Source organism: Enterobacter sp. WCHEn090032, assembly GCF_003986875.1.
GTDB lineage: Bacteria > Pseudomonadota > Gammaproteobacteria > Enterobacterales > Enterobacteriaceae > Enterobacter > Enterobacter sichuanensis.
This window is the reverse complement of sequence record NZ_RXRN01000001.1, coordinates 114272-171942: the sequence shown is the minus strand read 5'-3', so window position 1 is coordinate 171942 and position 57671 is coordinate 114272. Positions and strand designations below refer to the sequence as shown.

48 protein-coding genes and 4 pseudogenes (2 of these 52 running past the window's edge) are annotated in these 57671 nt (G+C 53.3%); 41 read left to right on the top strand and 11 right to left on the bottom strand.

Annotated elements, in window-relative coordinates; genetic code table 11:
• Window positions 1-273: the 3' end of a YcjF family protein gene (locus EKN83_RS00780; protein ID WP_126800152.1), read on the top strand. 780 nt of this gene lie to the left of the window's left edge; 273 of the gene's 1053 nt are visible here — the last part of the coding sequence; the start codon falls outside the window, past its left edge; its stop codon occupies window positions 271-273.
• 112 nt (window positions 274-385) lie between these two features.
• A complete protein-coding gene (gene tyrR, locus EKN83_RS00775) occupies window positions 386-1927 on the top strand; it encodes a transcriptional regulator TyrR (RefSeq protein WP_045285079.1) in 1542 nt (513 codons plus the stop codon).
• Between the two features lie 37 nt (window positions 1928-1964).
• Here the strand turns inward: tyrR and EKN83_RS00770 are convergent, their stop codons facing one another.
• A complete protein-coding gene (locus tag EKN83_RS00770) occupies window positions 1965-3173 on the bottom strand; it encodes an aldose 1-epimerase family protein (protein WP_126800151.1) in 1209 nt (402 codons plus the stop codon).
• A 274-nt stretch (window positions 3174-3447) separates the two neighbouring features.
• On the bottom strand, window positions 3448-3954 hold the full coding sequence (gene tpx / locus EKN83_RS00765; RefSeq protein ID WP_025756630.1) for a thiol peroxidase: 507 nt from the start codon (window positions 3952-3954) through the stop codon (window positions 3448-3450).
• 107 nt (window positions 3955-4061) lie between these two features.
• On the opposite strand from tpx, the gene ycjG reads away from it, so the two are divergent.
• Window positions 4062-5027 (top strand): L-Ala-D/L-Glu epimerase, encoded by a 966-nt coding sequence (ycjG, locus tag EKN83_RS00760; RefSeq protein ID WP_126800150.1) that lies wholly within the window; start codon window positions 4062-4064, stop codon window positions 5025-5027.
• Here ycjG and mpaA read toward each other — a convergent pair.
• On the bottom strand, window positions 5018-5731 hold the full coding sequence (mpaA, locus tag EKN83_RS00755) for a murein tripeptide amidase MpaA (RefSeq protein WP_025756632.1): 714 nt from the start codon (window positions 5729-5731) through the stop codon (window positions 5018-5020). The genes ycjG and mpaA overlap by 10 nt on opposite strands.
• Window positions 5732-5916: 185 nt before the next feature.
• Here mpaA and EKN83_RS00750 point away from each other — a divergent pair, with 185 nt between their 5' ends.
• The 25 genes and pseudogenes from EKN83_RS00750 (at window position 5917) to EKN83_RS00630 (ending at window position 38380) form a co-directional block, all read left to right on the top strand.
• A complete protein-coding gene (locus tag EKN83_RS00750; protein WP_126800149.1) occupies window positions 5917-7533 on the top strand; it encodes an ABC transporter substrate-binding protein in 1617 nt (538 codons plus the stop codon).
• Window positions 7534-8077: 544 nt separating this feature from the next.
• Window positions 8078-8575 (top strand): type VI secretion system contractile sheath small subunit, encoded by a 498-nt coding sequence (tssB, locus tag EKN83_RS00745; protein ID WP_045285074.1) that lies wholly within the window; start codon window positions 8078-8080, stop codon window positions 8573-8575.
• Window positions 8576-8611: 36 nt separating this feature from the next.
• Complete coding sequence (gene tssC / locus EKN83_RS00740; RefSeq protein ID WP_126800148.1) at window positions 8612-10162, top strand: type VI secretion system contractile sheath large subunit; 1551 nt, start codon at window positions 8612-8614, stop codon at window positions 10160-10162.
• Window positions 10163-10179: 17 nt separating this feature from the next.
• A complete protein-coding gene (gene tssK, locus EKN83_RS00735) occupies window positions 10180-11520 on the top strand; it encodes a type VI secretion system baseplate subunit TssK (protein WP_032672424.1) in 1341 nt (446 codons plus the stop codon).
• On the top strand, window positions 11517-12206 hold the full coding sequence (tssL, locus tag EKN83_RS00730; RefSeq protein ID WP_126800147.1) for a type VI secretion system protein TssL, short form: 690 nt from the start codon (window positions 11517-11519) through the stop codon (window positions 12204-12206). Before tssK ends, tssL begins: the two co-directional genes overlap by 4 nt.
• Complete coding sequence (locus tag EKN83_RS00725; RefSeq protein WP_126800146.1) at window positions 12203-13909, top strand: OmpA family protein; 1707 nt, start codon at window positions 12203-12205, stop codon at window positions 13907-13909. Before tssL ends, EKN83_RS00725 begins: the two co-directional genes overlap by 4 nt.
• Before the next feature lie 5 nt (window positions 13910-13914).
• A complete protein-coding gene (gene hcp / locus EKN83_RS00720) occupies window positions 13915-14406 on the top strand; it encodes a type VI secretion system effector Hcp (protein WP_023325816.1) in 492 nt (163 codons plus the stop codon).
• Window positions 14407-14566: 160 nt separating this feature from the next.
• A complete protein-coding gene (gene tssH, locus EKN83_RS00715) occupies window positions 14567-17215 on the top strand; it encodes a type VI secretion system ATPase TssH (RefSeq protein ID WP_126800145.1) in 2649 nt (882 codons plus the stop codon).
• A complete protein-coding gene (locus tag EKN83_RS00710) occupies window positions 17212-19584 on the top strand; it encodes a type VI secretion system Vgr family protein (RefSeq protein ID WP_126800144.1) in 2373 nt (790 codons plus the stop codon). The genes tssH and EKN83_RS00710 overlap by 4 nt, the downstream gene beginning before the upstream one ends.
• 17 nt (window positions 19585-19601) lie before the next feature.
• Window positions 19602-19868, top strand: a complete 267-nt coding sequence (locus EKN83_RS00705; protein WP_126800143.1) for a PAAR domain-containing protein — start codon at window positions 19602-19604, stop codon at window positions 19866-19868.
• Between the two features lie 40 nt (window positions 19869-19908).
• Entirely contained in the window at window positions 19909-22716 is a 2808-nt protein-coding gene (locus tag EKN83_RS00700; RefSeq protein ID WP_126800142.1) for a T6SS effector BTH_I2691 family protein, read from the top strand.
• Window positions 22713-23669, top strand: a complete 957-nt coding sequence (locus EKN83_RS00695; RefSeq protein WP_126800141.1) for a putative type VI secretion system effector — start codon at window positions 22713-22715, stop codon at window positions 23667-23669. The genes EKN83_RS00700 and EKN83_RS00695 overlap by 4 nt, the downstream gene beginning before the upstream one ends.
• 294 nt (window positions 23670-23963) lie before the next feature.
• On the top strand, window positions 23964-24596 hold the full coding sequence (locus tag EKN83_RS00690) for a putative type VI secretion system effector (RefSeq protein WP_126800140.1): 633 nt from the start codon (window positions 23964-23966) through the stop codon (window positions 24594-24596).
• Window positions 24593-24925 (top strand): hypothetical protein, encoded by a 333-nt coding sequence (locus EKN83_RS00685; protein ID WP_126800139.1) that lies wholly within the window; start codon window positions 24593-24595, stop codon window positions 24923-24925. Before EKN83_RS00690 ends, EKN83_RS00685 begins: the two co-directional genes overlap by 4 nt.
• Before the next feature lie 249 nt (window positions 24926-25174).
• Window positions 25175-25444, top strand: a pseudogene (locus EKN83_RS00680) (ISAs1 family transposase); the annotation flags it as partial.
• 91 nt (window positions 25445-25535) lie between these two features.
• Window positions 25536-26438, top strand: a complete 903-nt coding sequence (locus EKN83_RS00675) for a hypothetical protein (protein ID WP_126800138.1) — start codon at window positions 25536-25538, stop codon at window positions 26436-26438.
• Between the two features lie 52 nt (window positions 26439-26490).
• On the top strand, window positions 26491-27666 hold the full coding sequence (locus EKN83_RS00670; RefSeq protein WP_126800137.1) for a hypothetical protein: 1176 nt from the start codon (window positions 26491-26493) through the stop codon (window positions 27664-27666).
• A gap of 148 nt (window positions 27667-27814) precedes the next feature.
• Window positions 27815-31096, top strand: coding sequence for an ImcF-related family protein (locus tag EKN83_RS00665; protein ID WP_126800136.1), 3282 nt, complete (start codon window positions 27815-27817; stop codon window positions 31094-31096).
• Window positions 31093-32691 (top strand): type VI secretion system protein TssA, encoded by a 1599-nt coding sequence (tssA, locus tag EKN83_RS00660; protein WP_126800135.1) that lies wholly within the window; start codon window positions 31093-31095, stop codon window positions 32689-32691. The genes EKN83_RS00665 and tssA overlap by 4 nt, the downstream gene beginning before the upstream one ends.
• A gap of 42 nt (window positions 32692-32733) precedes the next feature.
• The gene (gene tssF / locus EKN83_RS00655) at window positions 32734-34488 is read left to right on the top strand and encodes a type VI secretion system baseplate subunit TssF (protein WP_126800134.1); all 1755 of its coding nucleotides are present in this window, start codon (window positions 32734-32736) and stop codon (window positions 34486-34488) included.
• On the top strand, window positions 34452-35546 hold the full coding sequence (gene tssG, locus EKN83_RS00650) for a type VI secretion system baseplate subunit TssG (RefSeq protein ID WP_126800133.1): 1095 nt from the start codon (window positions 34452-34454) through the stop codon (window positions 35544-35546). The genes tssF and tssG overlap by 37 nt, the downstream gene beginning before the upstream one ends.
• A complete protein-coding gene (tssJ, locus tag EKN83_RS00645) occupies window positions 35524-36069 on the top strand; it encodes a type VI secretion system lipoprotein TssJ (protein ID WP_126800132.1) in 546 nt (181 codons plus the stop codon). Before tssG ends, tssJ begins: the two co-directional genes overlap by 23 nt.
• Entirely contained in the window at window positions 36069-36524 is a 456-nt protein-coding gene (gene tssE, locus EKN83_RS00640) for a type VI secretion system baseplate subunit TssE (protein ID WP_126800131.1), read from the top strand. Before tssJ ends, tssE begins: the two co-directional genes overlap by 1 nt.
• A 21-nt stretch (window positions 36525-36545) precedes the next feature.
• Window positions 36546-37019 carry a hypothetical protein gene (locus EKN83_RS00635; RefSeq protein WP_126800130.1) on the top strand — a complete coding sequence of 158 codons (474 nt, stop codon included), beginning with the start codon at window positions 36546-36548 and terminating at the stop codon, window positions 37017-37019.
• A 44-nt stretch (window positions 37020-37063) separates the two neighbouring features.
• A complete protein-coding gene (locus EKN83_RS00630) occupies window positions 37064-38380 on the top strand; it encodes a VasL domain-containing protein (protein ID WP_126800129.1) in 1317 nt (438 codons plus the stop codon).
• Here the strand turns inward: EKN83_RS00630 and EKN83_RS00625 are convergent.
• From EKN83_RS00625 to EKN83_RS00615, 4 genes are all read right to left on the bottom strand, one after another.
• Complete coding sequence (locus EKN83_RS00625) at window positions 38358-38924, bottom strand: DJ-1/PfpI family protein (protein WP_025759500.1); 567 nt, start codon at window positions 38922-38924, stop codon at window positions 38358-38360. The genes EKN83_RS00630 and EKN83_RS00625 overlap by 23 nt on opposite strands.
• Before the next feature lie 217 nt (window positions 38925-39141).
• Window positions 39142-39282 carry an Ecr family regulatory small membrane protein gene (locus tag EKN83_RS23295; protein ID WP_032672643.1) on the bottom strand — a complete coding sequence of 47 codons (141 nt, stop codon included), beginning with the start codon at window positions 39280-39282 and terminating at the stop codon, window positions 39142-39144.
• Between the two features lie 74 nt (window positions 39283-39356).
• Window positions 39357-40589 carry a sensor domain-containing diguanylate cyclase gene (locus EKN83_RS00620; protein ID WP_126800128.1) on the bottom strand — a complete coding sequence of 411 codons (1233 nt, stop codon included), beginning with the start codon at window positions 40587-40589 and terminating at the stop codon, window positions 39357-39359.
• A gap of 92 nt (window positions 40590-40681) precedes the next feature.
• Complete coding sequence (locus EKN83_RS00615) at window positions 40682-42811, bottom strand: putative bifunctional diguanylate cyclase/phosphodiesterase (protein WP_126800127.1); 2130 nt, start codon at window positions 42809-42811, stop codon at window positions 40682-40684.
• A gap of 457 nt (window positions 42812-43268) precedes the next feature.
• On the opposite strand from EKN83_RS00615, the gene EKN83_RS00610 reads away from it, so the two are divergent.
• The 4 genes from EKN83_RS00610 to dbpA all read left to right on the top strand — a co-directional run bounded on the left by EKN83_RS00610 (window position 43269) and on the right by dbpA (window position 47397).
• Window positions 43269-44411, top strand: coding sequence for a methyl-accepting chemotaxis protein (locus EKN83_RS00610; RefSeq protein WP_045285065.1), 1143 nt, complete (start codon window positions 43269-43271; stop codon window positions 44409-44411).
• Window positions 44412-44556: 145 nt separating this feature from the next.
• Window positions 44557-45540 carry a zinc transporter ZntB gene (gene zntB / locus EKN83_RS00605; protein WP_025759495.1) on the top strand — a complete coding sequence of 328 codons (984 nt, stop codon included), beginning with the start codon at window positions 44557-44559 and terminating at the stop codon, window positions 45538-45540.
• A gap of 291 nt (window positions 45541-45831) precedes the next feature.
• Complete coding sequence (locus EKN83_RS23630) at window positions 45832-45996, top strand: hypothetical protein (protein WP_305955528.1); 165 nt, start codon at window positions 45832-45834, stop codon at window positions 45994-45996.
• 27 nt (window positions 45997-46023) lie between these two features.
• Window positions 46024-47397, top strand: coding sequence for an ATP-dependent RNA helicase DbpA (gene dbpA, locus EKN83_RS00595; RefSeq protein WP_126800126.1), 1374 nt, complete (start codon window positions 46024-46026; stop codon window positions 47395-47397).
• Between the two features lie 42 nt (window positions 47398-47439).
• On the opposite strand, the gene ttcA is transcribed toward dbpA, so the two are convergent.
• Together ttcA and EKN83_RS00585 are read right to left on the bottom strand one after the other, a co-directional pair.
• Window positions 47440-48375, bottom strand: coding sequence for a tRNA 2-thiocytidine(32) synthetase TtcA (ttcA, locus tag EKN83_RS00590; protein ID WP_126800125.1), 936 nt, complete (start codon window positions 48373-48375; stop codon window positions 47440-47442).
• 49 nt (window positions 48376-48424) lie between these two features.
• Window positions 48425-49027: pseudogene (locus tag EKN83_RS00585) on the bottom strand (site-specific integrase); the annotation flags it as partial.
• Here EKN83_RS00585 and EKN83_RS00580 point away from each other — a divergent pair.
• The 3 genes from EKN83_RS00580 (at window position 49005) to EKN83_RS00570 (ending at window position 51192) form a co-directional block, all read left to right on the top strand.
• Window positions 49005-49325: a hypothetical protein gene (locus tag EKN83_RS00580; RefSeq protein WP_260591096.1), complete on the top strand. Its 321-nt coding sequence runs from the start codon at window positions 49005-49007 to the stop codon at window positions 49323-49325. The pseudogene EKN83_RS00585 and the gene EKN83_RS00580 sit on opposite strands and share 23 nt — an antisense overlap.
• Entirely contained in the window at window positions 49322-50008 is a 687-nt protein-coding gene (locus tag EKN83_RS00575) for a replication protein P (RefSeq protein ID WP_126800123.1), read from the top strand. The genes EKN83_RS00580 and EKN83_RS00575 overlap by 4 nt, the downstream gene beginning before the upstream one ends.
• A 353-nt stretch (window positions 50009-50361) precedes the next feature.
• Entirely contained in the window at window positions 50362-51192 is an 831-nt protein-coding gene (locus EKN83_RS00570) for an alpha/beta fold hydrolase (RefSeq protein ID WP_126800122.1), read from the top strand.
• 155 nt (window positions 51193-51347) lie between these two features.
• Here EKN83_RS00570 and EKN83_RS00565 read toward each other — a convergent pair whose 3' ends face one another.
• Window positions 51348-51776, bottom strand: coding sequence for a MerR family transcriptional regulator (locus tag EKN83_RS00565; RefSeq protein WP_126800121.1), 429 nt, complete (start codon window positions 51774-51776; stop codon window positions 51348-51350).
• A gap of 106 nt (window positions 51777-51882) precedes the next feature.
• On the opposite strand from EKN83_RS00565, the gene EKN83_RS00560 reads away from it, so the two are divergent.
• The 3 genes from EKN83_RS00560 (at window position 51883) to EKN83_RS00550 (ending at window position 54715) form a co-directional block, all read left to right on the top strand.
• Complete coding sequence (locus tag EKN83_RS00560; RefSeq protein WP_126800120.1) at window positions 51883-52836, top strand: NAD-dependent epimerase/dehydratase family protein; 954 nt, start codon at window positions 51883-51885, stop codon at window positions 52834-52836.
• Between the two features lie 54 nt (window positions 52837-52890).
• Entirely contained in the window at window positions 52891-53580 is a 690-nt protein-coding gene (locus EKN83_RS00555; RefSeq protein WP_126800119.1) for a type 1 glutamine amidotransferase domain-containing protein, read from the top strand.
• 157 nt (window positions 53581-53737) lie between these two features.
• The gene (locus tag EKN83_RS00550; RefSeq protein WP_126800118.1) at window positions 53738-54715 is read left to right on the top strand and encodes an NAD(P)H-quinone oxidoreductase; all 978 of its coding nucleotides are present in this window, start codon (window positions 53738-53740) and stop codon (window positions 54713-54715) included.
• 67 nt (window positions 54716-54782) lie between these two features.
• Here EKN83_RS00550 and EKN83_RS00545 read toward each other — a convergent pair whose 3' ends face one another.
• Window positions 54783-55862: a saccharopine dehydrogenase family protein gene (locus tag EKN83_RS00545; protein ID WP_260591091.1), complete on the bottom strand. Its 1080-nt coding sequence runs from the start codon at window positions 55860-55862 to the stop codon at window positions 54783-54785.
• A 349-nt stretch (window positions 55863-56211) separates the two neighbouring features.
• Here EKN83_RS00545 and EKN83_RS00540 point away from each other — a divergent pair, with 349 nt between their 5' ends.
• From EKN83_RS00540 to EKN83_RS00535, 3 genes and pseudogenes are all read left to right on the top strand, one after another.
• Complete coding sequence (locus EKN83_RS00540; RefSeq protein WP_260591090.1) at window positions 56212-57222, top strand: phage minor head protein; 1011 nt, start codon at window positions 56212-56214, stop codon at window positions 57220-57222.
• A gap of 80 nt (window positions 57223-57302) precedes the next feature.
• Window positions 57303-57554 (top strand): annotated as a pseudogene (locus tag EKN83_RS23440) (hypothetical protein); the annotation flags it as partial.
• Window positions 57554-57671 (top strand): annotated as a pseudogene (locus tag EKN83_RS00535) (major capsid protein) (its annotated part continues 470 nt past the right edge of the window); the annotation flags it as partial. The pseudogenes EKN83_RS23440 and EKN83_RS00535, both read left to right, overlap by 1 nt.

Here is a 57671-nt window from a genome sequence, read left to right as displayed (position 1 = left end):
CTGGTCCTGCTCAATATCGCCTTTGCCGGGGCGAGTGAACTGGTCCGCGAAGTGGGCATGGACTGGATGTCGCAGGATCTTGCAGCGCGTCTTTCAGCTCGCGCAGCCCAGGGCATCGGCGCAGGCCTCCTGACGGCACGCCTGGGTATTAAAGCGATGGAAGTCTGCCGTCCACTCCCGTGGATTGACGGCGATAAGCCCCGGCTGGGCGATTTCAGGCGTGAGTTGATCGGTCAGCTCAAAGAGACGCTCAATAAAAAACCGGCTCCGTGAGGTTTTGTTCACTAAGCGTGCGGGCTGTCAATATTTCTTGACAGCCATCTTCCGGTTCACCGTGTTCTGACATATCATTTTAATGTTATTGGCTTAAAACGGTGAATTTCCCATGCGTCTTGAAGTCTTCTGTGAAGACCGTCTCGGTCTGACCCGCGAATTACTCGATCTTCTTGTTTTACGTAGCATTGATTTACGTGGCATTGAGATCGATCCTGTCGGGCGAATTTACCTCAATTTTGCCGAAATTGAATTTAATACATTCAGCAGTCTGATGGCTGAAATCCGCCGTATCGCTGGCGTTACGGATGTACGCACCATTCCCTGGATGCCATCCGAGCGTGAGCACCTTGCACTGAGCGCGCTACTGGAAGCGATGCCGGAGCCGTTCCTCTCCCTGGATTTAAAAAGTAAAGTTGAGCGAGTAAACCACGCGAGCTGCCAGCTTTTCGCCCAGAGCCAGGAGAAGCTCAGCAATCATAACGCCGCACAGCTGATCCCCGGCTTCAACTTCCAGCGCTGGCTGGACAGTAATCCGCAGAACACGCACAGCGAGCATGTGGTGATTAACGGGCAGAACTTCCTGATGGAGATCACGCCGGTTTACCTGAAAGGGGAAGGGAATGCACGTGTGTTAACCGGAGCGGTGATCATGCTGCGATCGACGTTACGCATGGGCCGTCAGCTGCAAAACCTCTCCAGTCAGGATGTCGGCGCCTTCAGCCAGATTATTGCCGTCAGCCCGAAAATGCGCCATGTGGTTGACCAGGCGCGTAAGCTCGCAAGCCTGACCGCACCGCTGCTGATTACCGGCGATACCGGTACCGGGAAAGATCTGCTGGCGCACGCTGTGCACCTGGCGAGCCCGCGTGCGGCAAAACCGTATCTGGCGTTGAACTGTGCCTCTATCCCGGAAGATGCCGTTGAAAGCGAGCTGTTTGGTCACGCGCCGGAGGGCAAGAAAGGGTTCTTCGAGCAGGCTAACGGTGGCTCCGTGCTGCTGGACGAGATTGGTGAGATGTCGCCTCGTATGCAGGCTAAGCTGCTGCGTTTCCTGAACGACGGCACGTTCCGCCGCGTCGGTGAGGATCACGAAGTACATGTGGATGTGCGCGTCATCTGTGCCACCCAGAAAAACCTGGTCGAACTGGTGCAAAAAGGGATCTTCCGCGAAGATCTCTATTACCGTCTCAATGTCCTGACGCTGAATATTCCCCCGCTGCGCGATTGTCCGCAGGACATCATGCCGTTGACCGAGCTGTTTGTGGCCCGTTTCGCCGACGAGCAGGGGGTTCCGCGGCCTAAGCTCTCTTCCGACCTCGGTACGGTGTTGATGCGCTACGGCTGGCCGGGAAATATTCGTCAGCTCAAAAACGCTGTTTATCGGGCGCTGACGCAGCTGGAAGGCTATGAACTGCGACCGCAGGATATCCTGCTGCCGGATTACGACGCCGGAACGGTGTCAGTGGGTGAAGAGGCAATGGAAGGCTCACTGGATGAAATTACCAGCCGCTTTGAACGTTCGGTATTGACGCAGCTTTATCGCAGTTATCCCAGCACTCGCAAGCTGGCAAAACGTCTTGGTGTCTCGCACACCGCGATTGCGAATAAGCTCCGTGAGTACGGTTTAAATCACAAAAAGGGTGACGAATAACGAAAAGCCTCTGTAGAGAGGCTTTTTTACTATCCGCTTATTCCTTCGCCAGAGGCGCGGTCACGATTTCGGTTTTTGTCTCGCCCTGAATCGACGCAATCCTGCTTTCAACCTCTTTCACCTGCTGCGGGCTGTGAAGCAGGGTATAGGTCAGATCAAACTGCGCGCTGGCGCCAGGCTGCAGCTGCTTAACCCGCTTCTGCTCGCGTTCAATGGTGACGGGGTAGGCGTAGCTGGTCCCCGGCTCAATCCCCGTGACGTAACCCTGTTTCAGCGTATCGGTATTTTTCCATAAGGTCAGTACGGGGAGTTGGCGGGTATCAAACTGTATTGACGCGCCTTTATCTCCGGCTTTATTGACCACGGCCGCGAGCGTTTCATGGTTATTATCCGCAAGTGGTTTGATGTTAAAGACCATCTCATCAAAGTCTTTTGTCGGCCCTGCATAGGTTTGCCAGTTGTTAACACCCGCTTTGGCGTAGTCATTGAATGGGCTCACGCTGGCTGCCGGGGCAAGGAAACGTGCGCCTTCCTCGAGGACAGGCGTACCGAAGTTGCTGTGATAGATGATCTGATAGTCGTGAGGATAATCTGCATGGTTGGTCAACACATCGTGCAGGCTGAACTGGTTGGTGCCCGGCACGTAACGCAGTTCGGTCAGGGTTTGCAGATCCGCTTTTTTAAAAGTGCTCTCTTTGATCAATCCCCTGACGCGGATTTCATGCGGTGCAGCATCCGCGACTTCCACCTCAACCTGGGATGCTGGCGTATTTCCTGCCTTGCCGTGCAACGTATAAATCTGACCGTCGGCCGTCACCGGATGGCCTGTCCACTCATAGCCACAGCGGACCATCATCTCATTGAATCCTTCCAGCCAGCCGAGACCGTTACGACTTTCAAGATTGATATAAGCCGGGTTCACCACCTCTTTGACGGGTGAGTTCCACCCCAGTCGGGTGCCAAAGCCTTCAACATGCAGAAGATTCATGCCACGCGTCGGGCTTAAGGCAATGGTCAGGCCATCTTTGCTGCGAATAATGATGACTTTACTGCCTTCCTGCTTACCGCCATGCAAGACTTTTTGCTCAATGCTGAACGTTTGACTTTTAACGTTCAGCTCATTACTGGAAATCTTCCAGTTTCCTTTTTCTATGCTGCTTTCAGCGCTTGTCAGCACCCAGGTTTTCGCCGCGGCATGACCTGAAACCAGTACCGCAAGAAGCGTTAAAGCCAGTTTTATCTTCATGTTTATCCCTTTTTGCTGAAACGATTATTTGATTTCGTAAGCAAATCTAATGTTTTGCCGAAAAGGGAAATGTGATGTGTCTCACTGCGCAATAAAAGGTGATAACTGAACAAGTTTTGTGTAGGAGAAATCACAAAAAGATGAATGTACAAAATATAATTGCGCTAAAAATGTGAAGTATGACCAGATTAGCTTTAACGATTCAGCTGAAAATAAATAAAAAACCCCGCCGTGGCGAGGTTGAGAATACGTTGTATAGAATACTAAGGACTTATTATGCTTTCAGCACGTCCAGCGCGGCAGTGTAATCCGGCTCGGTGGTGATTTCGTTAACCAGTTCGCTAAAGACAACAGTGTCGTTTTCATCAAGAACCAGTACAGCACGTGCAGCCAGACCTTTCAGTGGGCCTTCCGCGATGCTGACGCCGTAGTTCTCCAGGAAATCCGCGCTGCGCAGCGTGGAGAGGGTAATGACGTTGCTCAGACCTTCAGCACCGCAGAAACGAGACTGGGCAAACGGCAGGTCTGCGGAAATGCACAGCACAACGGTGTTGTCCATTTCAGTCGCCAGCTGGTTGAATTTACGCACGGATGCGGCACAGACGCCGGTATCAATGCTTGGGAAAATGTTCAGCACTTTGCGTTTACCCGCAAACTGAGCCAGTGTGACGTCAGACAGATCTTTAGCCACCAGAGTAAAAGCCTTTGCTTTGCTGCCAGCCTGCGGAATGGAACCTGCTACAGCAACCGGGTTGCCCTGGAAATGAACGAGTTGTGACATAGATATCTTCCTGTTTACATATAGTTAACGTCGGGGCTAGTGTATGCCATCAGCGGATAACACGGCAAACCAATTTTTTCGCCTTTACGGGCCGCAAGGAGTCAGTGATGAGAAGCGTTAAGGTCTATGAAGAAGCCTGGCCATTGCATACCCCGTTTGTAATTTCACGCGGCAGTAGAAGTGAAGCCAGCGTGGTGGTGGTTGAAATTGAAGCAGAGGGGGTTAAAGGTGTCGGGGAATGTACGCCTTACCCGCGCTATGGGGAAAGTCTGGCATCCGTGATGGCACAGATCATGACCCTGGTCCCTGATCTGCAAAAAGGGCTAACGCGTGAGGCATTACAGGCGCGTTTACCCGCCGGTGCGGCGCGCAACGCCATTGATTGTGCGCTATGGAACCTCGAAGCCGCAACGCGGCAAAAATCGCTGCCGTCTTTGCTGGGTGTAGCATTGCCGACATCCGTCATTACCGCGCAAACGGTGGTGATTGGTGAGCCGGAACAGATGGCAGCCAGCGCAAAAGCCCTTTTTGACGCCGGGGCCACGCTGTTAAAAGTGAAGCTCGACGATCGTCTGATTAGCGAGCGAATGGTCGCCATTCGTTCGGCGGTTCCCGCAGCCACGCTGATTGTTGATGCCAACGAGTCATGGCATCCCGAAGGGCTTGCCGCACGATGCCAGCTGTTGGCTGACCTGGGCGTGGCCATGCTGGAGCAACCACTGCCGGCGAAGGATGATGCCGCACTGAAGAATTTTATTCATCCGCTGCCAGTTTGTGCGGATGAAAGCTGCCATACCCGTGAGAATTTGCGCGAACTTGAAGGCCGCTACGACATGGTCAACATTAAGCTCGACAAGACTGGTGGGCTGACAGAAGCGCTGGCACTGGCGGCAGAAGCCCGGGCGCAGGGCTTCGGATTGATGCTTGGCTGTATGCTCTGCACCTCCCGGGCGATTAGCGCGGCGCTGCCGCTGGCCACGCAGGTGCGTTTTGCCGATCTGGATGGCCCGACATGGCTCGCCGTTGACGTCTCACCAGCGCTCCATTTTACCAGCGGCGTGCTTCATCTCTGAGGCTGCCAGCACAGCAGTTGCATCATGGCTTTCAGGTATTTTTCGCTGGCTTCGTCGGAGGAGATCGCCGGGAATTCTGCGGTGATGCAGGGCAAGCTCAAATCAGCGCACCAGCTACCGAATGAACCGGGTGTTTCATAGCCCACGCTGGAGACGAGTGGCAGGGCGAACGCCTGTGCCAGCCACTCGCCCAGGCTGGAGTGGCGCGGATCTTCAATACAGGCCAGCGGATCGTGAAAGGAGACAACCCAGGCGGGTTGGATCTTATGGATAAGCTGGCACAACGCTTGCGTTTCTGGCTCCGAGCCCGGTTTGTCCCCCGTCAGTAACACCACATCACGCTCCTCGGCGGTACTGTTCCAGCGATAAACGGTTTCCCCGGCGCGCCAGTTTGCCGCCGGGAAATTACGGTTCAGGTCGACGCCCCTCGCATTCGCCCGCAATCCAAGCTGGCAGCCATCGGGGTTCACGGCAAGGATCACGTGATGACGTCGTAAAGAAGGGGTCAGCGTTCGCAGTGCACATGAGAGCGTGACGATGGATGAGTTCTCATCCCCGTGCGTGCCGGCAATGATCAATCCGCTGTCGCGATCGGCATTGGGGGCCGGGAACCAGATCAGCGATGCGCCTAAGAATGAGCGGCCATATTGCTCTGCGCCCGGCGGAAAGGCGCCGCGTTCCGCTCGTGGTCGGGTGGTTGCCATACGAAATCCTGATAAAGAAGTCTCTACTGGCAGTGTTGTGCAAAACCCGCGGTTAATCAAATAGTTTCCGCAACGGTTGAGAATTGCCTTAAATCACTATTCCTGACGAAGGTATTTGCATTTCTTATTGTCGAAACAAATAATTACGCATCTGCTTGTTACCTGCCTTTATTAAAGGGGATCTTATGAAGCATCCTGTTTCGCGTCTTTTCACCGCACTGTGCCTGTGCGGACTTTCTACACTCTCGTACGCTGCTGATGTGCCACAGGGCACGGTACTGGCGCAAAAACAGGAGCTGGTCAGACACATTAAAGACGAACCGGCTTCGCTCGATCCGGCAAAAGCGGTTGGGTTGCCAGAGATTCAGGTGATTCGCGATCTGTTCGAAGGGCTGGTGAATCAGAACGAGAAAGGGGAACTGACCCCGGGCGTGGCGACGCGCTGGCAGAGCAACGATAACCGTATCTGGACGTTTACCTTGCGCGATAATGCGAAATGGTCTGACGGTTCGCCTGTCACCGCACAGGATTTTGTCTACAGCTGGCAGCGTCTGGTCGATCCAAAAACAACTTCTCCGTTTGCCTGGTTTGCGGCCCTGGCGGGGATCAGCAACGCACAGGCGATAATTGACGGCAAAGCGGCGCCTGATACCCTGGGCGTGACGGCGGTGGATGCCCGAACGTTACGCGTTCAGCTGGATAAACCGCTGCCGTGGTTTAGCAACCTGACAGCAAACTTTGCCTTCTACCCGGTGCAAAAAGCGAATGTTGAAAGTGGTAAAGAGTGGACGCGCCCGGGCGCGCTGGTCGGGAATGGCGCATACGTCCTGAACGATCGCGTGGTGAATGAAAAATTGGTTGTCGTGCCGAATACCCACTACTGGGACAACGCCAAAACTGTCCTGCAAAAAGTCACGTTCATTCCGATTAATCAGGAATCCGCTGCCACGAAACGCTATCTGGCCGGGGATATCGATATTACCGAGTCGTTCCCGAAAAACATGTATCAGAAGCTCCTGAAGGACATTCCGGGACAAGTTTATACGCCACCGCAGCTCGGAACTTATTACTATGCGTTTAACACGCAAAAGGGCCCGACGGCCGATGCCCGGGTCCGTCTTGCGCTGAGTATGACTATCGATCGCCGCCTGATGGCGGAAAAGGTATTGGGGACCGGCGAGAAGCCGGCCTGGCATTTCACCCCTGACGTGACGGCGGGCTTCACGCCTGAGCCTTCACCGTTTGAGCAAATGTCGCAGCAGGAGCTGAATGCGCAGGCGAAAACCTTGCTGCAGGCCGCAGGTTACGGTCCTCAGCGCCCACTGAAGCTGAACTTGCTGTACAACACCTCGGAAAACCATCAGAAAATCGCCATCGCGGTGGCGTCCATGTGGAAGAAAAACCTTGGCGTGGATGTCAAACTGCAAAACCAGGAGTGGAAAACCTATATCGACAGCCGCAATACCGGCAATTTTGATGTGATCCGCGCGTCATGGGTGGGGGATTACAATGAGCCCTCTACCTTCTTATCTCTGTTGACCTCAACCCACAGCGGCAATATCTCGCGTTTCAACGATCCGGCTTACGATAAGACGATCCAGCAGGCGACGCTGGAAACCACGGCGAAAGCGCGTAATATCGACTACAACATGGCGGAGAAAATCCTCATGGAGAAGGCGCCTATCGCGCCCATCTACCAGTACACCAATGGTCGTCTTATCAAGCCGTGGGTGAAAGGATATCCGATTAATAACCCGGAAGACGTGGCGTACAGCCGGACGATGTATATTGAGAAGCACTGATGTGTACTGACCTCTGGCTAACGGCAGATTACCATCACTAAACCCTGAACTGGCGCGGTTTGTCGCGCCAGTTTCTCCTTCTGACCATTCCCGCCACAGCAGAAGTATCACTTTTCTGATATTGCGCTGAATGGCGTTTCCTGAATACACATTCCATGCATCCAGTGGATGATTGTCTTAAATCCGATACACCAGATATATTAAATAGTCTCTGTGGTTATCCCGGTTTTATTCATAAGTCCACTGTTGGACATTTCCAGGGCTTTTCAGTATTAAGTACTATCCTGTAATATCATCCGGGATAAGTCTTTATTTGTAGCCATTTTATTGCAGGTTGACCGAGAGGTCTGCCGGTTTGGTGATCATGTCCGTTCGGACGCGGTAGTTAATTCAGGTTTAAATGTACAGTAAGTTGTACTGAAATTAATTTTTATATTAGCCGTTTTGTCTCAACGAAAGTTACTGGTTAAAATAAAACACCCCTGCATTTATGTGGCGATATTCAACCCTGCAAGGGATTAATTTATTCAGGAGATAAATAACCATGTCTGAATCATTTCAGAACGAGATACCCCGCGCACGCGTAAATATAAAACTGGATTTGGTCACGGGTGGTGCCCGGAAGAAAGTTGAGCTGCCGCTGAAGCTGCTGAGTGTCGGCGATTACAGCAATGGCAGGGCGGAAGGGACCCTTTCAGAACGCGAAAAAATCAACATCAATAAAAATAACTTCAACAGCGTTCTCGCTGATCTTCATCCCGAAGTGAATATCGCCGTTAAAAATACCCTGGCGAACGATGGCTCTGAAGAAAACGTGAAGCTGGCTTTTCAGAATATGAAAGATTTTGAGCCAGAAGCGGTGGCACGCCAAATTCCACAGCTTCGTGCAATGCTCGCCATGCGTAATTTACTGCGGGATTTGAAATCCAATCTTCTGGATAACGTCACTTTCAGGAAAGAACTGGAAACTATTTTAAAGGACCCGGCGCTCACTGATGAACTGCGCCGCGAACTGAACGCGCTTGCCCCGGCCCAGGATTAACTACCGGAACCTGTTAACGGAATAATAACGAGTAAAATGCTTATGTCAGTCAATAATGAATCCCAGAGTCAGACAGGCGGCGCGACAATTGAAAAGACGCTGCCGCAGAATGGCGTTTATGCGTCCCTGTTCAACAAAATTAATTTAACACCGGTTGCTGAAATTGGTGACCTGAATGGTTTTGAAGACAATACCGTAATGGCGGAAACGTCCGCTGATGCGCGCGTTACGGCAGCCGTCCAGGTCTTTATGCAGTGCCTGCAGAAGTCCGGCCAGAAAGTCGAGAAACTCGATAAGACATTACTGGATCACCACATCGCGGAACTGGATTTCCAGATTAGCCGCCAGCTTGATGAAGTGATGCACAGCGATGAGTTCCAGAAAGTTGAATCCGTATGGCGCGGACTGAAGTCGCTGGTGGATAAGACTGATTTTCGTCAGAACGTTAAAATCGAGATTCTGGATCTTTCCAAAGACGAACTGCGTCAGGATTTCGAGGACTCGCCGGAAATTATCCAGAGTGGCCTGTACCGTCAGACGTACACGATGGAGTACGACACGCCCGGCGGCGAACCGATTGCTGCGGTGATTTCCGCGTATGAGTTTGATGCGTCTGCGCAGGACGTGGCGCTGATGCGTAATATTTCAAAAGTGTCTGCGGCTGCCCACATGCCGTTTATTGGCTCCGCGGGTCCGGCGTTCTTTATGAAGTCCTCAATGGAAGAAGTGGCGGCCATCAAAGACATCGGCAACTACTTTGACCGCGCCGAGTACATCAAATGGAAAAGCTTCCGCGAAACGGATGACTCCCGCTATCTTGGCCTGGTGATGCCGCGCGTGCTGGGGCGCCTGCCATACGGACCTGACACCGTCCCGGTACGCAGCTTCAACTACGTTGAGCAGGTCAAAGGCCCGGACCACGACAAATACCTGTGGACCAACGCCTCGTTCGCCTTTGCGGCCAACATGGTGAAGAGCTTCATTAACAACGGCTGGTGCGTGCAAATTCGTGGCCCGCAGGCGGGTGGTGCGGTTCAGGATCTGCCGATCCACCTGTACGATCTCGGCACCGGCAATCAGGTGAAAATCCCGTCTGAGGTGATGATCCCGGAAACCCGCGAGTTTGAGTTCGCGAATCTCGGCTTTATCCCGCTGTCGTACTACAAGAACCGTGACTACGCGTGCTTCTTCTCGGCGAACTCGACCCAGAAGCCCGCGCTGTACGACACCGCTGATGCGACCGCCAACAGCCGTATCAACGCGCGCCTGCCGTACATCTTCCTGCTGTCGCGTATCGCCCACTACCTGAAGCTTATCCAGCGCGAAAACATCGGGACCACCAAAGACCGTCGCCTGCTGGAGCTGGAGCTCAACACCTGGGTGCGCACTCTGGTCACCGAAATGACCGATCCAGGAGACGAGCTGCAGGCCTCTCACCCGCTGCGTGACGCGAAAGTGGTGGTGGAAGACATCGAAGACAATCCGGGCTTCTTCCGCGTGAAGCTGTACGCCGTGCCGCACTTCCAGGTAGAAGGGATGGATGTCAACCTGTCGCTGGTTTCCCGTATGCCGAAGGCTAAAGCATAAGTAAAGGCAGGAAGCCAATGAAGACGGAACAACCGTTATGGGGCCGGGGCCAGATGGTCTCACCCCAGCACTTCCAGCAACAGGCCGCGTATGCGGCCTGGACTGCGGAATGTATTGCCCGGTTAGGCCTCAGTCATCCCTGGGGGATAATTGAGGCCACTTTCGAGCCGGAGCCCCTGAAACTGGGCCGCCTGCAGGCCCGCCATCTGCACGTCCGTTTCCCCGACGGGACGCTTATCGACACGGATAATGCTGACGATTTACCACCGGTGCTGGCGCTTGAAAGTGAGTCACAGGAGGCAGTGGTGGTTCTGGCACTTCCGCTGCTGCGGGCGAATGGCGGTAACTGCCTTAAACCCGATGAAGTAGCCGGGCGTCCTGTTCGCTATCGCCAGCGCTGGCAGGATGTTCGCAATATCTTTGGGGATGACACCCGTCAGATTGCGGTGATGCGCCCGGAGCTGACTTTGCGTTTCGCTCATCAGAGCAACAGTGATTATCTGACGTGTCCGGTCGCGCGCCTGCTGCAGGATTCGCAGGGAGTGTGGGGACTCGATGAATCGTTTCTCCCTCCGCTTCTGGCTATCCAGGGCAGCCGCTGGCTGGTAACCCAGCTCGAACAACTAATGAGCCAGCTACGCATACGCCTGGGCCGTCTGATGGCGATGCGCCGGGAAAGTAATGAGCGAATGGCCGATTTTGCCGTGGCAGATGTGTCTCTGTTCTGGCTGCTTAATGCCCTGAACAGTGCTGAGCCCGTGTTGGGACAGTTTCAGCGTCATCCGCAAAGCCCACCTGAACGCCTGTATCCTGAGCTGGCACGTCTGGCGGGTAGCCTGCTGACCTTCTCACTGGAGCATCAGGTGAGTGCGATCCCGGTCTGGCAGCATGAGCAGTTGAATAATGTCTTTCCTCCGCTGTTTGACTTACTGGGCGATCTGCTGGAAGCCAGTCTGCCGTCTCGGGTGGTGGCCATTGAGCTTGAGCACGATGCCCGGCTGCACTTCTGGCAGGCTCGTCTGCATGACCCACGTCTGCGTGAAGGGGCGGATTATTACCTTTCCGTGCGTTCACCGATGTCGGTTGCCCAGTTGCAGGAGCAGTTCCCGCGCCAGTGCAAAGTTGGCAGTCCCGATCATGTCAGAAGTATCGTCAATTCATCGCGGGTGGGCGTACCGCTGACGCCGCTGCGTCATGTGCCAGCCGCCATTCCACTGCGCCTGGAAAACCAGTACTTCAGCCTTGATGTCTCCCATCCTCTGACGACTGAAATGCTTCAGGGTGGCACCTGTATGTTTTACGTCCCGGGGATGCTCGGTGAGCCTGAACTTGAACTCTTTGCGGTACTGAGAACATGAGTGAGCCTAAACGCGGCGCTGCCGCGTCCATTGATATTGATGCCCTGTTGCAGGACACCTGGCTGCAGGTCATCAGCCTGCGTCACGGTCCGGTCTTTCAGGAGGGTGAGGGGCGTATGCTGTGGGAGCGATGCATTGCCGATGTGGAGCGCGTGCAGCACGAGCTGAAAGCGAGCGAACTCGATGAAGCCAGCTGCCGGCATATTCTCACTGCACAGTGTGCGCTGCTTGACGAAGCGGTCAAAGGTCGCGGTGTGGAAGATGACGCCTGTGTGCAGTGGTATGACATCCCCCTGCAGGGGTACTTCCTCGGCACCATGGATGCCGGTGACACGTTGTGCGATCGAATGCGCGATGTGCTGCGAGAACCGGCTCCTGATCCTGCAGTCGTGACCTGCTTCCAGCGAGTTATGATGCTGGGATTTCTCGGCAGTTTCCGCTCCCTGAACGATCCGGAACGCCAGAAACTCCTCAGTGCACTCAGTGAGCATGCTACGCCGTTCAGTTATCCACAGACCCATTCTGTACTGGCGGAAAGCCGTGCCGGGCGGGGAATGGGCGCCTGCCTGGCATCATTGCCAGTACGTATTGGCCTGAGCGTGGTGATGGTAACCGCACTCTGGTGGGGACTGGATCACTGGCTGGATCAGATGCTCCTGACCCTGTTGCCGGGGGCCGTGAAATGAGTCCTGTACAACAGCGCGGGCTGGCGCTGTGGGCCGCCCTGCTGAGTGCCGTGGTCTGCCTGGGTTTTCTGCCAGTCACCCGACTGGTTTCTGTGCTCGTTCTGCTGGCGATTCTGGGGCTTATTCTGACGCTCTGCACTGTCGCCAGCCGTCGTGTTCGGCATGATCTCATCCTGCGTCTGGATGACCTCCCGGAAGCCACTTACCGTCAGCCCGTGGTGCTGGTCTGTGGCGATCTGCCGCTGGGATGTATGCCGCAGTCACCGGTGCTCACTGTCGCGCAGGGATGCTGGATCCGCGTGGAGGAACATCAGAGTCTGGAGCAGGTAGCCCGTCAGGTACTGTGGCTGCGTCCCGACTGGGGACGTCAACTGTCGGTGATGGTCAGTGTCTGTCCGCAGCAACACCCTGACAGCGAAGCCCTCACCAGTCGTCTGCTGGCGCTGCGCTGGCAAATCAGCCAGTTGCGTAAAGCAACCGGTCATTCTGTGCCCCTGGTTCTGAATGGTCAGGTTGGCAGCGCAATGACGAATGACATGCTCTGGCTGGCCGCCATTCAGGGGGAAGGGGTGAAGGTCTGGCAGGCATCTTCTGCTCCGGGGGCGGTCGCTGCATGGGTCACCGCAGGCGGAACGCCAGCGATGCAGCAGCAGGTGCTGATGAACAGTCTGATGAACTGGTTCCGTCAGCACGTCCAGAGGGCCTTTATGGATACCAATCCCGATATTCCGGTCATCACACCTGCCACGGTTCTATGGGGAATGGGGCCGATCCTGGCCGGAAGTCTGGCCACTTCGGCCTGGACGGTGTGGCTTTCCCGTCACACGGCGATGCAGCAGGTGACCGGCTGGCAGCCAGTGGGAACGGACAGCACGGTTGTTTCCCTTTTCCCGGATTTTATCCTGCCGCTTCTGCCGGAAGGGCGCGGCCTGACGCCGCGTGGGCGAACCTGGCGGTATGCGCACGGGATCCTCACGCTGGCAGCCATTGCCGCGCTGCTCAGCAGTGGCTGGAACAATCGCCAACTGCTGCAACGTGTGAGTTTCGATATCGCCCGTTATGACCGTATTTCGATGGATGATTTCGGAGCAAAAGCTGATGCCGTTGCTGCCCTTCGTGACGATGCGGCAGAGCTGGATGGTCTGGCCCGCAATGGCGTACCGGTCCGGATGAGCCTCGGTCTGTATCAGGGGAGGGATCTGCGCATGCCGGTGCTGGATGCGATCCGCTCGTATGTTCCCCCTCCACCGGCCCCGAAACTGCAGCCGAAACCGGTACCGAAAATTGTGCGCCTCGACAGCATGTCGCTGTTCGATACCGGCAGATACGACCTTAAACCTGGCTCGACGAAGCTGCTGGTGAACTCCCTGGTGGGCATCAAAGCGAAACCAGGCTGGCTGATTGTGGTGGCGGGGCATACCGACAGTACCGGCGATGAACAGGCCAACCAGGCGCTGTCGCTGAAGCGTGCGGAGTCCGTGCGCAACTGGATGCGTGATACCGGCGACGTGCCGGAAAGCTGTTTTGCGGTGCAGGGCTATGGCGAAAGCCGTCCTGTCGCCTCTAACGACACGGCACAAGGGCGTGCCCTTAACCGCCGTGTCGAAATCAGTCTGGTACCGCAGGCCAGTGCCTGTCAGATACCCGGCAAAAACCCGGCGCCATCGCAAGATGATGGCGTCCCAGAAAATAAAACGGAGTAATTAACATGGCAATTCCTGTTTATCTTTGGCTGAAAGACGACGGCGGCGCGGACATTAAAGGGTCTGTGGACGTTCAGGATCGCGAAGGCAGTATCGAGGTGGTGGCACAGGAGCACAACCTGTACATCCCGACCGATAACAACACCGGCAAGCTGACCGGCACGCGTATCCACACGCCGTTCCTGTTCACCAAGGAAATCGACTCCTCCAGCCCGTATCTGTACAAGGCGGTGACCACCGGTCAGACCCTTAAGTCTGCTGAATTCAAGTGGTACAAAATCAACGACGCGGGTCAGGAAGTGGAGTACTTCAACACCAAACTTGAGAACGTGAAAGTGGTGAAAGTGAATCCTGAAATGTACGACATCAAGGATCCTTCCAAAGAGAAACACAACCATCTTGAGCGCGTGGAGCTGCGCTACGAAAAAATCACCTGGACCTACAAGGACGGCAACATCATTCATTCCGACTCCTGGAACGAACGCGCCACCGCGTAATCCTGATGCGGGCAGGGCTTTCCTGTCCGCAGTTTTTTGCTGAGCGCCTGAGACGCAGGCGCTCAGCAAAGAAAAACACATTCTGCCTGCCTGACCTTATGCGCTTTGGTGAACAGCGAGGGGCGGTAGCGTGTCCAGGAACCGACAAAGAGAGAATCTCATGGAAAATCCAGCCATCCTGTTACGTCGTCTGAACCCTTACTGCGCCCGCGCGATGGAAGGCGCAGCCTCCCTGTGCCAGACCCGCGCCCACGCGGAAATCCTGCCTGAACACTGGCTGCTTAAACTGCTGGAGCAGGGCGAGGGTGACCTGACGGTGCTGGCCCGGCGTTATGAGTGGGACATGAACAGCCTGTGGCAGGAGTTGCTCGGCTGGCTGGACAAACAACCTCGCTCGGTACGCCAGCGACCGCAACTCTCCGGGAACATCCGGACGCTGATGCAGGACGCCTGGATGATTGCCTCGCTCAGTGGTGAAGAACAGATCCGCAGTGTTCACCTGCTGATGGCGCTGGTTGAAAAACAGAGTCTGGTCCGCTGCGACGGTCTGTGGCCGCTGCTGACGCTGGGCCGGAGTCAGCTGGAGCGCCTGCGTCCGTTACTGGACGCGCAGTCCGACGAACGCCCGGACGTGCAGCAGGAGGCGGAACTGGCCAGTGTCGGGGACGTGGAGTTTGTCGGCCGTCCTGCCGGTGCAGAACCGGAAGAGGGCGGGCTGAATCCGGCGCTGCAGAACGCCCTGGATAAATTCACCCTCGATGTCACCGCCCGCGCCCGCGAGGGTAAAATCGACCCGGTGTTTGGTCGTGACAATGAAATCCGTCAGATGGTTGATATCCTGTCGCGCCGCCGCAAGAACAACCCGATTCTGGTCGGCGAGCCGGGAGTCGGCAAGACGGCACTTGTGGAAGGGCTGGCGCTGCGCATTGCGGAGGGTAACGTCCCGGACGCGCTGAAACCCGTCTCCGTGCGCACCCTCGACCTCGGCCTGCTGCAGGCGGGGGCGGGCGTGAAGGGCGAATTCGAACAGCGACTGAAGAACATTATTGAGGCGGTACAGCAGTCCCCGCTGCCGGTGCTGCTGTTTATTGACGAGGCCCACACCATCATTGGCGCGGGTAACCAGGCGGGCGGGGCCGATGCGGCCAACCTGCTGAAACCGGCGCTGGCCCGCGGGGAACTGCGCACCATCGCCGCCACCACCTGGAGCGAGTACAAGCAGTACTTCGAGCGCGACGCCGCGCTGGAGCGCCGCTTCCAGATGGTCAAAGTGGACGAGCCGGACGACGACACGGCGTGTCTGATGCTGCGTGGCCTGAAATCCCGCTACGCTGAGCACCATGGGGTGCACATTAGTGACGATGCGGTGCGCGCCGCCGTCACGCTCTCCCGCCGCTACCTGACCGGCCGCCAGCTGCCGGATAAGGCGGTGGACCTGCTGGACACCGCCTCCGCCCGCATTCGCATGAGTCTTGATACGGTACCGGAGCCACTGACCCGCCTGAAGGCGCAGCTCACTGCCCTGGATATGGAGAAGCAGGCGCTGCTGGAAGATGCCGCCTTGGGCAAAAGCAACCACGGCGAACGCCTTGCCGCCATCGAACAGGACGAAGTCCGTATTATCCTGCAGCTTGACCAGCTGGAAACTCAGTACGGCCAGGAGCTGAAGCTGACGGAAGCGCTTCTTACCTGCCGCACAGATATCTCCCGCCAGGCAGAAACGACGGATTTGCAGAAGCAGCTCACGGCTGTTCAGCAACACACCCCGCTGCTGGGCCTGGATGTGGACGTCCGCACCGTTGCCACGGTGATTGCTGACTGGACAGGCGTACCGCTTTCTTCGCTGATGAAGGATGAGCAGGCGGAACTGCTGAGTCTCGAAGCGAGCCTGGGCAGGCGTGTGGTGGGCCAGGACGCGGCCCTGAATGCCATTGCGCAGCGTCTGCGCGCCAGTAAAACGGGTCTGGCGCCGGAGAACGGTCCGCAGGGCGTGTTCCTGCTGACCGGACCGAGCGGCACCGGTAAGACCGAAACAGCGTTGGCCCTGGCGGACGAACTGTTTGGCGGCGAGAAATCTCTGATTACTATTAACCTCTCCGAGTACCAGGAGCCGCACACCGTATCCCAGTTGAAGGGCTCACCACCGGGATATGTCGGTTACGGTCAGGGCGGCATCCTCACCGAAGCGGTGCGCAAACGCCCGTACAGCGTAGTCCTGCTCGATGAAGTAGAGAAGGCGCACCGGGACGTGATGAACCTGTTCTACCAGGTCTTTGATCGCGGGTTTATGCGCGACGGTGAAGGCCGGGAAATCGACTTCCGTAATACGGTCATCCTGATGACCTCGAACCTCGGCAGCGACCTCATCATGCAGCTGCTGGACGAACAGCCGGAGGCGATCGAATCCGACCTGCATGGACGGCTACGCCCGCTGCTGCGCGACCACTTCCAGCCTGCGCTGCTGGCCCGCTTCCAGACGGTGATTTACCGGCCGCTCAGCGAGGCCGCCATGCGCACCATCGTGGAAATGAAGCTCGGGCAGGTCAGCCAGCGTCTGTACCGTCACTACGGCCTGATCACGCAGATTGATGAGAGCCTGTATAACGCGCTGACGGCGGCCTGCCTGCTGCCGGATACCGGTGCGCGCAACGTCGACAGCCTGCTCATTCAACAAATTCTGCCGGTGCTGAGCCAGCAGTTGCTGACCCGTATGGCCGAAAGACAAAAACCACGGTCGTTACACCTGTGCTGGAGCGAAGAAGAGGGCATTGGCCTGGAATTTGACGTTCAGGAGGGCGCGGACGCATGAGTAATAATCCTCCGTTAAGATACAGCCATAACCACCACCTGCTCGTGGTGAAGGGCTGTGACGCAGAGTCCGATGTGCTGGCGTTTGAAGGCGATGAAGCCCTGAGCACACCGTTCCGCTACCGTATTGAGTTCACCAGCGGTAACCACGCCATCAGCAGGGAGATGATGCTGATGAAACCCGGCTCGCTGACGCTGCAGGCCCCGGTTGACCAGGGTTACGGCATCAAAGCGCAGCAGCCGGTGCGGGTGATTCAGGGCGTGGTGACCGGTTTTGAGCGCCTGGGCACGTCAAAAGATGAAACGCATTACGCCCTGACGCTCAGGCCACGTCTGGCGCTGCTCGACCGTTCGCACCAGAACGCCATTTACCAGGACATGTCTGTCCCGCAAATCGTGGAAAAAATCCTGCACGAGCGCCACGGCATGCGCGGCCAGGATTTTCTGTTCTCGCTGAGTAAAGCGTACCCGCGCCGTGAGCAGGTGATGCAGTACGGTGAGAACGACCTGCACTTTATTACCCGCCTGCTGGGCGAGGTCGGTATCTGGTTCCGCTTTACCACCGACACGCGGCTGAACATCGACGTGGTGGAGTTTTACGACAGCCAGCAGGGGTATGAGAAAGGTCTGACGCTGCCGTCGGTGCCGCCGTCAGGGCAGCACTCAAAGGGGGTGGACTCGGTGTGGGAGATGCAGAGCCATCATAACGTGGTGCAGAAGCAGGTCAGCACCCGGGACTACAACTACCGCCAGGCCACGGAAGACATGAATACCCTTGTCGATGCGACCCGCGGGGATGCCACCACCTGTGGGGAGGCTTACCACTGGGGAGATAACTACCTGACCGCGGGGAATTCTCACGACCGCAATCCGGCGCCGGAGTCCGGGGCGTTTTATGCCCGCATTCGTCATGAGCGCTACCTCAATGGCCAGACGCAGACCCGGGCCGTCACCAGCTGTCCGACGCTCTCTCCGGGGATGCGGCTGAAAGTCACCGGCGGGTATGAAGTGGCGGAGGTGTTTGCGCAGGGTGTGGTCATCACGGCGATGCGCACGCATGCGCGCCGTGATAAGGACTTTACGGTTGATGTTGACGGCATTCCGGATAACACCGATTTTGGTTTCCGCCCGGAACCCGGCAGCCGTCCCGTGATGGCCGGCACCTTACCGGCCCGCGTCACCAGTACCACTGAAAATGACACCTACGGGCATATCGATAAGGACGGCCGTTACCGCGTCAACATGCTGTTTGACCGCGATAGCTGGGAAACCGGGTTCGAGAGCCTGTGGGTGCGCCAGTCCCGCCCGTACGCAGGGGATACCTGGGGCCTGCACCTGCCGCTGCTGGCGGGCACCGAAGTGGCGATTGGCTTTGAGGACGGCAACCCGGACCGGCCGTACATTGCCGGCGTGCTGCACGATTCGGCGCACGACGACCCCGTAACCATCCGCAACTACAAACGCAACGTTCTGCGCACGCCGGCGAACAACAAAATCCGCCTCGATGACGAGCGCGGGAAAGAGCATATCAAGGTCAGCACGGAGTACGGCGGCAAGAGCCAGCTAAATCTCGGGCATCTGGTCGACAGCGAGAAACAGCAGCGCGGCGAGGGGTTTGAACTCAGGACCGACAGCTGGGGCGCCATCCGGGCGCAGAAAGGGATATTTATCAGTGCTGACGGGCAGGCGAAGGCGCAGGGATTACAGCGCGAAATGCAAGCTGCGCTCAAAGAGCTTGACGCTGCCAGAGAGGTGACTTCTGGATTACGTCATGCTGCTCAAGCAGCTCAGGCGGAATTGGCCGATCTTGAGAAACAAACATCATTAATGAATCAAACGCTTAATGATCTAAAGCAACAGGCGTTACTTCTGTCTGCCCCTTCAGGAATTGCGCAGGTCACCCCTGCGAGCTTACAAGTCTCGGCGGGGGAAAATCTAATTGTTACTGCTGGCCAAAATGCAGATATTAGCATTGCCAAAAGATTTACTCTCGCGGTGGGCGATATTCTGAGCCTGTTCGCACATAAACTGGGAATAAAAATGTATGCGTCGGAGGGCAAAGTAGATATTCAGGCGCAGTCAGATGCGCTGAATTTATTTGCTAAGGAAAAGCTTTCCATCGCCAGTTCAGACAACAGTGTTGTTATTTCAGCTAAAAAAGAAATCTTTTTGGTTTGTGGTGGGTCATTTATACGGTTAAGTGATGCGGGGGTTGAAGTTGGTACTGGGAAAAACGTCACTTTGAAATGCATTGCGGTTCAACAGCAACCTGCGGCGACGTTAAATTCAACGCTTGTGCTACCTTCTGGCTGCAAACCCGGAGTCATTTCTGCTGCCCAACAGCAAGGAGCTGTGGTGATGCTTAGCTAATGTTCGAGGAGTAAAAGATGGCTGTGAAATTAGCTGTCCTGGGAGACAGGACGAGCAATGGGAAAATAATTTCTGCGACTGCAAATTATTTCAGTGAGGGAAGGCAGGTGGCACAAAATAATGATAAGGCCATTTGTAGTATCTGTAAAGGAACATTCCCCATCCAGGCCACTGCTGTGGGTATCATCAGTAATGGCATGCTTCTGGTACAGGATCAGGACCGTGTGCTTTGTCAGTGCTCCAGCCATAAGGTGATCGCAGGCTCTAATTTTTTCACCAGCTGAATAAGCAATTTTTTATCTGCAGGCTTAATTAGAAAAGGACATGAATATGGCATGCCAGGGATTATGCACAACCAAAGGCCTGACGGTACTGCCCGTGCGCTATGCCGTTGTGCCGGAAAATATTCATACCGCTTTACCGGGATGGGCGAATGATCCGCGCATCACCGGGGTAAAGCTCGCCAATAATGAAAAATACACCCTCCGTGCGCTTCGTCAGGGTTACCTGTACGTTTTCTATGAAAAAGGAAAGCAGGGCACTAATTACTGGCAGTGCTACAGCGTCGCGCCGGACGGCTCACTGTGGCTGCAGCAGGTGGCGTCTAACCCTGCCCCGGTGGATAAGGCGCTGTGCGAAACGGGCGAACATATTGCGCAGAACGTCGAGTTTATGAGCATTGAGTCCCCGCATAAGTGCGGCAATGTGTGGTTTGCGTTCAGCCAGTATCCGTGGGAGCAGGAGACGCTCGACCGGTATCGCACCAGGCCGGAGGTTCGCATTGCGAGAATGCAGAAAGTGATGCCTTCAGTGTCGGGGGCTCTGCGCACAAAAACAGGGACCGATGTCACCGCAGCAAGCCTGAATCAGGTGCTGGACTATCAGGCGCCTTCTGTTTCGGGTCTGCTGCCCGGTCCGGATGATGTGAAAGTGGTAAATGTCAGCCGGGCAACGTCACTCTGGGATCCAACGGTGGATGACCCCTGGCAGGTCAGTCACGATGTGGTGAAAATGCAGTCCAGCCTGTATCCGTGGGCAAAAAACCGCAGCGGCAGGGCAGCCGCGACGGTCACGGCCATGCAAAACCGAAGCGAGGGGATGACGCCGCTGCTGCTTCCACTCTGGGATCCGGTGGGGATTGTCCATGAGCTGAACGGATGGAGCCAGGATGTGCTGGGGCGTCAGGCGCAGTTTCTGCAGGAGCGTGAGCTTGAGTTCGCCACCAAAACAAACCTCGACGCCGTCAGAATGCTGCTGGAAGGCAATGCCGAGTCTCTTGAGAATGGGATGCGGAGACGGAGAATAGACAGCCCGTTGCTGACAGACGAATATCTGGATGCCCGTCTGCAGGCGCTGGAGAAAAGGTATAAGGATAAGCCTGATGTGCTGGCCCAAATCAGGGCAGATGACAGCTTAGTCAGGCGCTGGCATACGCAGAACGTGACGGCATCATACCCGGAGAGCGTGCTGATGAGCCCACCCGAGCCGCTGGCTGCTCACCAGCGCCGGGTTGCCGCGATACAGGCGCAGGTCGATGAGGAGCTGGCGTTAAATCTGCCTGAACCCTCGCAGGACTTCAGTGGCGTGCGGGCCGAAAGCTGGGCGCCCTATCAGAAAATGCTCAACACAGCCCGACAGGCGAACTTTGATACCTGCTACACGAGCCTGGTTGACACGGTTAACGCTGTCTTCCTGAAGCGTATCGTCAGCGTGGTGAACTGGCTCAGTGCGCCGCTGCTGCTGGCAACGCTGGATGATTTCCACTGTGAGGCGCAGCGGGCAGGGGTGTTCTACCAGTCAGCGGTGGGGATGGCGATGCACGGGATTAACAGCTGTCCGGCAGGGGCGGCAAAGATAGACGGCTGGTGGAAGGCGTACAGCGCTAAAAACCGTGAGAACCTGCTGTGGCGGCATGTGGCGGGCAATAACCCGCAGTTAATCAGTGAGCTGGAGCCGTATCTGGCGACGGTGAAAGCGAAAAAAGATGAAGACGTGACTCCGCTGACGGCGACCGCCATGACGGCTGCCCTGATGCAGCAGGCCGGCAACCTGAAAAAGCTGGAGGGGTACTACCAGAAATCGTTGTCCACGGTGGTGAAGGGGCTGCAGGAAAATGCCAGCAAACTGGAAGTACAGCTCTTCAACACGGATGCGTTTATCGTTACGGTGGGAGACAGGGTAAGCCGTATTCTGCGGGTGGATAAGGCAGGCGAGAAGCTGGCGACCACGGCGTTCAGGCTGATATTTATGATAAGAGCGGGGATACCGTCAGAGACGGTTCACGCGTTAGTGGATGAGTACCTCCGGGATGCTCCGGCGTTACGCCAGACGGTGCTGGAAGGTATCCGCCGCAGCGGACGCTTTATGGCGAGCCGGAATGAAGTCACCGCGAATAAACAGAGGATGAACAGCAGGCTGGAAGAGCACTTTGCATCAGAAAAGGGCAGGGGTGAATACAGGCTTGCACGGATAAACAGCCTGTTGCTGGTGCTGAACGCGATGGATTTTATCTACCTGTGCGGACAGGTCAGGGATGAGAAGAAGCCGCTGGCGAGCCTGCTGGCCAGCGGTCTGGCGACGGTGAGCCAGGGGACGTCGGTTATTTTACCGGCAATAGAAAAAGGGCTGGAAACCCGTGAGTTGACGGTGTCCTGGGTCAAGGGAGTTGGGGCGGCAGCGGGTGGGGTTGCGTCTTTGATTTCGGTGTATGCGGATGTTCTCGCTGTCAAGGCTGAAATAGAAAACAATCGTTTTTTCCTAGTCGGTGTTTTGGGGGTAAAAACAATTGTTGATGTTCTGGTTGTCACAAAATCGGTCGGTCTTCTACTGGAAGTAATGAGTCCAGTCGTAAAAGATATAGGCAAAAAGGAATTAGCCGCCAAAATGGCATCTGGTGCGGAATACATTTCTGAAAAACTCGTAAAAAGATATTTTGGAGTCAGAGTTCTGGCGATTTTACTGACCTGGGAAGCCATGGTGGTGATAACTTTGTTGCAGGTGGTTGTGACCTGGATTTCAGACGATGAGCTTCAGATATGGTGTAAGAAATGCGTATTTGGCACAGCACCATTCAACCGCAGTGTGGCAGACCAGAATAAATCCCTGGAAGCGGCAATTAAGGATATTTCATGAATTCAGAAGCGCAGCATCAGATATGCTCCCGGTTTGTTGAACCAGAGAAATTAGCAGACCTGCGTACAAAGCAGGAAATTGAGGTGATGAACGGCAGGCCGTGGACGCGTGAATTACCTCCTCCGCCGGTATTGCCGCCTTATGGTCCTCTGGAGAAAATCTCAGGGAAACTGGAGTCTTTTCGCTATGAAAGATTCAGGGAGTATTTTGATGCAGATGCCTACCGGAGCCACTCTGTGCCGGAGATAACTGACGGGCAGCGAGGAGCTGCCGCCGCTGCAGCGATTGTTGCAGGGAGCCCCGGGCTCGGGGCTGTAATGATGGCGGAAAGCGAATCTTCGAATAATTCGGCGGAATATGTGCAGGGGATGATTAATGGCAGACCGTTTCGTGGCTGGGTCGGGGTAACCCGGCTTCAGGCTGGAGATAACGTGGACATGATTGCCGAGTGGCAGCATGACCATTACGAGGTCTATGCCATTGCGTTACCGGAAGAGCGAATAGTGTCTGTGTGTCCGAAATGTGATATGGGGCATATTGCGCATATGCTTTGTCGCATTAAAAATATGTTTATTCTTGTCGCGATAATAATGTTTATTTGCATGTTTATGTTTATGCTTCATGATGTTTTAAATGATAGAAAGCTTTCCGGTTACTGGGGGGCATACCAGGATTCGCTGTATGTACTATTCGCTATGTCATTAGTTGTTTCTGGATTGATCGCCTATTTTGCATATAAAGCTTATGCAAAAAATTGTTGTAAGTTGGCTGAAGAGATATTTCAGTTGCTGGGGATGAAAAATGTTGCAACAGTCAATCTCAATAAAATAACAAAAGAGCGTGAGCAACAACTGAAAAATAAAGGAGAGTGGCATGATCCGGATGATGAAAATAAAATTTCCTGCCCCAGCTCTGAATTTATTTATTCATCTGAGAGCTGGTTTTACTACTGAATGAACAGTGGAAAAGGCTACTGCAACCAGTATTTTTAGTAATGGCATGTTTCTGGTGTGGAATTAATGTATGAAAAAACAAATAGTGGAAATATATTTTTGGAGTCAGAGCACTGGCGATTTTACTGACCCGGGAAGCCATGGTGGCGATAACTTTGTTGCAGGTGGTTGTGACCTGGATTTCAGACGACGAGCTTCAGATATGGTGTAAGAAATGTGTATCTGGCACAGCACCATTCACCGCAGTGTGGCAGACCAGAATAAAGCGCTGGAAGCAGCAATAAAGGATATCTCATGAATTCAGAAGCGCAGCATCAGATATGCTCCCGCTTTGTTAAGCCAGAGAAATTAGCAGACCTGCGTACAAAACAGGAAATTGAGGTGATGAACGACAGGCCGTGGACGCGTGAACTTCCCCCTCCGCCGGTATTGCCGCCTTATGGACCTCTGGAGAAAATATCAGGACAACTGGAGTCTTTTCGCTATGAGAAATTCAGTGAGTATTTTGATGCAGATGCCTACCGGACCCACTCTGTGCCGGAGATAGCTGACGGGCAGCGAGGTGCGGTGGCGGCAGCAGCGATTGTTGCAGGGAGCCCTGGGGCCGGGGCTGTAATGATGGCTGAAAGCGAATCTTCAAATGATCCGGCGGAATATGTGCAAGGGATGATTAATGGCAGAACGTTTCGTGGCTGGGTCGGGGTAACCCGACTTAAAGCGGGAGATAACGTGGACATGATTGCCGGGTGGCAGCATGACCATTATGAGGTCTATGCCATAGCGTTACCGGAAGAGCGTATAATTTCGATATGTCCGAAATGTGATATGGGGCATATTGCGCATATGCTCTGGCGGATAAAAAATATGTTTATTCTCACGGGGATTCTTTTTTTATGGTACTTTTTTCGGGGATCCTTAGTGAAGTGATTGATGGTACCTGGGAGGGGCTTGTGTCATTTGTCACCACATATTTTTGGTTGTATGTTATGGTATTGTTGGGAGCCGGGGGACTCTCAGGGTTAATTGCATTCTTTGCTTACAAAGCCTGTGCTCCCACCTGTTGCAAGCTGGCTGAAGAGATATTTCAGTTGCTGGGGATGAAACGCATCGCAACAGTCAATCTCAGTAAAATAACAAAAAAACGTGAGCAACAATTAAAAGATAATGAAAGTTGGCATGAGCCGGGTGATAAAAGCAAACCAGCCTGTCCCAGTGGGAAATTTATTTATTCAGATGAAAACTGGTTTTACTACTAGCTAAATAAATTACTGTTGTGATGCCTCTCGTTATTGTAATGCCGAGTGCGAATTTACGGTGGTTAAATAAATGAACGCCATTAGTCATGTCTCTGTTGCAAAATGAATTTCTGAAAAACTGGCAGCCAGTTATTTTTTTGGCTGAGTTCTTGTGATTTTAGTGACCCGGGAAGCCATCAGGGCAAGATCATCAAAAGTACATTTTTTGTACTAATAAATTCGCATTTTTTGTTTAAAAAAGTAAGCTAATTAACGGTGGAGAAATTTGCAAGATCGATCAGGGAACATTGGGCGATCGAAAACCGTTTGCATTGGTGTCTGGATACAGCACTGAATGAAGATGATTGCCGAATAAGAAGAGGGAATGCCGCCGAATTATTCTCAGGGATAAGACATATTGCAGTGAATATTCTTCGGTAAGAAATGGTGTTCAAGGCGGGACTGCGGCGCAAGATGAGAAAAGCGGCGATGGACAGAGGGTATCTGGCTACAGTTCTTGCGGGGTGCGGGGTTCCGTAATCTAGCCCTGGTATAGTGATGTTTTGTTTGAATGCCATGGGCGCTAATAAATTGTAATATATCCTTTAATGTTGGTCTGATAGGTTTGATTATGGATAGTGAATCTTTTTACGATATAAATGAAAAAATCAACAATGCTGCTTTTAGCAAAAATGGGCATTGCTTTCTACTGATAGATGCATCTTTAGAACAGTATCAATCAGAAGCTTTTTTGTCCGATATCCTTAGAGATTATAAATCTTATCCTGTTAAATTCCACCAGAGAGAACTTCAAGGCGCTTTACCACTTTATCTTTTTCCTCTTAGTACGTTAAGTGAAAAAGATGGCCAGTTGTTTAATAATAGTATTTACCATTCATTGAATGAGTTGAAAGTCGAGAAGCTTGATTCGGGGGAAGGGCGTAGCGTCTGTGCGTGGATTTCGACGGATTTAACAGGGGAACAGCTTGCTGAACAGATCGCTTTGTCAGTCGTACAGCCGATTCAATCAGTTGGTGATATATTGCTTCGCTATTTCGACCCGTCAGTATTTAGTCTGTTGATGCATATTCTGGATAAATGGCAAAAGCAACAATTATTACGCAATATTAATGCATGGTCATATATCGATGGGGACGGAATGGTTCAGGTAGTGAATGGTGATGGTGAATGCAAGAAAAAATTGAACTACTCGCTCGGGTTAACAGAATTAAATTTTTCAGAAATAAGTCGTATTTTAGTTATCAATAAAATTTTGCGCGCATATCGAAAAATGGATGTTGTCCATAAACTCTGTGAGTGCGAGATGGTAAATTTATTGCGCCCTGCACTGGGATATTATTATTCAAAGTTTTCTCCATCCGAAAATGATGTTATTAAGTTTGGACTTGATGTTTTGAATGCACAGCGACTGTTTTATCAGGGTGGGGTATTTAGTAAGTATGTAGATAATTGTGGTGCGCACCTCCATTCATACTCCGATATTAGAACCAGAATTGAAAGTCAGGCATGTTAAAAAGTGTTTTTAACCAAAGGTAAGTGAGCCATTAACAATGATGGAGAACGATATGAATTGGCCTGTGAAAATGATTCCTCCAGGCGAAAATGTCACTGGAATTAGATGGAGTAGATGGTTTTTTTCTTTCTTAAGTATTTTGTTGGCTCTGGTGTTATGTTGGGGAGGATCTAAATTTATCGCTACTGCTGAAGCGAGTGAACTATTAAAATTATTTAGTCTGCTGTTTCTTTTTGGGTTGCTTGCCTTTACTATAATTGTTCCCGTTAGAATCTATTACTATGGTTTATGTTTGTCGGTATTCGAAGCGAGAGAGCGCGAAGCAGCACTGACCAGAAAAGGCTGGGCTGAATGGGCGAGTCAAAAATTTCATGTGTCTGCTTATAAGTTGTTTCTTCCTTCTGTCATATCACAAACCGATATAGCATTGTCTGATTTTTATGAAATATATAATGATCAGCAATTAAAACTACGTGATCATAATAATTCTGCATATACTGAAGAACAATTGATATATGAGTTATTGGCGTCTGTCAGAGCAAGGTTGTTTCGGCTGAGTGAGTCATGTGTATTTGATGTTGTATTTACCTATAGTAGTACTTATATTACTTTCTCAATATTTAAAGAATGTTGGAATGCAATCGGTTTTAATGATAATTGTTTAGGCGATTATTATCATTGGGATAAAACCCTGGAGAAGGAATTTGATACGTTATCTGATATTGCAGCGGGTCGGGCGTCAATAATCTTATCTATAAACATTGAAGGTGTTGGGGGGTATTCCCCTGGCACAACAGAGTTCGCATCAATTCTGTTGGTGACTCATCAAGAGCAGTTGCTAGAAAAAGACAATAATGGTGTGGCATTGCGAACGATGGCATGCAATAAAAATCTAACCAGGCAAGAGTTCATCCACATGATGACCTACCAGTCAGATGTACTCAAAACAACAAAAATACTTTTTAGCAATATGAGTAAAGAGGATGCTTTAAATGTTTCGGAAATATTAAGCTTCTCATCTTTATCTGTGAATACTGAATGGGGTTATGAGATAAATCATTTAAATTTGATGCTGGGTAAGTTAGATGACGCCCATTTTTGGTTGGTGTTTGTTCTGGCGTTTTTCATTTCAGAAAAAAATAATGAGCCGATTTTAATAATCGCCAAAGTTGGTGATGACTATGTTTTTAATGTCATTAAACCGTTTGATAATAGCAAGGAGCATTAAATTGAGCACCCCAGCAAAATGGAGGGTCATTGGCCTTGTTTCCTGTCTTATAATCTTTGGTGTGGTGACTGTTATAGGATGTTACTACTATGGGGACATCTTTGGGTGGGTATCCGCTAAAGAAAAAGTGAGCCTTTGGTTCTTATGCATGTTTTTATTTTCCGTCTTCCTGATGTTGATGAACTTCGGTGTGTGGTTCTATCAAAAAGAGTCTCGCTTTAAGCCTGGTAAGGGAGGGAAGTCCGTCACAGCCAATTTTCGTAATACATATAAAAAGTTCAGTAAAAAGGATCCTGTAAAAGCTCATTTACGCCGACGCTATGGCTTCTTGTGGCAAAGCAAAGTCCGTCTGCTGTTAATTACCGGTGAAGAGGCAGCCATCGAACAACTGGTTCCTGGCCTGCAAAGCAGTCAGTGGCAAGAAGGTGACCGTACGGTATTGATTTACGGTGGGAACTTATCCCCGGAAGTTGATGTTGAAAAATACTCAGCACTGCGCGAATTGCGACGTGGCCGCCCGCTGGACGGAATTGTTCGTGTGGTTAGCGAAGAGGAGAATCTTACAGCGCAGGTGAGCGATAACGATTTACGTGGGCTGGAGAAAATCAGCGAAGTGCTGCGTTATTCTGCGCCTGTCTGGTTGTGGCGTCTGTGTGGTAGCGAGTGGTCTCAGGTAGGGCGTGATCCGCAGTCGGTTGGTATCACTCTGCCGTTGCGGGCGATGCCACACACAGTGGAAACGCAACTCAGAAAGCTATTGCCGCAACTACGGGAACAAGGGCTCTCGCAGATTGCCGAAAAGCGTCAATACGATTTTCTGTTGCGTCTTGCCCGGCAGCTTGAGCAAGGGGGAAGCAAGTTATGGGCAGCTCGTCTGACGCCATGGCTGTACAGTTCTCAGCAACGTGTTCCACTGCGGGGGCTGATGTTCAGCCAGGTAAATAAGCCTGAATTTTTCAGTGATGAGACTGAAAAGCATGCGGATCACGAGCATGCGCAGCCATTACACAAACATGCGCTGACTTTGCCAGCAACCTGGATTGGGGTTATTGAAGATTGCATGCGTGTACGTGGTCGCCGTGTTGGCATGGCCTGGGAGCGCACGCTGGCATGGAGCATCATGGCGGTTATGGGGCTCTGGGGGGCTGGTCAGTTGCTCTCTTTTGCGATGAACTACGGGCAGATCTCTTCCATTGCCTACAGAGTGCGGGCACTGGTTGAACATCCTTCCGTTTCTGATTACCAGCTAACAGCCTTGCATAACCTACGAAACGACGCTGGTCGCCTGCTGCATAATGCTGAGGAGGGCACGCCATGGTATCAGCGCTTCGGGCTTGACCATAACCAGCAACTGCTCGACGCAATGCTGCCCTGGTATGGTGTGGCGAACAACCGCCTGATACGTGACCCGGCAAATGCCGCCCTGGTGCAAAAACTTAGCGCGCTGGCAAACTCGGCTCCCGGCAGCGACCAGCGGGCACAGCTGGCGAAACCGGGCTATGACCAGCTGAAAGCCTGGCTGATGATGGCCCGGCCGGATAAAGCCGACGGTGCGTTTTACGCGCAGACCATGAAAACCGTGCAGCCGACGCAGATGGGCATCTCAGCCGGTCTGTGGCAAAGCCTGGCGCCGGATTTGTGGGCCTTCTTTATTACCGAGTTGCCTAAGCAGCCACAGTGGAAAATCACACCGGATGCCCAGTTGGTCAGCCAGAGCCGGCAGGTACTGTTGCAGCACATAGGTCGGCGTAACGCTGAAAGCACGCTGTACGAGAACATGCTCAAATCCGTGCGTCGTAACTTTGCCGATGTGTCTCTGGAAGACATGACCAGCGGTACTGGTGCCCGCCGTCTGTTTACCACTAATGAAGTGGTACCGGGTATGTTTACCCGCCAGGCATGGGAGGGGGGTATTCAGCAGGCTATCGAAAAGGCCGCGAATTCTCGCCGGGATGAAATCGACTGGGTGCTGAGCGATTCCCATAAAGCCGTATCGGCGGATCTGTCACCGGAAGCCCTGAAAGCCCGTCTTACGCAACGTTACTTCACTGATTTTGCCGGCAGTTGGCTGAATTTTCTCAACAGCCTGCAGCTTAACCCGGCAAACAATATTGCGGATGTTACCGACCAGTTGACGCTGATGAGTGACGTCCGGCAGTCGCCACTGATTGCCCTGATCAATACCCTCGCCTGGCAGGGGCAGACCGGCCAGCAACGCGAAGCGCTATCGGATTCCATCATTAAATCGGCTAAAGACCTGGTCGGCGGACAGGACAAACCCGTGATTGACCAGTCTGCATCAGGACCGCAGGGGCCGCTGGATGACACCTTCGGTCCGCTGCTTCAGTTACTGGGCAAAAACAACGGCAGCAACGTCATGTCGGCGGACAATTCACTGAGCCTGCAGACGTACCTGACCCGTATCACCCGCGTGCGCCTGCGCCTGCAACAGGTGGCGAGTGCCTCTGATCCGCAGGAGATGATGCGGACTCTGGCACAGACCGTATTCCAGGGCAAAAGTGTTGATCTCACCGATACCCAGCAGTACGGCAGCCTGATTTCGGCAAGCCTTGGCGAGGAATGGAGTGGGTTTGGTAGCACGATGTTTGTGCAGCCGCTGACCCAGGCCTGGGAGACCGTGCTTCAGCCGTCAGCGGCCAGCCTGAATGACAAATGGAGCCGCTCCGTGGTGGCGAACTGGCGCACCGCCTTTGACGGGCGCTTCCCGTTTACTGAGAGTAAAAGCGAGGCCTCTCTGCCGATGCTGGCTGAATTTGTGCGTAAGGACAGCGGACGCATTGAGCGCTTCCTGACGACGGAACTCAGCGGTGTGCTGCACAAAGAGGGCAGCCAGTGGGTGCCGGATAAGGTCAACAGCCAGGGGCTGAGTTTTAACCCGGCCTTCCTGCGGGCCATTAACCAACTGAGTCAGCTCTCGGACATTCTGTTTACCGATGGCAGCCAGGGCATCACTTTTGAGCTGCAGGCGCGTCCTGTACCACAGGTGGTGGAGACGCAACTGACCATTGATGGACAAAAGCTGCACTACTTCAACCAGATGGCCGACTGGCAGAGCTTCCGCTGGCCGGGAGAGACTTACAGGCCGGGAACCATGCTGACCTGGACCACGGTCAGCGCCGGTGCACGTCTGTTCGGGGATTACAGCGGGACCTGGGGCTTTATTCGCTGGCTGGATCAGGGCAAGTGTGCGCAGCTCGATCGCAGCCAGTGGATGATGAATTTCACTGCGCCTGATGGCCGCACCCTGCAGTGGGTGTTGCGCTCACAGCTGGGTAGCGGCCCACTGGCGCTACTGGCTCTGCGTGGCTTCACGCTGCCGGATCATATATTCAGCGTCGACAGCGCAGCCACCGCTCAGGCGCTGATGGCCAGTGACGGAAACAATGACATGGACGGGAGTGAAGAATGAGCACGCTACAGGATCTGATTGCCGCCTGTCAGGCAGACGAAACTCAGCTGCGGCAACAGGCGCAGGGATGGATGAAAAACTGGCTGCCCTGGCTTGCTCCGGTAAATGACACCTGCCCGGCCGGAGAAGATCCGGGATATGACGATGACTTCCAGCGTATCCGGGAAGAGGTCAATAAACTTTCCGGCATCGACACCGGGCTGATTTGCGCGCTTGCCGAAAAACTGCTGACCACCACCGCCAAAGATATCCGGATTGCCACCTGTTACTGCTGGGCGCGTCTGCACCAGGACGGCGAAACCGGCTTTGCCGAAGGGCTTGAGCTGCTGGCGGGATTGCTGCAGCGCTATGGCGCTCAGCTTCATCCACAGCGCGAGCGGAGCCGTAAACCGGCGCTGGAGTGGCTCGCAGGCTCCCGTGTGCTCGACAGCCTGTCACTCTGGCCGGAGGTGGTGCGCGAGGATGCACGGCGCACGGCCGGTGCGCTGCTGCTCATCCGTGACAGCCTGGAGAAAGAGCCGGAAGCGTCACGTCCGGATATGAATGCCCTGTTCAGCGCGCTGGTATCCCGCCTGATGAAAGCCGGTGGCGTGGATGCCGTGGTACCGCAGAACGCCGGTCACAGGGCGCAGTCACAGGGCGCACACACAACCGGGCCTGACGCAACGGTCCTGAGCCGCATTACGTCCGGTCAGGATTTACTGGCTCAGGCCCGGACCCTGGCGGAGTATCTGCGTGAACAGCCCGATGGCTGGCTTGCCGCACACCGGCTGATGAAAAGCCTGCGCCATGACACGCTGAGAGCGATCCCCGCGCCGGATGCCGAAGGAAAAACGCGCATCGCACCGCCGCGGGCAGACGAGCGGGCCATGCTCAAACGTCTGTACCTGCAGCAGAGCTGGCTGGAGATACTGGACCAGGCGGACAGCACGTTCTCGCGTGGTGCCAACCACCTCTGGCTGGATTTGCAGTGGTATATCCATCAGGCCCTGGTGAAGTCAGGGCAGGGCGTGCTGGCCGACATCATCAGCGCCGATCTGAAAGGACTGCTGAGCCGCCTCACCGGGCTTGAAACACTGGCCTTTAATGACGGGACGCCGTTTGCCGATGAGGTCACGCTGAACTGGATAAACCAGAGCGTGCTGGACGATATGTCCGGCTGGCGGGATGAGCCAATCAATGCCATGAGTGAAACGGGAAACGATATTCTGGCCCTTGAGCCGGAAGCGCTCGAGAAAGCGGACACTGACGGTATGGATGCCACACTCCACTGGCTGCAGATGCGTCCGGGGGCCGATTCCACAAAAGACAAATGGTTGCTGCGCCTGCTGATGGCCCGCGTGGCCGAGCAGAAGGGTAAAAATGAACTGGCGCTGCACCTTCTTGGTGAGCTTGATGGCACAGCACAGTCCATCACCCTCGGGCATTGGACGCCGGGGCTATTATTTGAGGTCAAATCGCGCCGCCTCAGACTGCTGCGCATGAAAGCCGCCCGCAGTGAAACCGATAAATCCAGACTTCAGCCGGAGATGGACCAGCTTCTGGCTGGCCTGATTGCGCTCGATCCGGCAGGCAGTGCGGTGCTTTGTGGCTAATAACACATGGCGAGCTTTTAAAACACAATTATTCAGGTTTTTATGGACGACTTAACCCTGCGTTATTACGACGCTGAAATGCGCTACCTGCTGGAAGCCGGCGAAGAGTTTGCCCGTGCGCACCCCGAGCAGGCGGCAATGCTCAATCTTGATAAAGCGGGCGCGCGCGACCCGTATGTGGAGCGCCTGTTTGAGGGCTTTGCCTTCCTGATGGGGCGGCTGCGGGCGAAGCTCGATGACGATCTACCGGAGCTGACTGAAGGGCTGGTCAGTCTGCTATGGCCGCATTACCTGCGCACCATTCCGTCGATGTCGGTGGTGGAGTTCACCCCTGACTGGCGCGAAATGAAAGAACCGATGCGTATTGTCAAAGGCTTCGAGGTGAACTCACGACCCATCGGTGAGAAGGGGACACGCTGTCGCTACACCACCACCAGAGAGATAACCCTGCAGCCGCTGGCGCTGGAGCAGGCCCGCCTGTCGACTGACCCGGACGGACGTTCTGTCATTAGCCTGCGTTTTAACTGCAGCCTCCTTGCCGACTGGAGCCGTGTCGATCTCAGCCAGATCCCGTTTTACTTCAATGCGGACGCACCGCTGGCCTGCGCCATGCATGAAGCTTTTACCATGAACACGGCCCGTCTGTGGTTGCGCATGCCGGGTAACACAGACAGAAGACCACTGGACGGGTATTTCACCGCACTGGGGTTTGGTGATGATGACAGGCTGTGGCCGAAGGGTGACAGCAGTTTCAGCGGTTACCAGTTGCTGCTGGAGTATTTCACCTTCCGCGAGAAATTCATGTTCACCGGCCTGCGCGGGCTGGAAACTGTCACTTTTCCGGCTGAGTTACCCTGGTTTGAAATTGATGTGGTGCTAGCGAAACGCTGGGAACATGACTTCCGCTTTACCGAAAAGCATCTGCGCATGAACTGTGTGCCGGTAATTAACCTGTTCCCGCTGGAATCTGACCCGCTGACGCTCAACTCCCTGCAGACTGAGTACATGCTGCGCCCGATGCGCGTGCAGGATGGCCATACCGAAATTTATACCGTCGATTCGGTGATATCCTCGAACCAACACACTTATGTGCCGTTCTCAAGTTTTCGCCACAAAGGCGGAATGATGCGTCATGAAGCACCGGAATATTACTACCACACCCGCGTGCGCCGCGGTCCGTCAGGTCTGCACAATACCTGGCTTATCCTTGGCGGCGAAGCTTTTGATAACCACTCGGTACCAGAAGACGAGAGCCTCTCCCTGACACTTACCGGCACCAACGGCCAGCTACCACGGCGTGCGCTGCAGAGCACCGTGCTCGATACGGTGATGAAAACCACCTCAGTCAGTATCGCCGTGCGTAACCTCTGCGCGCCGACGCTGCCATGTTATCCCCCGGCGCAGGATCGCTTTCACTGGCGTGTGCTGAGTCATCTCGGCAGCGGGTTCCTGTCAATGATGGACAACGCCGACGTGCTGCGCGGTACCCTGGCGCTGTATGAATGGACCGACAGCGAGATGAACCGCCGCCGCCTGGAAGCCATCATCGACGTGAAGCACAGTGAAACCGAGCGCTTCGAGCAGGGCTATCTTGTCCGTGGTGTGCAGATTGAAGTGACGCTGGATAGTCACGGGTTTGCCGGGCGCGGCGATATCTGTCTGTTCGGCGAGCTGCTGAGCCGCTTCTTCGCACTCTACACCGACATCTATCTGTTTAACCGCCTGATCATTCTTCTGCAACCGACCGGAGAGCGCCTGGAATGGGAAGAGAAGCACAATCGCCGTATTCCCGGCTGACCCCGCGGCTGGAAGCCAGCCTTCACCGCATTAACTTTTATCGTTTCTGTCAACTGCTGGAAAAACGTCATCTGGACCGGCCGCTGATGGGTTCGACCAGCCATCCGGCGGACGACCCGGTACGCTTTGTACCGCACCCGGGGATGGGTTTTCCGGCCAGTGAGTTGAAAGCCGTCGAATATGATGAGGATGATGAAAGCAGGCCTCCGCGCATCCGCACGACCTTTATGGGGTTGTACGGGGTCGACTCACCGCTACCTACGGCTTATATCGATGACATTACTCAGCGCCGTGAAGGGCACGACGCACTGCAGGGCTTTCTGAATATTTTTAGCCACCGCATCCTGACGCAGTTTTACCGCATCTGGCGAAAATATTCCTATCCGGCCACGTTTGAGCCGGGAGGAACAGACACCATTTCGCAGTCGCTGCTGGGGCTGGTGGGGCTGGGCATACCGGGCACCGCGAACCACATTGCCACACCGGTATCCCGCTTTCTGGCGCTGCTGGGTGTGCTGCAGCAGCCCGGAAAAACCCAGGAGGGGATGCAGGCGCTGGTGACCCTGCTGGCCCCGGAAACCACCGTGAAGGTCAGCCCGTACTGCCTTCGACCGGTAGAGGTCAGCCAGTCACTGGGTTTTTACGGTGATGAGGATTTTCTTCTGGACGGCAATACGCCTCTGGGTGACGAGGCGATGGATACGGGCAGCCAGCTGCTGGTTGCGCTCACGACGGATAACGAACAGGAAGCGCAGGGCTGGAAACCGGATGGTCTGTTGTATCAGGATTTTCTGGTGATGCTGCGCGTTTATCTCGGCTGGCGCTTTAAGGCAAAGATCACCCTGAGCACCCGGACCCGACTGCTGGCCGCTCCACCGCTCAGCGAAGGCCCGTTCTGGCTGGGGATGAACGGTGTGCTGGGCGCGGAACAGGACCATCTTCCGGACCTTCCGGACGATATTCCGCAGACATTTACGACGGAACTGGGCTATTACACGGGGCTGCAGCCCGCAACACCACAACAAGGAAACCGACGTGTTACGTACAAATTTGAGTAAACCCGCATGCTGGCTACCTGCATTACTGGCGTTCAGCCTGGCGGGCTGTGGGGTGACGCAGGGCGTCACTGATGGCACCAAATCAGCCTTCAGCGCCATTTTTTACAAACAAATTAAAGAGCTGCATCTCGATTTTACCGCGCGTGAAGCGCTCAACACGGACTCCCGTGAGAGCAACTCGTTGTCTGAACCCGTAATGGTCCGTGTTTACCAGTTAAAAGACCGCAAAGCGTTCGACAAAACGGTCTACCCGCAGTTGCTCAAAGACAGTGACACTATTCTCAAAGAGGATTTGCTGGCAAGCCGTGATGTGGTGGTGAAGCCGGGCGGGGACGTGAATCTTGATATGCCAATGGAAGCGGGTGCGAAATTTGTCGCGGTGGTCGGTCTCTTCCGCCATCCCGATATGGTTAACAACACCTGGAAGCAGGTTCTCGAACGTGAAGATCTCGATCCGGATAAACCCCGTATTCTGGAAGCCGGGAATAACCACCTGACATTACAACCGCTGAAGGATGACTGATGCCACAGGGACACAACACACCCTCACTGTACGAAATGCTGTGCGGTAATTTCTCCAGTGGCCTGAGCCTCCACCAGGTCAGCGAGCAGAATCAGGTTATCCTTTCGGTACTCGACAACATGCAGCGCATTCTGAACTGCCGCGCCGGCACGCTGGCGCACCTGCCGGACTACGGTCTGCCGGATATGACCAGAATTCTGCAGGGCATGCCGGGTACCGCGCATGAACTAATGGGCACGCTATCGGCGGTATTGCTTAAGTACGAACCTCGGCTTAAGAAAATTGATGTGGTTCTGCTTGAGCAGACTATTCCGGGTGAGCTGCGTTATGCGATTGATGCCGAACTCAGGGGGATTGGTCTGGTGCGTTATGGCACGGCGTTTATGCCCGAAGGCCGTGTGCTGATCCGTCACCTCAAACAGCAGCAGTATCTTGATGCCCGGACCCGCCTCTAAACTTCTGACGGACAGTAAACCATGTCGGCAAAAGCACGATTTTTAAGAAAACTGCAGGACCAGCATCCCCGCAGTGAAGCCTTTGACACGAAGGCGGAAGCGGATATTGCGGCGTTCCGCCTGCGAATCAGCCAGCTACAGGCGTCAATGGACACGTGGCTTGCCGGAACAGAAATCCGCACGGAAGCCACTGCCACTGTGCTGGTTGAATTTCTCATCGGCGGGAGCGCGTTTTCGGTGCCGGGTATAACCCTGCACTACGGAAAGCGAAGTATCCGGTTTACCCCCATTTTCCTGTACGGGCCGGGCGTAACCGGCTGTATTGAGGCCTGTCTGCATGCGCCGGACGCTATCCGGTCCCTGTACCGTTTGTTTATGCGCAGCGGCAGACAGAATGACTGGACCTGGTGTCCGGCAGGCGTGCAGGGCGGCGATCCTGCCCGGTTTGATGAAGAGGCATTCTTTATGATGATTGCCCCTTTGCTTCCTGAGTAAACCCTGAGCCTGACTCTGGCTCGCTTTTCCCCGGAAAATGAAACATGCATGACGAACAACCCCGTCCGGTGAGAACCGGCGGCGATCCGCGTTCACTGCCTCAATTTACGGCGCTGCGCGATGAGATGAGCAAACTGACACACCCGGCACGTCCGGACGTCGACTGGATGCAGGTGGAAAAACTGGCGCTTTCCCTGTTTGAAATCAACGGTGTTGAGCTGCAGACCGGTGCCTGGTATACCCTTGCACGCAGCCAGCTGGCGCAGGTCAGGGGGCTTAACGAGGGGCTGGCCATCCTGACAGCGATGCTGAGCTACCAGTGGGCTCAGTTCTGGCCGCAGCCGGTGCAGGCCCGGGCTGAAATTCTCAGTGGACTTTTTCAGCGCCTGCAGAAACTTTTCCGCACCTGGTCACTGCAGCCTGCTGATTTCACAGCCCTTGAGCTGGCTGAAAAGCAACTGCAGGCGCTGGACGACATTCTGAAGCGTCAGGAACTCAGATACGCCTGTAACCCGGCATCCCTGCTGCAGCAAATATGCAGTGCCTTAAGTCGCCTGGAAAACGGTGCTCTGCATGAGAAGACCTCCCGGGGTACTGCTTTGCCTGAGGAAGCGGTGCGACCTGCCAGCCAGCTGGTCTATGTCATCCATAAGGAGCCCGAGGTCAGGGTGCGGGTGGCAGAGATGCCAACAGTTAAAGCAAAACGGTGGCTCGTCTTTGTGGCTGGCATGGCAACCTCGCTGGTGCTGGGCGCAGCAACGGCTTTTGGGTGGCAGGTCCTGCATCAGCCGGATGACGCCACAAATACCCTGGCCGCCTCCGTTGCCCCGCTGCCAGAACCCATGACTGCCCCGCAAATCGATGCCTTCAGGAAGACGGATAACAGCCGGACAGAATCTGCCATCTGGCTTGAGCGAATAACGAATCAGGTCAACGGGGTCATGAACCAGTCGCCGGGATGGCGGCTTCGCTATGCCCAGGGACTGGTGACGCAGGCAAAATCCCTGTGGCCGGACGACCCGGCAACCCGTGAGCTGGTAAAACGCTGGGAGCAGTATCAGATGGCCCGGACGCTGCCCGCCAGCAAGCTCCAGGGCTGGAATGAGGGAATGACGCAACTTCAGGCGCTGTCGGCAAAGCTGGATGCGCTGGATCATCAGAAGGGAAAATACCTGACGGGAAGTGAACTGAAGACGATGGTCTGGCAGATAACCCGTTCGTTTGCCAGTGCAGTACCGGCAGAAGAGCAACTGCGGCTGCTGGTTAGCGCACCGGGGGAGGGTAACACCCCCGGAGTCAGTATTGAGGAAGCTTCACGACATCTGGATTCTTTGAGCTTTATCCTTCTAACAGCGCAGTAAACTTCGCCAGCCACTGCGGATGCGCAGGCCAGGCGGGGGCGGTCACCAGGTTGCCGTCAACATGGGCCTGATCGATGCCGATACTGGCGTAATGTCCGCCGCTGAGACGGACCTCAGGCGCACAGGCCGGGTAGGCGCTGCAGGTCCGTCCCTTCAGTATGCCAGCGGCAGCGAGCAGTTGCGGGCCGTGACATACCGCGGCAATCGGTTTACGTGCGGCGTCAAATGCCTGAACCAGCTTTAACACATCCTCATTTAAGCGCAGATATTCGGGCGCTCTGCCGCCGGGGATCAGCAGGGCGTCATAATCCTGCTCTTTAACGCTGGAAAAGTCGGCGTTAAGGGTAAAACGGTGGCCGGGTTTTTCGCTGTAGGTCTGCGCGCCGTCAAAGTCATGGATCGCCGTTATAATGTAGTCGCCCTTCGGCTTGTCGGGGCAGACTGCATCGACCTGGTGGCCCACCATCTGTAACGCCTGAAAAGGCACCATGGTTTCGTAATCTTCGGCGTAATCACCCACCAGCATCAGGATTTTCTTGCTCATCATTCCTCACCTTTATCAACAAAGATGATTAAGATATAGCCTGGCGTGGCTGAATTGCCGGAAATAAAAAAGCCCGTCAGAGAACGGGCAACATAAGCAAGTGAATAAGTGATTCGTTATCAACGTTGTTGGAGGATAACGACGCGTATCTTACGCGGCAGTACGGCATGCAGGTACCTGACAAATTCGGTAGGTGAAACAAGAGATTAAACATGCGTTATGGGGCATCGAAGGTCGGGTAAAGGGTATTTTCCAGAAACGCGACGAAATACCAGATTTCACCGCTAAAGATAAACCAGAAGCCAAATATAATAAGGAGTAAAATAATTATGGTGAGTATTATTTCTGTTTTTCCCATTGCAGATTCTACCCACCTGAAATTATTTTATCCGAGGCAGGCATTGTAGCGGGGCTTTGTCGGATACTCCAGTTTCATGCCGCAAGGACTTTATTACGTCCGTCATTTTTAGCGCGATACAGCGCATCGTCGACACGCTTAAACAGCTCATCAATACTCTCCCCCTGATTATGTCGCGCCACGCCAATGCTGACGGTAAAGCGGGGCAACCCCGGAAGCGTTATACGGGCAACGGCCGCACGGATCGACTCGGCAATCTGCAGCGCAGTGTCGAGAGGGGTACGCGGCAGCAGAAGGACGAACTCTTCTCCACCCCAACGAAAGACCAAATCCTCTTTTCGGCTGCAGGCTTCCAGCGTTCGGGAGAGAGCGATAAGCACCTCATCGCCCTTCAGATGACCGAACAGATCGTTGATGTTCTTGAAATGATCGGTATCCACCAGCAGCAGGCTAAACTGCTGCTGCGCGGGAAGATGATTCAGGTCGCTTTGATCGGTAATCGCGTAGAACTGGCGCCGGTTGAGTAATCCCGTCATGGAGTCACGTAACGCAGCATGTTCCAGCTCCTGCTCCAGCCTTTTTTGCTCGGTGATATCGTGGATGATGCACAACATCAGCTTGTCACCGTAGATCTCAATGGGGCCGGCATACGTCTGAACATGACGGGTAGTGCCGTCGGCAAGACGGTGAACAAAGTTAAGCGGTTTATGGCCACCGGGCAGCGCGGCGATCGCCGTCATAATGGGTATCACATCTCGCCCCAGGGTATTTATCTCCCAGGTATGCTTACTGCACATATCATCATGCGAATAACCATAAAAATTCAGCGCGGCCAGGTTAGCATCGACGATCTGGCCGTCACGCGCAGGATCGATTAACAGCATCGGTGCGCTGTTGGTCTGGAAAAAACGGGCGTAAAACCCCTGTTTTTTCCGCCGGTAGGTTGCCGAGCGGCTGGCCTTCAATCCTGTGAGGAGTTGCGGGGCGAACCCCTCGAAAACAATCACATCTCCCCAGGGGGCGTAACGGGCCAGCGAGAGACGGCAACTTAATGGTGTATCCTGCCCATCCCGGCTTATTGTCCAGATTTCGACGATCTCCTGCTCTGTTTTCAGTTCAGGGACATACATCGACAGGAGGGTTTGCGCCGTTGCGGAATAGGTGCCTTTACGCAGCGCATCGAGAGTTTTATTACTCATGACCTGCAGAGCGGCCACATTGGCAAAAATAATCTGTTCCGACACGGGTGAAATGAGCCACACGGGGGTTTTAATAACATTCAGCGTATCAAAACAAGGTTGTGACATAGGCGTTTCCTGCTCATCGGCACACTGTGCCTGACCATCATGACCGAATTAACTCGCGTGTACTCATTTGAAACATACTCTACTTAACCCCGTCAGGCATGATTTTTTTGTGAAATATAGGCGCTGTCGGTTTGCGTTTTATTAATGGGGATAATTTGTTTGTCTGAGTTTTTCTGCAACAGCAGCCACGGGACCTGTTCGGCAGGTAACGGGCGAGAGAAAAGATATCCCTGCAGATAGTCGCAGCCAAGACGGGTGAGCTCCGCCTGCTGTGCTTCCGTTTCTATCCCTTCTGCCACCACATTCATCTCCATGGTGCGGGCAATACTCATAATGGTTTCGACCAGCTTGTAGCTTTTTTCATTTTCCAGCATTGAAGTGACAAAGCTTCTGTCAATTTTCAGTTCTTTTGCCGGGAGTACGCTCAACATCAGCAGGTTGGAATAGCCGGTACCAAAATCATCGATCGAGACGGTGATCCCCGCACGATTAAACGCTTCCAGTAACTCGATGCTGCGGTCGAGATTTTTGAGCGCGGTGCTTTCTGTCACCTCAAGAATTAACCTGGACGGCGACAGGTTGTATTTTTCCAGCATCGACGACACGACAGGGAAAATGTCCTGCTGTTCGAACTGGACGGGGGATAAGTTGAGCGACAGCGTCCACTGGCTGAAACCTTGTTCCGTCCAGAAATGAAGCTGCCGACACGCCGCTTCAATGGCCCAGTTACCCACCGGAATGATCAAGCCGGTTTGTTCCAGCGTGGGAATAAACAGATTAGGCAATAACACACCTTGTTCAGGATGCCGCCAGCGAAGAAGGGCTTCAAAACCATGTATCGTTTTATCTTCCGCATGCCAGGTGGGCTGGTACCACAGTTCAAACTGGTCACGCTCCAGCGCCTGAGACAGCTCCTGCAGAAAACCGGGTTTTGCCGGGACTGCGGTTGACATCTCGGTTCTGTAAATGGCCCAGTCATTGCGGCCCTCTTCTTTAACATGGTGTAAGGCAGCATCGGCCTTGAGCTTTAGCTCATGTAGCGTTTCGCCATCCTGAGGGTAGCGGCTGACGCCCGCGCTGATTGTCGTGCTCAGCGTATGTCCACAGAGCGAAAGCGGACGTCGCATATCCCCAAGCAAGGCGTTGAGCAGGGCGTTGAGTTTGTCGTCGTCACATTCCGGTACCAGCAGGATAAAGGCATCCCCACCCAACCTGGCCAGGGTCATCTCCCGGGTGAGCCGGGCCGTAATGCGCTGCGCAACAGTGATCAGTAACTCATCCCCGACGTTGTGTCCCCAGGTATCATTAACCCGCTTGAAGTGATCGACGTTGAGGAAAATCACGGCAAATTGCCTGTTACTCAGCAACGCACTGCGCAGACAATCCTGCATGCGGATATCCATCTGTTGACGGTTAGCCAGCCCGGTGAGCGCATCGAAGCGCGCCTGTAGCTCAAGCTGGCGATTGAGCTGCCGCAGATTATCTGTCAGCCGGTTGGTACGCCAGTGAGAATCGATAAGCGAAATGATTAACATCACCCCGAGCAGGCAAAGCGTGGTAACCGAAACCCAGATGGACAACCCCAGTTCGCCGATCCCGCCGGGCAGAGTGTGCGCCATTTCCTGAAAATGGGCGGCACTCATGCCGGTATAGTGCATTGCACTGATTGCGGCACCCATGACCAGGGCCGCGAGAAGGCGATCGATAAAGACCCCTTTGTGTTTATCACGCAGGCGGAATGCCAGCCACAGTGCCGCCCCGGAGGCGACGACGGCAATTACGACGGACAATGCCACAAGGCGCCAGTCCCAGAGGATACTGTCATTGAGCATCAGGGCCGCCATACCGATGTAGTGCATGGATACCACGCCCGCGCTCAGGATCGTCGTGGCAAGGATCAGCGGAACAGGAGAGAGTTTTTTGCCGGTAACGGCAATATTAATGGCCGTGGTCGATGCCGCCACCGCGACGCCGAGAGAGGCAAGGGTTAACCAGAGGTCGTAACTCATCATCATTGGCATTTGCATCGACAGCATGCCAATGAAGTGCATCGACCAAATCCCGATGCCCAGCGAGCACCCTCCGGCCATGCGCCAGAACATGGCCGCCTTTCGGCTGGAAAGGGGGATTTTACCGGCGCTGTCCAGCGCCACAAAAGAGGCGATGAAAGCGACCAGATAAGAAATAGCGATTAATACAGGGTCCCACGATATATTGAGCATTATGCAATCCCACTCCTGAGAGGGTCACCAATTTCGCCTGCCGGGTCCATCTTTATCTGGCAACGAACATGCGCATTCAAACAAGGTTAGTTATTTATCGTGAAAAATGACCAGTCATATTAATACCCTGAAGCGCGTTAAGAATATAAAATATATTTCTTTCATTAACCTGTTAAGCATTGCTAAACATAAATGAATAATAGTAGCAAAGCGCCTTAAATATGAGAGCGATTGTCTCGTCTCATGGCAGGCGATGGTATCGCTTAACGTGGCCGGAGACCAGTATTGCAGCATGCCGCGCAGAACATTTTCACTAATACACGTTTTTTATCTGACTTAAGCAAAATCTCAGGTTGCTAACGGCGAAAAGAAAAACCAGTGACGATTGCCATGAAAAACGGTTGAGGGAATGCTATAAAACGAGATGCCGACCAAAATATAAATTGTGGGTATCATCATGCTAAAAAATATGAGCGTCAGGACCTTTATTATCGGGTTCCTTTTATCTCTTTTTTTGATAACTGCAGGTGTCGTTGTTCTATTTTCCAGCAATCCCTCTCTCTTTATTTCCCTTAACGTAATCAACTTCGTTGCGCTATTTTTGCTCTGGGTCTATATGACGAAGTATCTTGTGACACCGATCAATACGGTGAAGAAAAGTATTGAAGAGGTGACAGCGGGCAATCTGGGGGTGTCTATTCCCGAGTTTGGCAACAACTGCGCGGGTCGACTCATTCCCGGCATTAATAGCCTTTCGGGCAACATCGCTACGCTGGTGCGCGAGATCAGGGCGTCATCGCAAACCGCCATGACCTTATCGGATCAACTCTCGTCGCGTAGCGCGCAGCTTTCGGTGAAAACCGAGCAGCAGTCGGCGTCTCTGGTGCAAACCGCAGCCAGCATGGAGCAAATGGCGGCAAGCACCAAAAACAATGCCGATAACACCCGCCTGGCGAGCGAGCAGGCCAACATGGCGACGCGACAGGCGCGCAAGGGCGGGGAGCTGATGGGGCAGGTCGCCACCAACATGGAGTCCATCACCGAATGCGCTCAGCAGATGACAGAGATTATCTCGCTGATCGACGGCATTGCCTTCCAGACGAATATTCTGGCACTCAACGCGGCCGTTGAGGCGGCGAGGGCGGGAGATCATGGAAAGGGATTTTCTGTCGTCGCAGAAGAGGTCAGAAACCTGGCGCACCGCAGTGCAGAGGCCGCGAAGAATATCAAAGCGCTGATTGAAGTCACCAGCAGTAACGTCAGTCAGGGTGCCACCGTTGTATCGGAGGCGGAGAAGAATATGCAGGAGATCGTGGCGGGGTCAGGGAATGTCAGCCGGCTAATGGACGAAATTTCCGCCTCGACCTCAGAGCAGGAGAAAGGGATATCTCAGATTACGCTGGCGTTGTCAGAGCTGGAGCGGGTCACGCAAAGTAACGTGGCAATGGCGGAGGAACTTAACGGCTCCTCTGATGTGCTGCGTAACCAGGTGATTGAACTGCAGGCCCGCACGCGTAATTTCCGGCTTGACCAGGGCACACCTTCCTCCTTATCGTCCGGCTCACCCGCCTTCCTTCAGCGGCCAGAGCACTCTCTCTGACAACACCTGCCTTTCTTGCCGGGTGGCGCGTGCTTACCCGGCCGACACTCCGCCACGATATCAATACATTGCACAACGCATTTTTGTTGCTTAACCCTTCATGAAAGCTAGACTGACACCGAAAGAGTTAAATGGTGGAGGCGCTGTGGAAAGCATTAAAGGATCTGAACTTAACGTTCCTGACGCAGTATTTGCGTGGGTGCTGGATGGTCGTGGCGGTGCCCGACCGCTGGAAGACAACGATGTGATCGATAATGCGCATCCCTGCTGGTTACATTTGAACTACACCCACCCGGACAGTGCTGACTGGCTGGCCTCAACGCCGCTTTTGCCTAACAATGTGCGTGATGCGCTGGCCGGGGAAAGCCTGCGGCCCCGCGTGAGCCGCATGGGCGACGGTACGCTAATCACCCTGCGATGCATTAACGGCAGCACGGATGAACGTCCGGATCAGCTGGTTGCGATGCGTGTCTATATGGACGACGGGCTGATTGTCTCCACCCGCCAGCGTAAAGTGCTGGCGCTGGATGACATCGTGAACGATCTGAAAGAGGGCACCGGGCCTGTCGACTGCGGCAGCTGGCTGGTGGACGTGTGTGATGCGCTGACCGATCACGCAAGTGAGTTTATCGAGGAACTCCACGACAAAATCATCGACCTGGAAGATAACCTGCTCGATCAGCAGATCCCGCCGCGTGGTTTTCTGGCCCTTCTGCGTAAGCAGCTGATCGTGATGCGCCGCTATATGACGCCCCAGCGGGACGTGTATGCGCGTCTGGCCAGTGAAAGGCTTGCCTGGATGAATGACGATCACCGTCGCAGAATGCAGGATATCGCCGACAGACTGGGCCGCGGACTGGATGAAATTGATTCCTGTATTGCCAGAACGGCGGTGATGGCGGACGAAATTGCGCAGGTGATGCAGGAGTCGCTGGCGAGAAGAACCTATACAATGTCCCTGATGGCAATGGTATTTTTACCCAGCACGTTTCTTACCGGGCTGTTTGGCGTCAACCTGGGCGGCATTCCGGGTGGTGCGTATCGCTATGGCTTTACCGCATTTTGCGTCATGTTAGTTGTTTTGATTGGTGGTGTTGCATGGTGGTTGCATCGTAGTAAATGGCTGTAAATTTACGCTTTTTTCTCCTTTCGACGGGGTCAAAACGCTCTTTTAATTGAGCGAAGTCAATAAACGTTTACCCCGTAAGGTGCACTATTACTCCCGCAGGTGAATGCAACGTCAAGCGATGGGCGTTGCGCTCCATATTGTCTTACTTCCTTTTTTGAATTACTGCATAGCACAATTGATTCGTACGACGCCGACTTCATAGTCGGCTTTTTTTTGCCTCCTGAATCTCAGCGTCTACCCTAAAAGGGATGACAGTCAATTCTGGAGGGAATGATGAGCATCCTCAACGCTCTGCTATTGCAACAATCACGACAGTCCGATCCCACCCCGACCGATCCGGTGCCAATGCCCGATCCCATCCCGCGTCCTCAGCCGATGCCCGACCCGCCGCCCGATGAAGAACCGATTAAATTGTCGCATCGGACCGCGAGATCTGCGAGGATACGCGCCATCTGACCGCAAAGATCACCACGAGAGACAATTGTGACCGCTTTTTCTACCCTGAATATTCTGCCCGCCGCCCAACTCGATAACCTTAACGAGTTGGGATACCTCACGATGACGCCTGTTCAGGCGGCCGCGTTGCCCGCCATCCTTGAGGGCCGTGACGTGCGCGTACAGGCGAAAACGGGCAGTGGGAAAACCGCGGCATTTGGTCTTGGCCTGTTGCAACATATCGATGCGGCGCTTTTTCAGACCCAGTCGCTGGTGCTGTGCCCGACCCGTGAGCTGGCCGATCAGGTTGCTGGCGAACTGCGTCGCCTGGCGCGATTCCTGCCAAACACCAAAATTTTAACCCTCTGTGGCGGACAGCCGTTCGGCGCGCAGCGTGATTCACTTCAGCATGCGCCGCACATTATTGTCGCGACGCCAGGCCGCCTGCTGGATCACCTGCAAAAAGGCACCGTTTCGCTGGATGCGTTACACACGCTGGTGATGGATGAGGCAGATCGGATGCTGGATATGGGCTTCAGCGACGCGATTGACGAGGTGATCCGTTTCGCACCGACCGATCGTCAGACGCTGTTGTTCTCTGCAACCTGGCCGGAAGCCATCGCCGCCATCAGCGGGCGCGTGCAGAAAAATCCCCTGACCATTGAGATCGACAACGTAGATGCGCTGCCCGCCATAGAGCAGCAGTTCTTTGAAACCTCGCAGCAGGGGAAAATCCCGCTTCTGCAGAAATTGCTGAGCCAGCATCAGCCAGCCTCCTGCGTGGTGTTCTGTAACACCAAAAAAGATTGCCAGTCGGTCTGTGATGCCCTGAATGCTGCCGGGCAGAGCGCATTGTCGCTGCATGGCGATCTGGAACAGCGCGATCGCGATCAGACGCTGGTCCGTTTCGCCAACGGCAGCGCCCGCGTGCTGGTCGCGACCGATGTCGCTGCGCGCGGTCTGGATATCAAATCCCTTGAGCTGGTCGTGAACTATGAACTGGCGTGGGATCCGGAAGTCCATGTCCACCGTATCGGTCGTACCGCACGCGCCGGGAACAGCGGTCTGGCCATCAGCTTCTGCGCGCCGGAAGAGGCGCAGCGCGCCAACATTCTTTCTGAGATGCTGCAGATTAAACTGAACTGGATGAATGCTCCTGCCGGCGTCAGCCTGGTGCCGCTGGAAGCCGAAATGACGACGCTGTGTATCGATGGTGGGAAAAAAGCCAAAATGCGCCCGGGAGATGTATTAGGTGCATTGACCGGAGAGGTGGGGCTGGACGGGGCGGATATCGGTAAGATTGCGGTTCACCCGGCGCATGTCTATGTGGCGGTTCGCCAGTGCGTTGCCCATAAAGCCTGGAAGCAGCTGCAAAACGGGAAAATTAAAGGTAAAACCTGTCGCGTACGTTTGCTGAAATAAAGAATGAAGCGTCTCAGAAGGTATTTCTGAGACGCTAATCGCTTATTTCACTTCAAGCACGTTCAGACGCAGCTCTTCAAACGCGTTGTCATCGTCTTCTGGCTGCCAGCCAGCTGGCTGCATCGGGATATCTTCCCGGTCAAACGCCAGGTCACCGCCGTTCACCACGTCAGATTCGTGGTTGATGCCTTTGAAGTCGAACAGTTCAACATCCGCGAGATGCGAAGGCACGACGTTCTGCATCGCGCTGAACATGGTTTCGAGCCGCCCCGGATAACGCTTGTCCCAGTCGCGCAGCATGTCGCCAATGACCTGACGCTGCAGGTTCGGCTGAGAGCCGCAGAGGTTACATGGAATAATCGGGAACCCTTTAGCCTGAGAAAAACGCTCAATGTCTTTTTCGCGGCAGTAGGCAAGCGGGCGGATCACAATGTGTTTGCCGTCATCGCTCATCAGTTTAGGGGGCATACCTTTCATCTTGCCGCCGTAGAACATATTGAGGAACAGCGTTTGCAGGATATCGTCGCGGTGGTGGCCCAGCGCAATTTTGGTCGCACCCAGTTCCGTCGCGGTACGATACAGAATGCCACGGCGCAGACGAGAGCAAAGCGAGCAGGTGGTTTTTCCTTCCGGGATTTTCTCTTTCACAATACCGTAGGTATTTTCTTCGACGATTTTGTACTCAACGCCCAGGTTCTCGAGATATTCCGGCAGAATATGCTCCGGGAAGCCCGGCTGTTTCTGGTCAAGGTTGACCGCCACCAGGGAGAAATTCACCGGGGCACTTTGCTGAAGATTACGCAGGATCTCCAGCATGGTGTAGCTGTCTTTACCGCCTGACAGGCAAACCATGATGCGGTCGCCTTCTTCAATCATGTTGAAGTCTGCAATGGCTTCGCCGACGTTACGGCGCAGTCGCTTTTGCAGTTTATTCAGGTTGTATTGCTCTTTCTTTGTATTTGCTTGATTTTCTTGCATTTATTACTACCTTCGGAGCCGATAGGGGCATAATAGGGGCAAAAATTTTTCAGCGTGCCAGCTTATCGTTAAGCATCAGCACCTGTTCGCCATTCATTTCTTCAATCCACGCACCGTAGACTTCATAAACCATTTGCGCGTTTTCATGCCCCATCTGGCTGGCTATGAAAGACGGGTTAGCGCCGGCAGATAAAAGCCAGCAGGCAAAAGTATGCCGCGTATGGTACGGATTCCGGCGGCGAATACCAGCACGTTTTACAGCTGCGTTGAATCTCGCACCGATGCTCGATAAAGAGTAGTAGGCTTTCTGTTCTCCTTTTCGCATCCGGGGTATGAAAACGAATCGCAGGCTTTGATGTTCCACTGCGCCATACTCGCGATGATTAAAGACAATTTCGGTTTTAGGCTGTAGCGCTGTCAGCTTGCGCTGTGCTTTCAAGGCTTCAAGTGCCGGCTCTAATAGGGTAATAACCCGGTTACCTGCTTCGGTTTTTGGTGGGCCGAACATGCCCAACGCATTAAGATTGCGCTGTATATGAGCCGTACCTTTTTCCCAGTCGATATCTTCCCAGGCAAGAGCTGCAAGCTCCCCATGACGGACACCGGTATAAACTGCGAATGTCCACATATTGAGGCTTTGGCCACGCTCGGATTACGACAGGCTTCTCACCGTCAACGCATCGCTATCTGAACCAAACTGGGTGGAATGGGCAAACACCATCAGGCTGATGCGTGTCCAGGACAAACGCACGCACTACGAAATCTGTGACCTGTTCCAGTGGGCTAACCGGGACGAATTCTGGAAAGACAACATTCTGAGCCCTTCAAGTCTGCGAAAGCAGTGGGATCAGCTCACCACCAAACGGCTGCGTGCAACCGCAGCGGTAAAACCATCCCGGAGCGGCATCGACCTGCACAATACCGACTGGATTGACGGGGTGCTGGAATGAAAAATCTTGCCGAAAGCATTCAAAATTTTGATCGGGAACAGGCTCGCCGTGTGGCGCATAACTTGCCTGAGCAGTACACCGAACGCGAACAAACACAGCAGGTGGCGCATATTATCAACGGCCTGTTTGTGCAGCTGGCTGCCGCTTTTCCGGCAAGCCTGGTTAATCGCAGCCAGGAAGACGTTGATGAAATTCGCCGGCAGTGGGTGCTTGCGTTCAAAGAAAACGGGATAATCAGCATGGAGCAGGTTGAAGCGGGCATGCGCATGGTGAGGCGACAGGAGCGTCCATTCCTGCCTTCGCCAGGCCAGTTCATCAAGTGGTGCAGGGAAGGGCGCTGTGTGCTGGGGATCACCACCGCTGACGTAATGGCTGAATACTGGAAGTGGCGCAAGCTGGTGTTTCGCTACCCGAGCAGTGAGCAGTATCCGTGGCCAAAGCCGGTTTTTTACCACATCTGCATTGAGCTGCGCCGGCGCGGAACTGATGGTCAGTTGTGTCAGAAAGAGCTCGAGCGTGAAGCTGGAGAAATTCTGGGGATGTGGGAAAAGCGGGTGCTGGCTGGGAAGCCTATTCCTCCTGTTCGTCGGGCGTTGGCAGCACCAGTGGCGCCGAAGGGGCCGACGCCAGCTGAGCTTTTGAAAGCCAAATATGAGCGGATGAAAGCCGATGGGAGGGCGTAGGGATGAAATGGTCCGGAATGAGCAAAAAGAAAACTTAGTGACAGTTCCTGCTTAATGAGGCCAGGATAATCACTCCAACAGATTGTTATCTCTCCTGCTTGTGATGAAAGCTAAGGAATTCATTTTACCGACGGAGTAGTTACAACATTTTGCAATTAGTTATTTTGTAACTTTTTTTGAAATCAACCAAACAACCTCATAACCATCATTGACCTTCAAGTTAACTTTAAACCTATACTCCGGTTACGGCTGATTAAGAACCGGTAACAGAATCGGTTCTGACCATTTCGTTCTGCGAAGAATCGAGCCGGATAAGCACCTTCTATAGAAGTTTATCTAATTGGAGAAATGACATGGGTTATGTAACAACTCGCGATGGCGTTGACATCTTCTATAAGGACTGGGGTCCAAAGGATGGTAAAGTTATTTTTTTCCATCATGGCTGGCCTTTAAGCAGTGATGACTGGGACGCTCAAATGTTATTCTTCGTGAATAAAGGCTTCCGCGTTGTGGCGCATGACAGGCGCGGGCATGGTCGTTCAGCACAAGTGTGGGATGGCCATGACATGGATCATTACGCAGATGATGTTGCAGCCGTTGTGCAACATCTCGGTGTACAAGGCGCGATGCATGTTGGCCATTCAACCGGTGGCGGTGAAGTTGTACGTTATATTGCCAGACATGGTGAAGATAAAGTTTCCAAAGCCGTGTTAATAAGTGCTGTACCGCCATTGATGGTCAAGACAGACAGTAATCCAGAGGGGACGCCTAAATCGGTATTCGATGGCATGCAGGCGCAACTGGCAGCTAATCGCGCCCAGTTTTACTACGACGTTCCTGCTGGACCATTTTATGGATTTAACCGTTCCGGTTCTGCTCCTTCGGAGGCTGTCATTTATAACTGGTGGCGACAGGGCATGATGGGTAGTGCTAAAGCGCATTACGATGGGATAGTTGCATTTTCTCAAACTGACTTCACCGAAGACCTGAAAGGAATATCCATCCCCGTACTTGTGATTCACGGCGATGACGATCAGGTTGTGCCATATAATGATTCCGGAAAGTTGTCGGCTAGTTTGGTCAAAAATGGAAAACTCAATACTTATAAAGGAGCTCCGCACGGCATACCTACTACGCACGCGGCTCAAGTTAACGAAGATCTTCTTGCATTCATAAACAGTTAATTTTGATTATAAAATCGCTTAGTACATGACTCCGCCACCTGTATAAAATACAGGTGGCGGAGTTGTATTAGTTCTAATCATGGGAAGCTAGTATTGATCAGGCTTCATTCATCAACAATTCGTCCTGAAACTGACAAGACGTATCGTCTATCAGATCACTTAATGGAATGTAGTACCGGTGCATCAACCTGCATTAGCTTCATTACCCGCAACATATTTTCCTGGCATGAAATTCCCTTAGGCTTGTTTTCGATACCAGAGATTAAATTCAGTATCATGGTCTGATTATCCATGAGTTGCTGCTGCAGTAGTCGGATTTCCTCAACCCTGGATTCAAGAGAAGCAACTAATCCTTCATGGTTCCAGGTTCCTTTCCCTTGGGGCAATACCTGCCTGATTTGCTCAAGCGAGAACCCAAATTTCTGCGCCCGGTCAATAAGCATGAGTATCAGTGCGGTTTCAGGGGGATATTGGCGGTAACCGTTATCCTGTCGGGGTGGGGAGCTGATAAGGCCTTCCGCCTCATAATAGCGGATGCGGGAAGGCGTAAGCCCTGTCGCTTTTGCCAGATCGCCAATCTTCATTTTATCTCCAGTGAGTCTCTTGACATTAAAGTTAACTTTAAACTTATACTTTTAAAAAAGTCAATGTCCCAGGGCATCCGACTTAAATTTGTTGGAGAGGAAAAACATGCAAACTATTCTGGGCGCAAGCGGACAGATCGCCCGAGAACTAGCCCGCGAGTTAGCGCTTTCCTTCAGCGCTGAACTGAGGCTAGTTAGCCGTCATCCGCAAAAGGTCACAGAAAGTGATACTCTTATGTCAGCTGATTTGCTTGACGGCAGCCAGACTTTGGAGGCTGTAAAAGGAAGCCGCATTGTGTATTTTGCGGCAGGCCTGCCACCGGATTCTTCACTCTGGGAGCAACAGTTTCCTTTAATGCTGCAAAATGCACTAAAGGCCACCCGGCAAGCTGGGGCTCATTTTGTCTATTTTGACAACACGTATATGTATCCTCAGGACAACCGACTTCAGATGGAAGATACGCTGTTCCAGCCATTGGGGCGAAAGGGACGTGTCAGGGCTATGATGGCGAACATGGTGCTGGAGGAGATGAAGCGCGGCGATATACCTGTATTGATTGGTCGTGCTCCTGAATTTTACGGACCAGGAAAAACCCAAAGTTTTACCAATGCTCTGGTTTTAGACAGACTTAAAGCAGGAAAAAAGCCCCTCGTCCCATTACGTGATGACACATTACGCACGCTCATCTGGACCCCAGATGCCAGCCGGGCATTAGCTCTTCTGGGGAACACTCCAGATGCTTACGGTCAGACTTGGCACCTGCCATGTTGTGAAGAACGAATTACATATGCGCAATTTGTTTCTTTGGCGTGCAGTATATTTGGAAAAGAGACCTCATGGTCTGTACTCAGTAAATTAGCCTTATATGTCGCAGGTATTTTTGCTAAGGGGCCGCGGGAATTGCGGGAGCTGCTACCTCGCTATGAAGTTGATAATTTATTTGATTCTTCAAAATTTAAGATGCGTTTCCCGGATTTCAGCATAACAACTTATCAGCAAGGGCTAGAAGGAATCTATGCTGAATGGAAAGCCACATCTGCATTAAAGAAAAATAATTAACCATTGTGTCTGGTTGTTAAAAGCAATCTTTGACCAACACCAGAAGGTTCTAACATGCACCGGACTATATTACATGTTGTTACGAATGTATCTCATTTTGACGACCCTAAGCATAAAACCGGTCTATGGCTGTCAGAACTCACTCACGCGTACGATATTTTTGCGGCCCAGGGCTTTAGACAAAAAATTGTGAGTCCAACAGGCGGCCAGTCGCCCTTAGAACCACGATCCCTCAGATGGCCATTTTTAGATGTTTCGGCCCGGGACTGGCTTAAGGATCCTTCAAGAATGGAACTTCTTGAGAATACCCTCAGTCCTGAGCAAATCGACTCTTCAGAGTATGACGCTATTTACTTCACAGGCGGTCATGCCGTTATGTGGGACTTTCCAAATAATGTAGGGCTTCAGCAACTCACTCGGGATATCCATGAAAGGGGAGGCGTTGTGTCCTCTGTATGCCATGGATATTGCGGTCTGCTGAATACCCGCTTGTCTAATGATGAGCTTCTCGTTAAGGCTCGTAGGATCACTGGTTTTTCATGGACAGAAGAAATCTTGGCGGGTGTATCTCGTGAGATGCCATATAACGCGCAGCAGGAGATGAAGCAAAGGGGAGCCCGATATGAGAAGGCTTTTCTGCCATTTACACCCAACGTTGTCGTTGATGGGCGCCTGGTTACAGGACAGAACCCATTTTCAGCGAAGATAACAGCCATGCGGGTGGTGTCGCTTCTTAATCTCTGACGACAAAGCTGGCTGGAACTTCGCGGTTATGAATTCGCGTTTTATAAACAGAACAACCTCTAATCGAATTGGATGAATTTTGAATTATGTCTGTCGCTGGTGGGTTACGAAGCTCAGATCTAGATACAACTTCTTAAACGTTAACAGGAAAGATGATATGAGATTGATTGAGATAACAAAACCCGGTGGCCCTGAAGTGCTTAAGATAAGCCAGGGTAAAATCCCGGAATGTGGCGAGAGCGAAGTCCTCATTTCTGTAAAAGCCGCGGGGGTAAATCGGCCAGATATTATGCAGAGGGAAGGTAAATATCCTATGCCTGAGGGCGTTACTCCTGTGCCAGGACTAGAAGTTGCAGGAATCGTCCATGCAATTGGGAAGAATGTTACTCACTTATCAGTCGGCGATCGTGTTTGCGCGCTCACTAATGGTGGAGGATATGCAGAATATTGTGCCGTTCCAGTCAGCCAAGTGTTGCCTGTTCCAAAGAACTTGAGCCTTACTGAAGCAGCAGCCCTTCCTGAAACATACTTTACAGTATGGGCCAATCTTTTTTCTCTGGGGAAAGTGAAATCGGGAGATGTTGTATTGATCCATGGTGCAGCAAGTGGTATTGGGACAACCGCGCTGGCGCTGTGCTCTGCCTTAAATATTAAATTATTCGGTACCGTAGGAAACGATGAGCAAGTCATAGCGCTGAAAAAATATGGTGAGATGATTAACTTCAGGACACAGGATTTTGAGGAAGAGATCATTAAGAGAACTGACGGGAAAGGGGTCGATGTAATCCTTGACATTGTCGGCGCCTCATATTTTAACAAAAATCTTCGAATTTTGAAAAAAGACGGACGGCTCGTGCTGATTGGATTTATGGGGGGAAGGATAGTTAAAGAGTTCGATATTCAGGAACTCATCCTTAAAAGAGCCTTGGTAACAGGTTCAACGATGAGAAGCCGAAATGACGTTGAAAAGGGAGAAATAGCCCAAAATCTCATACAACATGTCTGGCCTTTAATCGAATCAGGAAAGTGTAAACCCGTTATACACCAGGTCGTTAAATTTGAAGAAGTCCGGACAGCACATGAATTACTGGAGGCCGGAAGTCACATAGGTAAGGTCATTCTTAGTTTTGAATAAAGGGCTTGCTTAGCATTGTCTGTGAGATGCCGACGGGGGTGAGAATTTTCACTCACACCCGTAATATTTACATAATCCTCAGCGAACTAGTCCCGGGAAGAATGGTTATAAGTTCAGCGCCCATTAACATGGCTGGTGTATAGGCGCCCCCTGTAACCTGATTCATCATCAGATATCTGACGACGGTTAACGCACCTGAGATGGTCAGGTTATAACCATTTGGTGTGCGGAGGCGGGCGGTCTTTTTTTCACCTTTCGCGTTTATAACCTCTCCCCATACAAATGAGGGAGTCTGCATTCGTTTTTCTTCGCCGGGTCCTTTTACTGTACTGGATATAAAAGCTTTCAGTAGTTTCTGAACCCACGCCAGCTGCAGCAATGGTCTGAGGTAGTTTGCTCTCCTTGCTCGAGATATCATATGGTTTGAGCCTGGCATATATACCTGTATGTCAGGAATACCCGTCGTGTAATAAGCCGTGGATACGTCACCCCAGGGAATTGTCATTGCATTTTTCTCACCATTACCGAAGTCAATACGGCGAACATCATAAGCAAGAGGCACTGTAATTATCTTTCCGCTTCGCCGAATTTTCCCTCCCTGAGCTAACCCCATGATCGCCGTCTTTACCGTACCAGGGGAAAAACCTGAGCGTGAATCGAATCCCAGATTGAGCTTAATTGCATCTGGCATGGCATTTTTCAATGCCGCAGCCAAACAGTCTGTTGGAATTACATCAAACCCCACTCCAGAGCAAAAAACTATGTCAGCTTTCTGGGCTTGGGGGTTCAATGACTGTGCAGCTTCGAAAACATCAATCTCTCCTGTGATATCAAGATAATGAGTCCGTGTTTGGAGGCAAGCATACATTAAAGGAAGGGCTGTAACAGAGAACGGTCCTGCGCAATTCAGCACAAGCATACAGCCCTTAAGTTGATTGATAACTTCAAGTGGATTATCAAGGGAAAAGGTACGGGACTCTAGTCCAAGAGTACGGGCAAGTATTTCAACCTTTTCTCTCCGTCGCCCAGCCAAAATGGGCCGATAACCCAGTCTGACTGCCTCCCGGGCAATCATATCTCCGGTATAACCATTTGCACCGTAGATCATCCAGCTAGGTAATTCCTTATAGGCTTTATGCTCTTTCATAACATTATTCTCTGCAACAAAAAATACTTGGGCATACAAGTAGTGCCTAAGGCTTGCTACACCACTGTGTACTATTCGACATCCCCAGTTATTGCCTCCCCTGTACTAGAGTCATTGGGATTCTTCCGGAGAATAATAGACATTCTTATCGTGCAAAATTCCCGCGATAAAGAAACTGTTAAGAGCATATCTTTAAAGTTACCTTTAAGGTCAACTGATATTATAACGCTACTATTTGGGCATGATATGGCGAAGCTACAAACCTTAAAAAGTCATTCTGACTCCGCTCGACCAGCCATTAATAAGAAATACCGGTTTAAGCCGCTACGCTACGGGAGTGGCAAACCGAATGGTGAAGTTGCTTAACGAGACGGACGCAGACCTTTCAGCACGCCTACTGGATGCGCTGGACAGATTGCCTCCTGAGAGCTTCACCGTTAGCCGTCTGGAGAGTTTACTGGACAGCGTGCGCGATCTTAACCATCAGGCCGTAGCGTCCATGCAGGCAGGGCTCGAGAGTGAGCTGGTGGCGCTGGCAAAGAACGAAGCCAGTTATCAGCTGAGCCTGTTCGATTCCATTCTGCCTTCACAGGTCCTGTCTCACTATCCGCTGCAGGGCATCACCGCCGATATGGTGTATGCCGCGGCGATGGCGCAGCCCTTTCAGGGGCGGCTGCTGAGTGAGTGGGCGGAGAAGCTGGAATCGGACAGGCTGGCGCGGATAGTGAACGCCGTCCGCAGGGGGTATCTTGCCGGCGACACGGTAGAAACAATCGCGCGCAGTGTTCGCGGCCACGCCAATAAAGATTATCGCGACGGCGCGCTGCAGATGAGCAGGGCAAACGCCGCCAGCATCGCTAAAACAGCCGTGAATCATCTGTCTGCCACAGCACGCAACAGCTTCACAAGTGCCAATAGCGATATCGTGAAAGGTAAACAGTGGCTGTCAACGCTGGACAATAAAACCAGCCATGACTGCATTATTCGTGATCTGCTGCGCTACACCCTGGATAACAAACCGGTCGGGCATAAGGTGCCTTACCTGCAGGGACCCGGGAAAATACATTTCTGCTGCCGTTCTACTGAAACTCTGATTCTCAAGTCCTGGCGCGAACTCGGCATTGATATTGATGAGATGGACGAGGGCACTCGTGCCAGCATGGATGGCCAGGTGCCAGCTAAAACCTCGTATCTGGAATGGCTCGCGCGCCAGTCGGCACAACGCCAGGATCAGGTTCTGGGTGCCGAGCGTGGACGTCTGTTCCGCGCTGGTGAAATCGACCTGGCTGATATGTTCACTGACAAAGGCGAGTGGATCAGCCTGGAACGGCTGAAGCAGCTCTCAGGCACAGACAACTAACAATCACATCTTACTCCACGCCCTGGCATCCGCCGGGGCTTTTTTATGGGCGAGGCCCGGCAAAATCCCGAGGGGAAATTATGTTAATTCGAAACATGCTTCTGAAATATTACGCACCTGAAAGCGGCGGTGAGGGCGGCGGTGGCGGAGGTATCGAAATCACTCCTGAAATCCAGAAGCTGATTGATGAGCGTGTGACCAGCGAAGTCACGGGCCTGAAATCGAAAAACTCTGAGCTGCTGGGAACCATTAAGCAGCAAAAAGAAACTCTGTCACGCTTCGATGGTATCGATCCTGATGCAGTGCGCGGGATCCTCCAGCGTTTTTCCGACTTGAAGGCGATTTCCGCAAGCGAGCCTTCTACAAAGTGGGCGGCTCAATCGAATCGCGTGACGTTAACTCCACCGAAAAAGTGACGGGTAAGAAGATTGGCGCCGGTGAAGCCGTAT

Excerpts from the sequence above, each read along its gene's own strand:
- tyrR (WP_045285079.1), top strand. The coding sequence starts at position 386 with ATGCGTCTTGAAGTCTTCTGTGAAGACCGTCTCGGTCTGACCCGCGAA.
- EKN83_RS00770 (WP_126800151.1), bottom strand. The coding sequence starts at position 3,173 with ATGAAGATAAAACTGGCTTTAACGCTTCTTGCGGTACTGGTTTCAGGT.
- tpx (WP_025756630.1), bottom strand. The coding sequence starts at position 3,954 with ATGTCACAACTCGTTCATTTCCAGGGCAACCCGGTTGCTGTAGCAGGT.
- ycjG (WP_126800150.1), top strand. The coding sequence starts at position 4,062 with ATGAGAAGCGTTAAGGTCTATGAAGAAGCCTGGCCATTGCATACCCCG.
- mpaA (WP_025756632.1), bottom strand. The coding sequence starts at position 5,731 with ATGGCAACCACCCGACCACGAGCGGAACGCGGCGCCTTTCCGCCGGGC.
- EKN83_RS00750 (WP_126800149.1), top strand. The coding sequence starts at position 5,917 with ATGAAGCATCCTGTTTCGCGTCTTTTCACCGCACTGTGCCTGTGCGGA.
- tssB (WP_045285074.1), top strand. The coding sequence starts at position 8,078 with ATGTCTGAATCATTTCAGAACGAGATACCCCGCGCACGCGTAAATATA.
- tssC (WP_126800148.1), top strand. The coding sequence starts at position 8,612 with ATGCTTATGTCAGTCAATAATGAATCCCAGAGTCAGACAGGCGGCGCG.
- tssK (WP_032672424.1), top strand. The coding sequence starts at position 10,180 with ATGAAGACGGAACAACCGTTATGGGGCCGGGGCCAGATGGTCTCACCC.
- tssL (WP_126800147.1), top strand. The coding sequence starts at position 11,517 with ATGAGTGAGCCTAAACGCGGCGCTGCCGCGTCCATTGATATTGATGCC.
- EKN83_RS00725 (WP_126800146.1), top strand. The coding sequence starts at position 12,203 with ATGAGTCCTGTACAACAGCGCGGGCTGGCGCTGTGGGCCGCCCTGCTG.
- hcp (WP_023325816.1), top strand. The coding sequence starts at position 13,915 with ATGGCAATTCCTGTTTATCTTTGGCTGAAAGACGACGGCGGCGCGGAC.
- tssH (WP_126800145.1), top strand. The coding sequence starts at position 14,567 with ATGGAAAATCCAGCCATCCTGTTACGTCGTCTGAACCCTTACTGCGCC.
- EKN83_RS00710 (WP_126800144.1), top strand. The coding sequence starts at position 17,212 with ATGAGTAATAATCCTCCGTTAAGATACAGCCATAACCACCACCTGCTC.
- EKN83_RS00705 (WP_126800143.1), top strand. The coding sequence starts at position 19,602 with ATGGCTGTGAAATTAGCTGTCCTGGGAGACAGGACGAGCAATGGGAAA.
- EKN83_RS00700 (WP_126800142.1), top strand. The coding sequence starts at position 19,909 with ATGAATATGGCATGCCAGGGATTATGCACAACCAAAGGCCTGACGGTA.
- EKN83_RS00695 (WP_126800141.1), top strand. The coding sequence starts at position 22,713 with ATGAATTCAGAAGCGCAGCATCAGATATGCTCCCGGTTTGTTGAACCA.
- EKN83_RS00690 (WP_126800140.1), top strand. The coding sequence starts at position 23,964 with ATGAATTCAGAAGCGCAGCATCAGATATGCTCCCGCTTTGTTAAGCCA.
- EKN83_RS00675 (WP_126800138.1), top strand. The coding sequence starts at position 25,536 with ATGGATAGTGAATCTTTTTACGATATAAATGAAAAAATCAACAATGCT.
- EKN83_RS00670 (WP_126800137.1), top strand. The coding sequence starts at position 26,491 with ATGAATTGGCCTGTGAAAATGATTCCTCCAGGCGAAAATGTCACTGGA.
- EKN83_RS00665 (WP_126800136.1), top strand. The coding sequence starts at position 27,815 with ATGTTTTTATTTTCCGTCTTCCTGATGTTGATGAACTTCGGTGTGTGG.
- tssA (WP_126800135.1), top strand. The coding sequence starts at position 31,093 with ATGAGCACGCTACAGGATCTGATTGCCGCCTGTCAGGCAGACGAAACT.
- tssF (WP_126800134.1), top strand. The coding sequence starts at position 32,734 with ATGGACGACTTAACCCTGCGTTATTACGACGCTGAAATGCGCTACCTG.
- tssG (WP_126800133.1), top strand. The coding sequence starts at position 34,452 with ATGGGAAGAGAAGCACAATCGCCGTATTCCCGGCTGACCCCGCGGCTG.
- tssE (WP_126800131.1), top strand. The coding sequence starts at position 36,069 with ATGCCACAGGGACACAACACACCCTCACTGTACGAAATGCTGTGCGGT.
- EKN83_RS00635 (WP_126800130.1), top strand. The coding sequence starts at position 36,546 with ATGTCGGCAAAAGCACGATTTTTAAGAAAACTGCAGGACCAGCATCCC.
- EKN83_RS00630 (WP_126800129.1), top strand. The coding sequence starts at position 37,064 with ATGCATGACGAACAACCCCGTCCGGTGAGAACCGGCGGCGATCCGCGT.
- EKN83_RS00625 (WP_025759500.1), bottom strand. The coding sequence starts at position 38,924 with ATGAGCAAGAAAATCCTGATGCTGGTGGGTGATTACGCCGAAGATTAC.
- EKN83_RS23295 (WP_032672643.1), bottom strand. The coding sequence starts at position 39,282 with ATGGGAAAAACAGAAATAATACTCACCATAATTATTTTACTCCTTATT.
- EKN83_RS00620 (WP_126800128.1), bottom strand. The coding sequence starts at position 40,589 with ATGTCACAACCTTGTTTTGATACGCTGAATGTTATTAAAACCCCCGTG.
- EKN83_RS00615 (WP_126800127.1), bottom strand. The coding sequence starts at position 42,811 with ATGCTCAATATATCGTGGGACCCTGTATTAATCGCTATTTCTTATCTG.
- EKN83_RS00610 (WP_045285065.1), top strand. The coding sequence starts at position 43,269 with ATGCTAAAAAATATGAGCGTCAGGACCTTTATTATCGGGTTCCTTTTA.
- ttcA (WP_126800125.1), bottom strand. The coding sequence starts at position 48,375 with ATGCAAGAAAATCAAGCAAATACAAAGAAAGAGCAATACAACCTGAAT.
- EKN83_RS00575 (WP_126800123.1), top strand. The coding sequence starts at position 49,322 with ATGAAAAATCTTGCCGAAAGCATTCAAAATTTTGATCGGGAACAGGCT.
- EKN83_RS00570 (WP_126800122.1), top strand. The coding sequence starts at position 50,362 with ATGGGTTATGTAACAACTCGCGATGGCGTTGACATCTTCTATAAGGAC.
- EKN83_RS00565 (WP_126800121.1), bottom strand. The coding sequence starts at position 51,776 with ATGAAGATTGGCGATCTGGCAAAAGCGACAGGGCTTACGCCTTCCCGC.
- EKN83_RS00560 (WP_126800120.1), top strand. The coding sequence starts at position 51,883 with ATGCAAACTATTCTGGGCGCAAGCGGACAGATCGCCCGAGAACTAGCC.
- EKN83_RS00555 (WP_126800119.1), top strand. The coding sequence starts at position 52,891 with ATGCACCGGACTATATTACATGTTGTTACGAATGTATCTCATTTTGAC.
- EKN83_RS00550 (WP_126800118.1), top strand. The coding sequence starts at position 53,738 with ATGAGATTGATTGAGATAACAAAACCCGGTGGCCCTGAAGTGCTTAAG.
- EKN83_RS00545 (WP_260591091.1), bottom strand. The coding sequence starts at position 55,862 with ATGAAAGAGCATAAAGCCTATAAGGAATTACCTAGCTGGATGATCTAC.
- EKN83_RS00540 (WP_260591090.1), top strand. The coding sequence starts at position 56,212 with ATGGTGAAGTTGCTTAACGAGACGGACGCAGACCTTTCAGCACGCCTA.